The 57671-nt window shown below is 71.2% G+C and carries 49 protein-coding genes (1 of these 49 only partly in view); 16 read left to right on the plus strand and 33 right to left on the minus strand.

Features of this window, described 5'->3' with window-relative positions; all coding sequences use genetic code 11:
• Positions 1 to 67: 67 nt before the first annotated feature.
• The gene (locus ABGB10_RS09050; RefSeq protein ID WP_347660407.1) at positions 68 to 1474 is read right to left on the minus strand and encodes a protein kinase; all 1407 of its coding nucleotides are present in this window, start codon (positions 1472 to 1474) and stop codon (positions 68 to 70) included.
• A 91-nt stretch (positions 1475 to 1565) separates the two neighbouring features.
• Positions 1566 to 2546 (minus strand): NAD(P)-dependent alcohol dehydrogenase, encoded by a 981-nt coding sequence (locus ABGB10_RS09055; RefSeq protein WP_347660408.1) that lies wholly within the window; start codon positions 2544 to 2546, stop codon positions 1566 to 1568.
• Positions 2547 to 2662: 116 nt separating this feature from the next.
• On the opposite strand from ABGB10_RS09055, the gene ABGB10_RS09060 reads away from it, so the two are divergent.
• Entirely contained in the window at positions 2663 to 3379 is a 717-nt protein-coding gene (locus tag ABGB10_RS09060) for a TetR/AcrR family transcriptional regulator C-terminal domain-containing protein (protein WP_347660409.1), read from the plus strand.
• A 67-nt stretch (positions 3380 to 3446) separates the two neighbouring features.
• On the opposite strand, the gene ABGB10_RS09065 is transcribed toward ABGB10_RS09060, so the two are convergent.
• The 8 genes from ABGB10_RS09065 to ABGB10_RS09100 form a co-directional block, all read right to left on the minus strand.
• Positions 3447 to 4340, minus strand: coding sequence for an SGNH/GDSL hydrolase family protein (locus tag ABGB10_RS09065; RefSeq protein ID WP_347660410.1), 894 nt, complete (start codon positions 4338 to 4340; stop codon positions 3447 to 3449).
• A 305-nt stretch (positions 4341 to 4645) separates the two neighbouring features.
• Complete coding sequence (locus tag ABGB10_RS09070) at positions 4646 to 5260, minus strand: dihydrofolate reductase family protein (protein WP_347660411.1); 615 nt, start codon at positions 5258 to 5260, stop codon at positions 4646 to 4648.
• Between the two features lie 108 nt (positions 5261 to 5368).
• Complete coding sequence (locus ABGB10_RS09075) at positions 5369 to 5851, minus strand: GNAT family N-acetyltransferase (RefSeq protein ID WP_347660412.1); 483 nt, start codon at positions 5849 to 5851, stop codon at positions 5369 to 5371.
• Positions 5852 to 6193: 342 nt separating this feature from the next.
• Positions 6194 to 7594 (minus strand): non-reducing end alpha-L-arabinofuranosidase family hydrolase, encoded by a 1401-nt coding sequence (locus ABGB10_RS09080; protein ID WP_347660413.1) that lies wholly within the window; start codon positions 7592 to 7594, stop codon positions 6194 to 6196.
• Positions 7595 to 7783: 189 nt separating this feature from the next.
• Positions 7784 to 8227: an OsmC family protein gene (locus tag ABGB10_RS09085; protein WP_347660414.1), complete on the minus strand. Its 444-nt coding sequence runs from the start codon at positions 8225 to 8227 to the stop codon at positions 7784 to 7786.
• Positions 8228 to 8252: 25 nt separating this feature from the next.
• On the minus strand, positions 8253 to 9992 hold the full coding sequence (locus tag ABGB10_RS09090; protein ID WP_347660415.1) for a multicopper oxidase family protein: 1740 nt from the start codon (positions 9990 to 9992) through the stop codon (positions 8253 to 8255).
• Entirely contained in the window at positions 9989 to 10438 is a 450-nt protein-coding gene (locus ABGB10_RS09095; RefSeq protein WP_347660416.1) for a DUF6220 domain-containing protein, read from the minus strand. Before ABGB10_RS09095 ends, ABGB10_RS09090 begins: the two co-directional genes overlap by 4 nt.
• Before the next feature lie 10 nt (positions 10439 to 10448).
• A complete protein-coding gene (locus ABGB10_RS09100) occupies positions 10449 to 11441 on the minus strand; it encodes a carboxymuconolactone decarboxylase family protein (protein WP_347660417.1) in 993 nt (330 codons plus the stop codon).
• Positions 11442 to 11585: 144 nt separating this feature from the next.
• Between ABGB10_RS09100 and ABGB10_RS09105 the strand changes: the two genes are divergently transcribed.
• From ABGB10_RS09105 to ABGB10_RS09115, 3 genes are all read left to right on the plus strand, one after another.
• Positions 11586 to 12716 (plus strand): sensor histidine kinase, encoded by a 1131-nt coding sequence (locus tag ABGB10_RS09105; protein WP_347660418.1) that lies wholly within the window; start codon positions 11586 to 11588, stop codon positions 12714 to 12716.
• Positions 12717 to 12741: 25 nt separating this feature from the next.
• Positions 12742 to 13404, plus strand: a complete 663-nt coding sequence (locus ABGB10_RS09110; RefSeq protein WP_347660419.1) for a response regulator transcription factor — start codon at positions 12742 to 12744, stop codon at positions 13402 to 13404.
• A 106-nt stretch (positions 13405 to 13510) separates the two neighbouring features.
• Complete coding sequence (locus tag ABGB10_RS09115) at positions 13511 to 14224, plus strand: hypothetical protein (protein ID WP_347660420.1); 714 nt, start codon at positions 13511 to 13513, stop codon at positions 14222 to 14224.
• 21 nt (positions 14225 to 14245) lie between these two features.
• Here the strand turns inward: ABGB10_RS09115 and ABGB10_RS09120 are convergent, their stop codons facing one another.
• Positions 14246 to 15013 (minus strand): methyltransferase domain-containing protein, encoded by a 768-nt coding sequence (locus ABGB10_RS09120; RefSeq protein WP_347660421.1) that lies wholly within the window; start codon positions 15011 to 15013, stop codon positions 14246 to 14248.
• 140 nt (positions 15014 to 15153) lie between these two features.
• On the opposite strand from ABGB10_RS09120, the gene ABGB10_RS09125 reads away from it, so the two are divergent.
• Positions 15154 to 16734 carry an FGGY family carbohydrate kinase gene (locus tag ABGB10_RS09125; protein WP_347660422.1) on the plus strand — a complete coding sequence of 527 codons (1581 nt, stop codon included), beginning with the start codon at positions 15154 to 15156 and terminating at the stop codon, positions 16732 to 16734.
• A gap of 27 nt (positions 16735 to 16761) precedes the next feature.
• Here the strand turns inward: ABGB10_RS09125 and ABGB10_RS09130 are convergent, their stop codons facing one another.
• Genes ABGB10_RS09130 through ABGB10_RS09145 form a run of 4 tightly spaced genes read right to left on the minus strand, consistent with a single transcriptional unit; the run spans position 16762 to position 20871 of the window.
• Positions 16762 to 17646 carry an ABC transporter permease gene (locus ABGB10_RS09130; protein ID WP_347660423.1) on the minus strand — a complete coding sequence of 295 codons (885 nt, stop codon included), beginning with the start codon at positions 17644 to 17646 and terminating at the stop codon, positions 16762 to 16764.
• A complete protein-coding gene (locus ABGB10_RS09135) occupies positions 17646 to 18545 on the minus strand; it encodes an ABC transporter permease (protein ID WP_347660424.1) in 900 nt (299 codons plus the stop codon). Before ABGB10_RS09135 ends, ABGB10_RS09130 begins: the two co-directional genes overlap by 1 nt.
• Positions 18542 to 19654, minus strand: coding sequence for an ABC transporter ATP-binding protein (locus tag ABGB10_RS09140; protein ID WP_347660425.1), 1113 nt, complete (start codon positions 19652 to 19654; stop codon positions 18542 to 18544). The genes ABGB10_RS09135 and ABGB10_RS09140 overlap by 4 nt, the downstream gene beginning before the upstream one ends.
• Positions 19651 to 20871 (minus strand): extracellular solute-binding protein, encoded by a 1221-nt coding sequence (locus tag ABGB10_RS09145; protein WP_347660426.1) that lies wholly within the window; start codon positions 20869 to 20871, stop codon positions 19651 to 19653. Before ABGB10_RS09145 ends, ABGB10_RS09140 begins: the two co-directional genes overlap by 4 nt.
• Positions 20872 to 21124: 253 nt before the next feature.
• Here ABGB10_RS09145 and ABGB10_RS09150 point away from each other — a divergent pair, with 253 nt between their 5' ends.
• Both ABGB10_RS09150 and ABGB10_RS09155 read left to right on the plus strand, forming a co-directional pair.
• A complete protein-coding gene (locus ABGB10_RS09150) occupies positions 21125 to 22213 on the plus strand; it encodes a LacI family DNA-binding transcriptional regulator (protein ID WP_347660427.1) in 1089 nt (362 codons plus the stop codon).
• Between the two features lie 176 nt (positions 22214 to 22389).
• The gene (locus tag ABGB10_RS09155; protein ID WP_347660428.1) at positions 22390 to 23259 is read left to right on the plus strand and encodes a DUF1963 domain-containing protein; all 870 of its coding nucleotides are present in this window, start codon (positions 22390 to 22392) and stop codon (positions 23257 to 23259) included.
• 116 nt (positions 23260 to 23375) lie between these two features.
• Here the strand turns inward: ABGB10_RS09155 and ABGB10_RS09160 are convergent, their stop codons facing one another.
• Positions 23376 to 24728: an FAD-binding oxidoreductase gene (locus ABGB10_RS09160; RefSeq protein WP_347660429.1), complete on the minus strand. Its 1353-nt coding sequence runs from the start codon at positions 24726 to 24728 to the stop codon at positions 23376 to 23378.
• A 47-nt stretch (positions 24729 to 24775) separates the two neighbouring features.
• Here ABGB10_RS09160 and ABGB10_RS09165 point away from each other — a divergent pair, with 47 nt between their 5' ends.
• The gene (locus ABGB10_RS09165; protein WP_347660430.1) at positions 24776 to 26212 is read left to right on the plus strand and encodes a PLP-dependent aminotransferase family protein; all 1437 of its coding nucleotides are present in this window, start codon (positions 24776 to 24778) and stop codon (positions 26210 to 26212) included.
• 19 nt (positions 26213 to 26231) lie between these two features.
• Here the strand turns inward: ABGB10_RS09165 and ABGB10_RS09170 are convergent, their stop codons facing one another.
• A complete protein-coding gene (locus ABGB10_RS09170; protein WP_347660431.1) occupies positions 26232 to 26849 on the minus strand; it encodes a GNAT family N-acetyltransferase in 618 nt (205 codons plus the stop codon).
• A 195-nt stretch (positions 26850 to 27044) separates the two neighbouring features.
• On the opposite strand from ABGB10_RS09170, the gene ABGB10_RS09175 reads away from it, so the two are divergent.
• Entirely contained in the window at positions 27045 to 30509 is a 3465-nt protein-coding gene (locus ABGB10_RS09175) for an alpha-glucuronidase family glycosyl hydrolase (protein WP_347660432.1), read from the plus strand.
• A 66-nt stretch (positions 30510 to 30575) separates the two neighbouring features.
• Here ABGB10_RS09175 and ABGB10_RS09180 read toward each other — a convergent pair whose 3' ends face one another.
• On the minus strand, positions 30576 to 33572 hold the full coding sequence (locus ABGB10_RS09180) for a glycoside hydrolase family 95 protein (protein ID WP_347660433.1): 2997 nt from the start codon (positions 33570 to 33572) through the stop codon (positions 30576 to 30578).
• A 412-nt stretch (positions 33573 to 33984) separates the two neighbouring features.
• On the opposite strand from ABGB10_RS09180, the gene ABGB10_RS09185 reads away from it, so the two are divergent.
• The 5 genes from ABGB10_RS09185 to ABGB10_RS09205 all read left to right on the plus strand — a co-directional run bounded on the left by ABGB10_RS09185 (position 33985) and on the right by ABGB10_RS09205 (position 38085).
• A complete protein-coding gene (locus tag ABGB10_RS09185; RefSeq protein ID WP_278138991.1) occupies positions 33985 to 34269 on the plus strand; it encodes a hypothetical protein in 285 nt (94 codons plus the stop codon).
• Positions 34270 to 34385: 116 nt separating this feature from the next.
• Positions 34386 to 35504 (plus strand): hypothetical protein, encoded by a 1119-nt coding sequence (locus ABGB10_RS09190; RefSeq protein WP_347660434.1) that lies wholly within the window; start codon positions 34386 to 34388, stop codon positions 35502 to 35504.
• Positions 35505 to 35528: 24 nt separating this feature from the next.
• Entirely contained in the window at positions 35529 to 35918 is a 390-nt protein-coding gene (locus ABGB10_RS09195) for a hypothetical protein (protein ID WP_347660435.1), read from the plus strand.
• Between the two features lie 5 nt (positions 35919 to 35923).
• Positions 35924 to 36376 carry a hypothetical protein gene (locus ABGB10_RS09200; RefSeq protein WP_347660436.1) on the plus strand — a complete coding sequence of 151 codons (453 nt, stop codon included), beginning with the start codon at positions 35924 to 35926 and terminating at the stop codon, positions 36374 to 36376.
• A 197-nt stretch (positions 36377 to 36573) separates the two neighbouring features.
• Entirely contained in the window at positions 36574 to 38085 is a 1512-nt protein-coding gene (locus tag ABGB10_RS09205) for a PLP-dependent aminotransferase family protein (protein WP_347660437.1), read from the plus strand.
• Here the strand turns inward: ABGB10_RS09205 and ABGB10_RS09210 are convergent.
• The 15 genes from ABGB10_RS09210 to ABGB10_RS09280 form a co-directional block, all read right to left on the minus strand.
• Positions 38030 to 39487 (minus strand): UbiD family decarboxylase, encoded by a 1458-nt coding sequence (locus tag ABGB10_RS09210; protein WP_347660438.1) that lies wholly within the window; start codon positions 39485 to 39487, stop codon positions 38030 to 38032. The two genes, ABGB10_RS09205 and ABGB10_RS09210, sit on opposite strands and share 56 nt — an antisense overlap.
• The gene (locus tag ABGB10_RS09215) at positions 39484 to 39852 is read right to left on the minus strand and encodes a chorismate mutase (RefSeq protein WP_347660439.1); all 369 of its coding nucleotides are present in this window, start codon (positions 39850 to 39852) and stop codon (positions 39484 to 39486) included. The genes ABGB10_RS09210 and ABGB10_RS09215 overlap by 4 nt, the downstream gene beginning before the upstream one ends.
• Positions 39849 to 40196: a cupin domain-containing protein gene (locus tag ABGB10_RS09220; protein WP_238644781.1), complete on the minus strand. Its 348-nt coding sequence runs from the start codon at positions 40194 to 40196 to the stop codon at positions 39849 to 39851. The genes ABGB10_RS09215 and ABGB10_RS09220 overlap by 4 nt, the downstream gene beginning before the upstream one ends.
• Positions 40186 to 40884 carry a flavodoxin family protein gene (locus tag ABGB10_RS09225; RefSeq protein ID WP_347660440.1) on the minus strand — a complete coding sequence of 233 codons (699 nt, stop codon included), beginning with the start codon at positions 40882 to 40884 and terminating at the stop codon, positions 40186 to 40188. Before ABGB10_RS09225 ends, ABGB10_RS09220 begins: the two co-directional genes overlap by 11 nt.
• A gap of 59 nt (positions 40885 to 40943) precedes the next feature.
• Complete coding sequence (locus ABGB10_RS09230; RefSeq protein WP_347660441.1) at positions 40944 to 42248, minus strand: TrpB-like pyridoxal phosphate-dependent enzyme; 1305 nt, start codon at positions 42246 to 42248, stop codon at positions 40944 to 40946.
• A gap of 21 nt (positions 42249 to 42269) precedes the next feature.
• Positions 42270 to 43493, minus strand: coding sequence for an MFS transporter (locus tag ABGB10_RS09235; protein WP_347660442.1), 1224 nt, complete (start codon positions 43491 to 43493; stop codon positions 42270 to 42272).
• On the minus strand, positions 43490 to 44716 hold the full coding sequence (locus ABGB10_RS09240; protein ID WP_347660443.1) for an ATP-grasp domain-containing protein: 1227 nt from the start codon (positions 44714 to 44716) through the stop codon (positions 43490 to 43492). The genes ABGB10_RS09235 and ABGB10_RS09240 overlap by 4 nt, the downstream gene beginning before the upstream one ends.
• A complete protein-coding gene (locus ABGB10_RS09245) occupies positions 44713 to 45507 on the minus strand; it encodes a phenylalanine--tRNA ligase beta subunit-related protein (RefSeq protein ID WP_347660444.1) in 795 nt (264 codons plus the stop codon). The genes ABGB10_RS09240 and ABGB10_RS09245 overlap by 4 nt, the downstream gene beginning before the upstream one ends.
• Positions 45504 to 46793 (minus strand): MFS transporter, encoded by a 1290-nt coding sequence (locus tag ABGB10_RS09250; protein WP_347660445.1) that lies wholly within the window; start codon positions 46791 to 46793, stop codon positions 45504 to 45506. Before ABGB10_RS09250 ends, ABGB10_RS09245 begins: the two co-directional genes overlap by 4 nt.
• The gene (locus ABGB10_RS09255) at positions 46793 to 48082 is read right to left on the minus strand and encodes an amidohydrolase family protein (RefSeq protein WP_347660446.1); all 1290 of its coding nucleotides are present in this window, start codon (positions 48080 to 48082) and stop codon (positions 46793 to 46795) included. Before ABGB10_RS09255 ends, ABGB10_RS09250 begins: the two co-directional genes overlap by 1 nt.
• A gap of 34 nt (positions 48083 to 48116) precedes the next feature.
• Positions 48117 to 48767 (minus strand): prephenate dehydratase, encoded by a 651-nt coding sequence (locus ABGB10_RS09260; protein WP_347660447.1) that lies wholly within the window; start codon positions 48765 to 48767, stop codon positions 48117 to 48119.
• Positions 48751 to 50175 (minus strand): phenylacetate--CoA ligase family protein, encoded by a 1425-nt coding sequence (locus ABGB10_RS09265; RefSeq protein ID WP_347660448.1) that lies wholly within the window; start codon positions 50173 to 50175, stop codon positions 48751 to 48753. Before ABGB10_RS09265 ends, ABGB10_RS09260 begins: the two co-directional genes overlap by 17 nt.
• 62 nt (positions 50176 to 50237) lie before the next feature.
• Entirely contained in the window at positions 50238 to 50951 is a 714-nt protein-coding gene (locus ABGB10_RS09270; RefSeq protein WP_347660449.1) for an SDR family oxidoreductase, read from the minus strand.
• The gene (locus ABGB10_RS09275; RefSeq protein ID WP_347660450.1) at positions 50948 to 51556 is read right to left on the minus strand and encodes an aminodeoxychorismate/anthranilate synthase component II; all 609 of its coding nucleotides are present in this window, start codon (positions 51554 to 51556) and stop codon (positions 50948 to 50950) included. Before ABGB10_RS09275 ends, ABGB10_RS09270 begins: the two co-directional genes overlap by 4 nt.
• Positions 51553 to 52986, minus strand: a complete 1434-nt coding sequence (locus ABGB10_RS09280) for an anthranilate synthase component I family protein (RefSeq protein ID WP_347660451.1) — start codon at positions 52984 to 52986, stop codon at positions 51553 to 51555. Before ABGB10_RS09280 ends, ABGB10_RS09275 begins: the two co-directional genes overlap by 4 nt.
• Positions 52987 to 53443: 457 nt before the next feature.
• Between ABGB10_RS09280 and ABGB10_RS09285 the strand changes: the two genes are divergently transcribed.
• Together ABGB10_RS09285 and ABGB10_RS09290 are read left to right on the plus strand one after the other, a co-directional pair.
• Positions 53444 to 54865 carry a PLP-dependent aminotransferase family protein gene (locus ABGB10_RS09285; RefSeq protein ID WP_347660452.1) on the plus strand — a complete coding sequence of 474 codons (1422 nt, stop codon included), beginning with the start codon at positions 53444 to 53446 and terminating at the stop codon, positions 54863 to 54865.
• Positions 54866 to 54985: 120 nt separating this feature from the next.
• A protein-coding gene (locus ABGB10_RS09290) for a biotin carboxylase N-terminal domain-containing protein (RefSeq protein WP_347660453.1) crosses the window boundary here: on the plus strand, positions 54986 to 57671 show its start. Its footprint extends 2720 nt past the window's final position; the window shows 2686 of its 5406 coding nt (coding positions 1–2686); it begins with the start codon at positions 54986 to 54988; the stop codon falls past the right edge of the window.

Consider the following 57671-nt stretch of genomic DNA (forward strand, 5'->3'; position numbering starts at 1 on the left):
GCCGACGATCAACCCCTGACACCACCTCTGGCGTGGCTGCCCCGGCCGCCACGCCAGACTGGTCTCGCTAGGACGCGTTCACGTCCGACTCCTCCGCCGACGGCTTCTTCGTCGGGTCCGCCACCGGCTCCCCCTCGGGCTCCTCCTCGGGTTCCTCCGAGGGCGTCTCGGTCGGCTCCGCCGTCGTTCCACCCGTCGGGGCTGCCGTCGGGTCCGTTGGTGCGCTCGGGGACGAGGTGGGCTCGGGCGCACCCCCGGTGCTACCGCCGGGCGGCGTCGACTGGCCGGCCGTCCCCGCGCCGGCCGAGCCGCTGGGCGTCGGGGTCGGCGAGCCGCTCGCGCGGACCGGCAGCCCCGCCGAGCCGCGGCTGTCCGGATCACCGCCGCCGACACCCGGGCCGGGCTCGGGCTGCGCCGGCACCGTTGGCGACACCGCGGGTGGCGTCGACGGTTGCCCGGGCCGGCCCGGCATCATCCCGGTGGGATCGGCGAACACCAGGACGGCGGCTGCGGCGGCCATCGACCCGACAACAGCCGCGAGGACCTTCGGCCCAGGGCCGCCCGACCGCTTCGCCGCGCTGCCGACGACCGACCGCCGGACCTCCGTACGCCCGACCGGCGCTCCGACGACGGTCCGCAGCAACTGGTCGGACGAATCCGCGAGTGTCTGCGCCGCCGCGGCCATGGCCGCCGCCGTCGGGAAGCGACGAGCGGGCTCCTTGGCCATCGCGGTGGCGACCAACCGCTGGACCGCCTCCGGAACGTCCTCCGGCAGCGGCGGCGGCTCCTCTTCGAGATGCCGCAGCGCCACCGCGACAGCATTGTCGCCCTGGTGTGGAGGCCTACCGGCGAGGCAGTGGTAGACGACCGCCCCCAACGCGTAGATGTCGATCGACGGCGTGGTCTCGTTCCTGGCGACCTGCTCGGGTGCCATGTAGAGGGCGGTGCCGACGACCTGGTTCGTACCGGTCAGGCTCGCCGCCTCCTGCGTCACCGCGACGCCGAAGTCGACGAGTACGACGTGCCCGTCCGGCTCGATGACCAGGTTGCTGGGCTTGACGTCGCGGTGCACGACACCGGCGTCGTGTGCGGCCTGAAGCGCACGGGCGGTCTGCGCGGCGATCGACATCGTCTCGGCCACGTCCAGTCGGCCGACCTCGGCGATCCGCTCCGACAGGGGTTGCCCCTGCACACACTCCATCACGATGTACGCGAGAGCGTCGGACCCGGACACCTCGCCGTAGTCGTAGACCTGGGCGACCCCCGGGTGACGCAGGGCCGCCATCGCCCGGGCCTCGCGACGGAACCGCTCGCCGAAGCCGGCGTCGGTGACCAGCCGAGGTTGCAGCAGCTTGACCGCGACGCGGCGGTCCAGGGTTTCGTCGACCGCCCGCCAGACGTCACCCATCCCACCGCTGGCGATGCTCTCGACCAGACGGTAACGGTCTCCGACGACTTGCCCCACAATCGGCATGACCCTTTCGGTACCCCGGTCTGCTCGATCTCAAGCACCGGGATGCCCCGTTGTGTCGCAGGTCCGTGTCGGAGCGGACCGTCGCGGCTGGTCAGACGGTGATGACGACCTTGGCGCGCGCGTGCTCGCCTTCGAGGTACCGCATCGCCTGGGGCACCTCGTGCAGCGGGTAGCTCCGGTCGATGACCGGGGTGAGGCGGCCGGTTTCGGCGTGGGCGCGGAGCGTGTCGAGGTGCTGCCGACCGGGCACGGCCGTGAGGACGACGATGCGGTGCCGGACGAAGGGCGCCAGCAGCCGCCCGCGCGCGATCAGGCCGATCGGTCCGATCAGGCTGCCTCCGCGGTACACGCCCCCGCCGGAGAGCACCAGCGTCCCGGTCGGGGTCAGCACCCGCCGGAGCGCCCGCAGGGAGCGGTTGCCGACCAGGTCGAACACCACGTCGTAGCGGCGGGCGTCGCGGGCGAAGTCGTCGCGGGTGTAGTCGACGACGTGCTCGGCACCGAGGGAACGGACCAGTTCGACGTTACGGGTGCTGCAGACGGCGGTCACGGTCGCGCCGAGCGCCGTGGCCAACTGGACCGCGAGAGTGCCGACGCCGCCGGAGGCACCGTTGACCAGAACGCGGTGACCGGGCTCGACCGGCCCAGCGCCCAGACCCAGGAGCGCGGTGACGCCGGCCAACGGCAGGGCGGCGGCCTGCTGCGGGGTCAGGTTCGCCGGTTTCGCCGCGACCAGACTCTCGTGCACACACACGTACTCCGCGAACGCGCCGTTGGCGTCACCGAGGTCACCGAAGACGGCATCGCCCGGGCGGACCTGCCGAACGCGGGCGCCGACGGCCTCGACCCGGCCGGCGAAATCCCGGCCACGAATGCGCGCCCGGGGCCGGGACCGCCCCAGCGCCAGGCGCGCCATCCGGGGATCGCCCCGCATCGCATGCCAGTCGTACGCGTTGAGTGCGGCGGCCTCGACCCGCACGAGCACCTCGTCGGGGGCGGGCACCGGCGTGTCCACGTCCGCGAGCGTGAGCGTTTCGGGTGGGCCGTACCGGTCCTGGACGATCGCCTTCATGGCTGCACCCCTCCCTAGGTGTACGGCGTACACCTGACAGGGACAACGGTAGGTGTACGCCGTACACCCGTCAAGGGGATTAGGGTTTCGGTTGTCCACGGACGACGAGGAGCGAGATGGTCGAGCAGGCGGATACGCTGCCCCGCACGCCGCTGAGCAGGGACCGGGTCCTACGCGCCGCCGTCGCGCTCGCCGACGAGGCCGGCATCGAGTCCCTCAGCATGCGCAATCTCGCTCAGGACCTCGGCGTCGTGCCGATGGCGCTCTACAAGCACGTGGCCAACAAGGACGAACTGCTCGACGGCATGATCGACGTGGTCGTCGGCGAGATCGGCGCGCCCGAGCCCGGCGTCGACTGGAAGCGTGCGATCCGCGGTCGCGTCCTCTCGGCGCGGGAGGTGCTGCGGCGCCATCCGTGGGCACCGCTGGCCATCGAGTCGCGGAACATGGCGACGCCGGCCATCCTGGCCTACCTCGACTCCATGATCGGGACGTTCCGGGCCGGCGGATTCTCCGTCGATCTCACCCATCACGTGATGCACGCGATGGGCAGCCGGATCCTCGGCTTCAGTCAGGAACTCTTCGACGCCGACCGGAGCGCCGGTCGGTCCGGCAGGGCCGACCCGGCCCCACCGACGGCCCTACCACCGGAGATCGCGGCCAGGTTCCCGCACGTCGCGGAGATCGCCATGGCGGCGTCGCACGACGACGAATCCGTTCTCGGGCAGGGCTGCGACGACCAGTTCGAGTTCGAGTTCGCGTTGGACCTGCTCCTCGACGGCATCGAACGGCTGCACCGACATGGCTGGGCACCGCCCCGCCGGCCTGGCTGAGACGTCCGCACCGGCGAGCCGACCCCGCCGCTTCCGACGGGGCCGGCCCATCCGGTCGCGGAACCGGTCAGTTGTTCAACGTGGCGAGCAGAGCCGTGGCCATGCCCTGTTCGCCCCGGGCGTTCGGGTGGAACGGCGCGGCCGAGTTCTGCGGCACCAGCCCCTCGACCCACCGGGTGCCACTGCCCTTGCACGCGTCACGGCCGATCGACGGGGTGTAGACGTCGGAGTAGGTGGCTCCGTTCGCACTCGCGGCGCTGGCCAGCATCGCGTTCAGCGACTTCTCGATGCCGCGCAGGTACGGCACGTCCTGGTAGGCGATCGGGACGACGGGCCAGCAGCCGTACCCGCTGTCCGGCAGGATCGCCGGATATCCCAGCACCACGACCCGCGCGCTCGGCGCGGCCCGGCGGACCGCCTGGAGCACGGCGGTCACCTTCGGCGTGGCGGCGACTATCCTCGCCTGCAGCTGGTCGACGCCACCGGCGGTGAAGCGGTTCTTGCACGGCGACCCGAGCGGACTGCTGAGGCTCGCCTCGGCACAGTCGCCGATGATGCCGGAGAACCCGATGTCGTTGCCGCCGATCTGCACCGTCACCAGCGCCGTGTTCGACGTGACCGCGTTCAGCTGCGGTGGCAGCGCGGTGCCCAACTGACCGCTGCTACCGGAGAGGATGTCGTCCGTGGTGGCCCCGGAACAGCTCACGTCGGCGAACGACGACGAGCCGGCGGCAGCGGCCACCAGCGAGGGGTAGTTGCGGTTGGACCGCAGACAGTTCAGGTCGACCTGGGTGGGGATCAGCGGGCCGGCGGTGTACGAGTCGCCCAGCGCGACGTAGCGGCCGGTGGGCACGGCCGCGCTGGCGGGGGTGGCGACGGTGAGCAGCACACCGGCGGTGGCCAGGGCCAGTGCGGCCAGCCGGGTGGCTGCCCGCAGGAGGGGCAGGCGAGGACGGGTCATGGCGCCTCCCAGAAGGGATCACGGTGGTGGTGGTGCCCGAGATCCTGTCGCCGTCGACGCCCACCGTCAATATCGATGAACCTCACTAAATGCCGGCCCGAAGTGTGGGATTAATCGGTGGCGGTCAATCACGTGCTCGTCCTCGACGGCGGTGCGGCCCGGCTCCGGGATCCGCTCGGTGAGGAACCTGACCGCCTGCAGGGCGATCGTTGTACGTCCACTCAGTCACGGCGCGATCTTCACATGGGCCTGTGACGGCCTCGGTCGGAGAACGGCCGGCGCGGCGGCCGTCCCCGAAACGCGCACTAGTTTCCGGCTGGCACCTGGTCCTTGATCTCGTCGTAGCCGACCGGAGTCGGTGCCGTGCCCGGCGCGTAGATCACGCGGAGGACGCCGGTCGGGAACGCCTCCGAAGCCACCAGTCGCAGGTGGTACGCAGCGTCGCCCTCGTCGAACAGCTTGCGGCCCCTGCGCGCGGCCACCGGATGCACCAGCAGACGCAGCTCATCGACCAGGCCGGCGGCGAGCAGTTGCTGCACCACGGAGATAGAGCCGGGGATGAGGATTCCCCGGACGCCGGCATCGGCCTTGAGCGCGGTGACGGCGTCGAGGAGGTCCCCGTTGATCAGCTCGGAGTTGCGCCAGGAGAACTCCAGCGGCTGGCGCGAGACGACGACCTTGCGCATGTCGCCGAGTTGCTTGGCGAACGGCGCGTCGTCGCCACCCGCGGCCTCCCGCTCGGGCCAGGCCCCGGCGAAGCTGTCGTACGTCTCGCGGCCGATGAGCAGCACCTCAGCGGCGTCATAGTCCTCGGTGACTGCGCGGCCCATGTTCTCGTCGAAGTACGGGAAGTGCCAGTCAGGGTCGATCTCGGCCACACCGTCGGCCGAGATGAACAGCGTGGAGATGACCTTTGCCATCGCGGGGGATCCCTTCGAGTCGGGTGATGTCGGTAGGTCGACCGGCGCATCGTCCCAAACTCGTCAGCCAGAGGCCGCCCCGATGGTGCGTGTCGTATCCCCTGATTGTCAGCCAGACGTCACGGGAGCGATCCAATGCCACGTTTCGAGCAGCTTTGGCTGCCCCAACCCGTTCGTCCTCTCGACGACGTCATCGTCGCTCCGGACGTATCCGGCGGACTCGGCGACCCGCTGCGAGGGCACATTGCCCTGCACAATGCTCAGCCGCAGTCGGGTGAAGCCGAGTTCTTCGTGGCAGAAGGTCGTCATCAACCGCAGAGAACGCGACGCCAGGCCTCGGCCGCGGTGCGCGGGGCCGATGGCGTACCCAAGCACCCCACTCGCCACGTGCAGTGCGACGAGGCCACGCGGCTCCCCGCCGTCGCGCGTCACGGCCAGGTCGACAATGCCCTGGGTGCGGCGCCGCCGCATTCTGACCAGAAAGGCGTCCGCGTCGAACGGAGAAGGAATATCGGTGTTCGCGGCGATGTCCGGCGCGTCGAAGAGGCCCGGCATCTGCGGCAGATCGGCGTCGAGCCAGTCCCGCAGCACAATCCCCTCCCCTTTCAGCAGGAGAGGGGAAGCGACTGGATCGACCGCCGACGAAATTGTTGGTTCGCAGCTCACACGACATCCTTACACGGACGTCACCGCCGGCCTCAGCGCTGCCGTTGCTTGATCGACTCGCGTTCAAGAAAGTGGCGGCGTTAGGACCGGGATACCGCGACTTCCATGAACCCGAGTGGATCAAGCGCCGGACCAGGCGAGGCAGTCCCCAACCGAGGACCGGGGACCGGGGACGCCGGAGGATCAACCGCACCCGGCGTGGTGCGGGCGGGCTCGGCGTGACACCGAGCCCGCCCGTCCAGGTCAGTCGAGCGTGATCGAACCGTGTCAGCGCTGCAGGGTCAGCAGACCCGGCCGGTACGGCAGGAGCCCGTAGTCACCACCGGAGCTGGGAGAACGCCCCTGGTAGAGCAGTTGCAGGTTGCAGGCGTTCACGGTCATCGTCTGGTCCGCGTTGGTCCGCAGCAGCTCACCGTGGCTGATGTCGTTGGTCCAGGTGGCACCACTGTTGGCCTTGCCGGCGAACGGGTTGCTCTCGCTGGTGGCCTGCGGCGTCCACGAACCACCCAGGCTGGTGGCCGTGAACGACCGGAAGTACCGGCCCTGCGAGCCGATCGCCTCGACGATCATGAGGTACTTGTTCAGACCCTGGAGCTTGTAGACCTGAACAGCCTCGAACAGATTGTTCGTGGTGTCACTCATGATCGTCGTGTAGTTCGACCCGAAGCTGCCCGGGAAGTTCCCGATCGGCATGCTCGCCCGGTAGATCTTACCGTTGTCCCCGGCGAAGAACAGGTACATGTTCTGGCCGTCACCGATCACCGCCTGGTCGATCGGCCCGGTGCCCGAACCGGTGATGCTCCCGCTGAACAACGTCTGCGCCGCCGACCAACCGTTCGGGTTCGTCGGATCGGTCGACGTCCGGTACGAGAACGCCGGCCCACCCCACTGGTACGCCAACACCCAGATGTTGCGCGGCGCGAAGTAGAACAACGACGGCGCGACAGTCGCGTTGTTCATCGCGTTCTGACTCGCCGAGCCCATCTGCGAGTAGTTCGAGAACAAACCGAAGTTCATCGAACCCCACCTGGTCCCGGTGTCGTGGGTGGTGGCGTAGACCAGTTGCTGGCCGTTGTACGGCGCGACGGTGAAGTCCTTCAACGACACCCAACCCGACCTCGGCTGCGCCAACACACCCGTTGACGACCACCGGTACGACGACGGGAGATCGCAGGTGTTGGTCGGAGGCGGAGTCGTCGGCGGCGGGTCGGTGGGCGGCGGAGTGGTCGGCGGCGGAGTGGTCGGTGTCGTGCCGCCGGTGCACGTGACACCGTTGAGAGCGAAGCTCGCCGGCACCGGGTTGCTGCCCGTCCAGGACCCGTTGAACCCGAACGACACCGTGCCGTTGGTCGGGACGCCACCGTTGTAGCTCACGTTCTTCGCCGTCACCGCCGACCCGCTCTGCGTCAGCGACGTGTTCCAGGCCTGCGTCACCGTCTGCCCGGCGCCGTACGACCAGGTCAACGTCCAACTGCTCAACGGATCACCCAGGTTCGTGATCGCCACGTTGGCGCCGAAGCCGCCCTGCCACTGCGACGACACGGCGTAGTTCACCGAACAACCCTCAGCCGCGGCACCGGCCGGCAGCGCCGCGACAACTGTCGACGACACCAGTAAGCCGACGCCGGCCGCAACCAGACCGACATTGGTGGCTCTGGATCTGGTCATATAGCACCCTCCTCGCGGGACGGCGGCCCATGCATTGGTGGTGGTCGCTGCTCGGGACCGATTGTGAGCGTTAACAGGCCGCGTCAGGTATGTTACGGGAGCGCTCCCATACCATCAACATGCATCTATCGCTGGTTCGCAACCACCCTGCTGGCTGGCCCGGCGGTGCCCGCCATCGCTCAGCGAAGATCAGTCTCCGGTGGGCCCGGGGCCCTCGGCGATCGCGACGGGAGTGCCAAGCTCGACGGTGCGGGAGACGGTGCACAACCGATCGTGCGACTGCTGCAGCGACCGGGGCAGCGCCGCGCGGGCCTGGTCGCCGTCCGCGCCCTCCGGGAACGTCACGGTGAACTCGACCCGCAGGTTCCGCATCCGGTTTCCGCCGGCCTCGTCGCGGATCTTGTCACCGGTGACGGCGACGGCGAACTCGATCGGCTCGGCGCGACGGCTGGTGATGTGGTCCACGTCCACCGCGGTGCAGCCGCCGATGGCAGCCAGCAGCAGCTCCACCGGCGTGAAACTGCCGTCCTCGCCCGTGCCCAACGACACCGACCCGCCGCGGACATTCCGCACGACGTAGTTGCCCAGGCTGGTGCGCTCGATCGCCACCGAACGGAAGGTGTCCTCAGTCATGACAGAAAACTACCGGCATCCGCGATCAGGAGTACATCAGATGCAGCGTCATCCCCGCATCGGCGTGCGCCAGGTTGTGGCAGTGGTTGGCCCACATCCCCGGGTTGTCGGCCCGGAACGCCACCTTCCACACCTCGCCCGGACGGACGTCGAACGAGTCCAGCCGCAACGGACTTCCGGCCGCCGGCTCTCCATCGCGGGCCAGCACCAGGACGTGGTGGCCGTGCAGGTGCCACGGGTGCACGATCTGCGACCGGTTGACGATGGTGAACAGCACCACGTCGCCCAGACGTACGACCTGGGGTGGGATGTCCGGGTCGGCCGCGCCGTTGACGGTGTGGGCGTACCGCGGCAGCAGTCCGCGCAGGTCGAGGCCGCGATCGAGGACGAGGGTGAACGACTTGTCGAACCGGGACCAGGGCACCGGCGCGGTCGCGCCGTAGCCGAGCGGATCGAGCACCGGCCAGGCGCCGGTCGCCGTCGACACAGGACCGGTCGAGTAGACCGCCCGTCCGTCGACGAACAGCGCCACCGGGGTCGCCGGCGCGTCGAAGACCAGGTCGTAGCGGCCCCCGGCCGGGATCAGCACCGCGGTGTCCACCAGCGGCGTCGGGCCCCGCAGGTCGACGCCGTCGATCGCGGCCACCCGGAACGCGGTCCCGGCCAGGGCGTACCGGTGCGTCGCGCTGTCGGTGTTGATCAGCCGTAACCGCACCGGCACACCGGCCGCGACCTGCTCCACTCGCGGCGCGGGCAACGGGCGGCCCGCCAGGGTGTGCACCGGCACGGTGACGTCGAGGCCGGACACCGGCCCCGGTCGCACCACCAGCACACCGTAGAGACCCATCCGCACGCCGACATCGGAGGCCGAGTGCGTGTGGTACCAGTACGTCCCGGCCTGGTCGGCGCGGAACCGGTAGACGAACTCCTGCCCGGGCCGCACCGCCGCCTGCGTCACCCCGGGCACCCCGTCCTGGTCGTTCGGCACGTCGTACCCGTGCCAGTGCAGGGTGACGCCACGCTCGATGTCCCGGTTGCGCAACGTCACCTCCAGGACGTCGCCGACGGTGGCGGTCAGCTCCGGTCCGGGTACCTGTCCGTTGAACGCCCAGGCCGCGACGTTCCGGCCGCCCACGTCCACCGTGGCGGTCCCGGCGGTCAGGGTGAACCGCCGGGTGGGTTCGTCGGCGATCCGGGCCGCCGGAGAACCATGGTCATGCGGTACGGCGGGCGCGGCGCCCGGGGCGACGGTCAGCCCGGTTCCGGTCACCAGCGCCGCGACCGCCACCACGAGGGCCAGCCGGGACACCGTCCGGGACGGGCGCGCGCCGAGAGCACGCCCCGAGATCACCGTCGCCGCGACGACCCCGGCGAGCGCGAGCAGCCCCGTCCCCGCCGACGCCGGATAGCCGTGCAGGATCGTCACGAGCAGGGCGCTGCCCGTGGCGTACCCGGCGAAGAGCAGCGGAACCGCGACGGCCCGGATGTCACCCGGGGCCCGCAGCAGCCGCGGCCCGGCGATGCCCACCGCCGCGAGCGACAGGGGGGCGGCGATGAGCACCTTCTCCGCGGCGAACCACCAACCGGCGCGGGCGAGGGCGGTGATCGTGATCGCGCGGGCGAGCGTGGCGAGCAGCGCGACGGCCGCCAGGCCCAGCGCGAGCGGGCGACGTCGAGCGGCCGAAGCCGCGCCGCCACCCAGCCAGGCACCGGCCGCGAGGACCGCGATCACGAGGTCGACGACGAGCAGCGAGCCCATGGTCATGCCGGCTCCGCTTCCCGGGCGGGCACCCCAGCGTCGGCCGGCACCAGGCCGGCCAGCTTTCGCGCCCCCCGATGCACGCCGACCACGACGTGCACCGCGATGATTCCGTTGAGCGCGTGCAACCCACCGATGGTCAGGCCGAGTGGGGTGCTGACACCCGACGCGTCGGTGGACGCCTCGGCGAGCATGGCGATGAGCGGCTGGAGGAGGACGAGGCCGATCGGCAGGACCGCCAGTCCGATGAGCTTTCCCGGCGCCTTCGCCAGCGCGGCGAACAGGGCGGTGAGGACTGTGAGAATCGGGATGACCGCCATGCCGTTGACGCTGTGCAGCGCGTACGCGTCGTCGCCGGCGGGTCTGGTGAACCCGCCCACGGCGGCGAAGACGAACTGCAGGGCGAACGCGACGAGCAACAGCGCAGTGATGACGACGAGTGCCTTGCGCATGGGTTACCTCCTAGAGGTGCGCCGAGGCGAGGGCCCGGGCGACATGGTCGGTGGCCGCGATCGCCCCGTAGGCGACCAACCGCACGAGGTCGGCGTCTGCCGGGTGGGAGAGCCGCCAGAGGGCGACGTCACCCTGGCTGACCGCGCCGGGTGCGAACGCCGTCAGCAACGCGATGCGCGTCCCGATGCGGTCCGCGCCGGGCACGTCCCGGACCAGGTCGACGGCCCAGTCCGCGGGCCGCGCCGGGAACCGGCCGTCCTCCCAGCGCACGGTGGCCGTGACGGTCTGGCGCGCCACGTCACCCAGCAGATCCCCACCCCGGGTGGCGGCGTCGCGCAACGACGCGTAGGCGACGCCCACCGGGCTGTCCCCCGCCCAGGCGGGAGGTGCTGCCGTCGCGTCGACGTCGAGGAGCGGGAGGCTGCGGCCGGGCTCCTTCGGCTCCCGGGCAGCCTTGGCGTAGAGCCGGCCCCCGACCGAGCGAACCAGTGGGGAGCGTTGCAGGCCGCCGGGGAGCAGATCGGGGTCGAGCAACGCCGAGACGACCCGGTTGATGAAGTGGAAGGCGAGCAGGGTGCCGGTGATCTCCGGGCGGTACGGGCTGGTCCAGTCGGCGGACCTGGGGCTGCGGCTCGCCTGCGCCCAGCGGACGAGCTGGGCGTGCCTCGGCTCGGGCGGCGTCTCGCCCCGGGCGACGGCCTCGGCGAGCTTCGGTTCGCCCAGCGCGTGCAGCAGCAGCACGTGGGCGTCGACGCAGAACTGACAGCGGTTGGCCCGGGACACCGCCGCCGCGACGAGTTCACGCTCGACCCGGGACGCGTCCCCGGCCAGCAACGCCTCCCGCATCAGCGCCCAGGTCGCGGCCAGCACCTCCGGCACGGCCGAGAGCGCCTGGAAGGTCGGCAACGGCCCGAGGAAGTCGTCGCGCAACTGTTGGTAGACCGCCGCGGTGGGGCCGGTGGCCGCCCTCGTCGGCGTGGGGGTGAAGAAGCGGTATGTCATGGGATCGATGCTCGCGGCGACGGGCCGGGAAAGCGTCGTTCCACCGCAGACACTTGCCGCGCCACCGATACCGCACCCGTGGTACGCCACAGGTACCACGCGCGCGGGATGCTCCGCCGACGACGGCCGTTCTACAGTGCGACCATGCGCCGCGACCTCCCGTACGCCCTCGGCGGTCTCGCCCTCGGCGTCCTCCTGCTCGGCAACGCCGTGCTCACCCCGGACGCCGCGACGGTCGAGGTGCTCGACGTCGCCCTGGTCCTGGCCATGGCGGTGGCCCTGGCGGCGTGCCGGCGCTACCCGGTGGTGGCGCTGGGGGTGGTCACCGTCGCCATGCTGGCCGTCCACCTCCGGGTGCACCCCGGGGTGTCCGCCGCGTTCCCCGTTCTCGGCGCGGTCTACGTCACCGCCTGGCAGGGACACCGCTGGGCCGCCACCGTGGCCAGCCTCGCCTTCCTCGGAGGCTTCCTGGCCCGCGACATCTCGATGGCGCCGGCCGGCCGACCGGGGCAGCTGGTCGCCGAGCGGACGGCCCTGCTGCTCGGCTGGTTCGTGGCGGCCAACGTCGCCGGGCTCGTCGCCGGGCAGCGCCGGGCGTACCTGGAGCAGGTCGAGCAGCGGGCGATCGAGGCCGAGCGCACCCGCGAGGAGATGGCGTTGCGGCGCGCCGGGGAGGAGCGCCTGCGTATCGCCCGCGACCTGCACGACTCCCTGACCCACAGCATCTCCGTGATCAAGGTGCAGGCCGGCATCGCCGTGCACCTGGCCCGCAAGCACGGCGAGGAACCGTCGGCCACGCTGCTGGCGATCCAGGAGGCCAGCGGTGCCGCGATGCGGGAACTCCGCACGACCCTCGACGTCCTGCGCGCACCCACCGACGGCGACCGGGTCGGGCTGGCCCGGGTGGACGAGCTGGCCGAGCGGACCCGGGCGGTCGGCGTACCGGTGCAGGTGACCGTCACCGGTCAGCGCTGGGACCTGCCCGACGAGGTCGACCAGGCCGGGTACCGGGTCATCCAGGAGGCCCTCACCAACGTGGCCCGCCACGCCGGCCCCGCGACCGCGCACGTCCAGGTGGAGTACGCACCGGCGGAGCTGACCGTCGCGGTCACCGACGACGGTCAGGCGTCGCCGGCTGAGACCCTGACCCCGGGCGTGGGCCTGCGCGGCATGCGGGAGCGGGTCAGCGCACTGGGCGGCACGCTGCGGGCCGCCGCGCACGACGACCACGGGTTCACGGTACGGGCCACCTTCCCGCTGGACGGCCCACGATGACCACCCGTCCCGCGGAGGAGCCCTGATGATCCGGGTGCTGATCGCCGACGACCAGGCGCTGATGCGGGCCGGTTTCCGGGCACTGCTCGACGCCGAGGACCACCTGGAGGTCGTCGGCGAGGCGACCGACGGCGCCTCGGCCGTCCACCTGTCGCGGTGTCTGCGCCCGGACGTCGTCCTGATGGACGTGCAGATGCCGGGGCTCGACGGCATCGAGGCCACCCGGCGCATCGCCGCTGATCCCGACCTTGCCGCGATCCGCGTTCTGATCCTCACCAACTACGGGCTCGACTCCTACGTCTTCGCCGCCCTCCGCGCGGGTGCCAGCGGGTTTCTCCTCAAGGACGCCGACCCCGCCGACCTGCTGCAGGCCGTCACCGTCGTCGCCCGCGGTGATGCGCTGCTCGCGCCGACCGTCACCCGCACGCTGATCAGTGAGTTCGTGGCCGGCCCACCGCCGGCCGTGCCGACGGCCGGACGCGACGTGCTGACCGCCCGGGAGCAGGAGATCGTCGAGCTGGTCGCCCGCGGGTTGACCAACGACGAGATCGCCGCGCGCATGGTGATCAGTCCGCTGACCGCCAAGACACACGTCAACCGGGCGATGACGAAGCTGCACTGCCGCGACCGCGCCCAGCTGGTCGTGTGGGCGTACGAGTCGGGGCTGGTCGCGCCGCGTCGTCGGTGATCGTCGTCTCCGAGAGCGGCGTCGATCAACCCCCTTGGGAACATGAGGGAGGGCCGACGCACTAGCATTGCCGCCGTCCACGACGGCTCTGCTGAATCGAGGCGACATGCGTTGGCTCCGGCGGTTGCTGGGCGGTAGGCGGGTCCAGCTCGACCCGGGACGACAGCAGGCGCTGTTACGGGAGGTCCAGTCCCGCTACGGCGCCCACGCGCAGGTTCGTTTCCCGGACCAGGTCGAGGCGCTGACCGCAACGCTGGACAGCGACGACGGTCTGGTGGTGGCAGCTCGAATCGTGAGCCAGGTCGCCGACGAGGCCCACGTGGACCTTCAGGCCCAGGCCCAGGAGATCCACCGACGGACGGGCCGGCGGCTCCTGGTGCACCGTCGCAACTACCGGCCGCTGTGGGTGGAGGCCGGACACGCCCTGCGCTGGCCACTGTTCGCCCTGCCGAGCGGCTTCCACCCGTACGCGCAGGTGGCCGCCGCGGTCACGGTGGTCGGCAGCCGGGCGCCGCGGCTCGACCGGGTGACCGACCCGAACCCGTTGCTGACCCGCGTGTTCGAGGTGCTCGACCTCACCACCGCGGCCTGGGAGTACGGACGGGTGCGGGTGGACACCGACGCCGCCACCCTGGCCGATCGGCTGATCCTGAGCGCCGGGCAGGTCCTCGCGGCCATGGACGATCCGCCCCGGCTGCCGCCGGCGGTCCGGGAGCTGATGCGCCGCAACAACACCGTCAGCGTGCACGACCCGGCCGGCCCTCGCGCGGTGGGTGGGATCAACCTGGGCGCGAGGATGCGGGAGAACTTCCTGGTCTGAGCAGCCGCCGGTGTCGAGGCGCTAATGCTCGTGCCGCCGACGGGCGAGATGGACGATGATGTCGGCGGCAAGGTCGACCGTCTCGGGCAGGACCTGCGTGATCCGGTGGAAGACCTGCTCCTGTTCCGAGGTCGGCAGTTCGAGATACGCCGAGATCGTCGACAGGTGCCCGACGTAGTCGTCGGCGCTCATCGTCAGACGCCGCTCGATCACGACCTGTTGGACGTCGGTGAACCACTCGGACCGTTGAAGCTCGGTGCCCGGCCACTGCATCGCATGCCCCGGGGGCGTGCCGTCGGGCGACGGCACCTCGTCGCTCTCCAGGAACGGCGCCCGGGCCGCACGCACCGCGTCCGCCACCGCCGGGTCGGCCAGCTGGATCGGGGCGCCGAACGAGGCGAACACACCGCCCGGCTCCACCAGCGCGGCCATCCGCGACCACCGGCCCTCCGCCTTCGTCCAGTGCAGCGCCGCGGCCGCGTACACCAGGCCGTATCGCTCCCCCGGTCGCAGGTCCTCGAAGGCGGCCTGCACCGTCTGGACGCGGGACGGCACGTGCTTGCGTAGCTCGGCGAGCATGGCCCCGTCCGGTTCGGTCACGGTGAGCGTGACCTCCCGTCGGGTGAACAGACGTGTCGCCTTGCCTGTCCCCGCACCGATCTCCAGGGCCGTTCGAATCGGCCGACCCGCGTAGGTCATCACCAGGTCGAGAAGCTCGACGGGATATCCGGGCCGGTACCGTTCGTATGCTTCCGCCACCATCCCGAAGCTCAGTGCGCGAGCAGACATGCCGACAATCCTGTCACGACTCGCGTCGTCGACGCTCGATCTTCCTCGCCCGGTCGACCACGCGCGTGCGCCTCGTCAGGGCGACGACAACTGCGCGCAACCGCTTGCCGGCCCGGCGAACACCGCTCGACCATGGGCGCATGGGGCCGGGACGTCGTGTCATCCTCGCGGTCGACGTGGGCGCCACCACCGTCCGGGTGGCATCGTTCGCGCTGGACGGCACCGCGCGGCACGTCGAGACACGGCAGTGTCCACTCCTGCAGCCGGTGCCCGGCTGGCTGGTACAGGAGCCCGGCGTCCTCGTGGCGGCCACCCTGGCGGCGATGTCCACGTGTGTCGCCGACACCGCCGGCGCGGAGGTCGTCGCCGTCGCGCTCAGTTCCGCCAGGTACGGCCTGATCGGGCTGGACGCGGCGCTGACGCCGGTGACGCCGCTGCTGACCCGGCACGACTCGCGGTCCGCGGAGGTGGCCCGCGACCTGCGGTTCTCCGGTCAGAGCCGGGAGCTGCACCGGTTGTCGGGCACACCCGTGCACCCCAGCAGCCCGCTCTGCAAGCTCATGTGGTTCGCCCGCCACGAGCCGTACCTCTGCACGGCGACGCGGTGGTGGGTCGGCCTCAAGGACTACCTGGTCCACCGGCTGACCGGGACGTTGGTGACCGAGCTGTCCTCGGCGTCCGGCACGGGACTGTTCGACGTCCACCGGCGGGTGTGGAGCCCAGCCGTCCTCGACCTCGTCGGGGTGTCCGAGAGTCAACTGCCCCCGGTCCTGCCCACGACTGCCGTGTTGCGGCTCTCGGCGACGGCCGGACGGGCGGTCGGTCTGCCGCCCGGCACACCTGTCGTGGTGGGGGCGGGCGACGGACCGTTGCGCAGTCTGGGCACCGCGGCGATCGGCAGCACCGTCGCCGGCCTGACCCTCGGGGCCACCGGGTCCCTGCGGACGGTGGTCACGGCTCCCCTCGTCGACGCGACGGAGACCTTTTCCTGCGGTGCGTTGACCGAGGACGCGTGGGTTGTCGGCGCGGCGGTCGGCAACGGTGGCAACGTCGTGCGGTGGGCAGGTCACACCCTCGCGCCCGACCACCCTCCGTCGTCCGGTGACGACTGCGCCCCGCCCGCGCTCCTGAGGCTCGCCGAACGGGTCGCCCCGGGAAGCGACGGCCTCGTGATGCTGCCCTGTCTGTGGGACGACCGGGCCCTCCCGGAGGGCTCCGGCCCGCTGGGCGCGTATCTGGGGTTGCGCGGCCACCACTCTCGCGGCCATCTGGTGCGGGCCGCCGTGGAGGGCGTCTGCCTGCAACTCGGCGGCGTCCGCGACCGCCTGGCCGAGTTGACGCCGGTCCGCAGCGTTCACCTGTCCGGTGACGCGTTTCGTTCTCTCCTGTGGCGACAGGTGATGGCGGCGGTCCTGGATTGTCCGGTGCGGGCGTCGGGCGAGACCGACGACGTCGCCCTCGGCGCGGCCGCGCTCGGGCTCTTCGCGATCGGTCTCGCTCCCGACCTCCAGGGTGCCGTCACCCAGCTCGACCCGGAGGGCACCCGCAGCGAGCCGGTCGCGGTCGACCCGGCCCTCGCCTCGGCGTACCGCGGTCTGCGGACGAAGCTGCCCGCACTTCGCACAATGGTGGGACGGGTGGGCGAGATCCTCGACGAGGCGGCCTCCCCGCACGTCGGCTGGCGGGCCGACGCGCTGCCCCGGGATGCCGTGGGCGGTTGACCAGGCCGGTCGGGGTGACGCCGACGTTCAGTGCTCCGGCTCGTCCTTCACCCGCGCCACCAGCTGGGTCGGGTTGACGTAGCGCAGGGCGACGACGAGCAGGACGAGCATCATCGAGGTGTAGATGACCGCCATGGCGTCGACCGACTGCTGGGCCCTGATCCCGGACGCCGACATCGAGTAGTAGAGCGCCACGACGAGGGTCTGCGAGTCCGGGCCCGCGGTGAGGAAGGTGAGCTCGAACATCCCCACGGTCCGGACCAGGACGAGGATCGCGGAGGCGAGGATGCCCGGCACGAGCAACGGTGCGAGGACTCGGAGGAACACCGTCCGCAGGCCCGCGCCGCACATGCGCGCCGCACTCTCGATCCGCGGGTCGATCTGCTCGATGAACGGGGTCATGGTCAGGATGACGAAGGGCACCGAGGGTACGAGGTTGGCGAGCACCACCCCGGACATGTTCCCGGCCAGGCCGAACTTGTAGAGGACTGTCGCCAGCGGGATGCCGTACGTGATCGGGGGCATCAGGATGGGCAGCAGGAACACGAGGAAGATCAGCCGTTTGCCGGGGAACGAGCGTCGCGCGAGGGCGTAGGCCGCCGGCACGCCGATCAGCAGCGAGAGACCCACGACGAGTACGGAGACCTCCAGCGTCACGACGATGACCTGTAGGAGCGCGAACTCGTCCCAGGCCCGCCCGTACCAGCTGGTGGTGTATCCGTCGGGGAGCCAGGTGTCGAACCAGCGCTGGCCGAACGAGCTGACCAGCACGGACGCCACGACGCCGAGCAGGTTGAGGAAGAAGAAGACGACGACGCCCCACACGATCCAGGCGGCGGGTCGCGCGGTGACGCGCCGTCGCTCGGTGCGGGCGGGGGGCGGCGCCGGTGGGGCCTCGGTGATCGTTGCCATCAGCCCTTGCCTCCGGTGGAGCCGGTGTAGAAACGGCTGCGCGCGGCCAACACCAGCGCGATGATGACCAACTCGACGAATCCCATGATCATCGCGATGGCCGAGGCGTACGGGTAGTCGTACCGCTCGTACGCCGCCTGGTACGCGGCGAGGGAGATGACCCGCGTCTCGCCGGCCGGGTTGCCGACCAGGACGGCCGACGGGAACACGCTGAACGCCAGCACGAACGTCAGGCAGAAGGTCGTGGCCAGGCCGGGCATCAGCAGCGGGAGGGTGATCCGGGTGAACCGGCGACGCCAGTCCGCCCCCAGCGTCGCGGCCGCCCGCTCCAGGGTGGGGTCGATGCCGGAGAGGTAGGAGAGCACCAGCAGGAACGCGAACGGGAATCCGGTGATCACCAGCGAGAAGAAGACCCCCCAGTAGTTGTGGGTCAGTCGCACCGGCTCGTCGACCAGGCCCGTGGCCAACAGGATCCGGTTGAACCAGCCGGTCGGGCCGAGGAAGTTCAACAGCCCCTGGGCGGTGAGCACCGTGCCGAGCGTGATCGGCACGACCAGCAGTGTGGTGACCAGCCGCTTGGCCCGGAAGCGTCCGCGCATCCGGTAGGCGATCGGCACCGCGGCGAGGACGTTCAGGAGAGCTGCCGGCAACGCGATCCGCAGCGTGATCCAGATCGTGCCCCGCTCGTAGGCGTCGGAGAAGAACCGGGCGTAGTCGCTGAACGGCCCGCCGTTGGTCGGCTGGAACGAGAGCCCCAGCCCGTAGAAGAACGGATAGAGGAACAGCGCGACCACGAAGACCAACGCCGGGACCAGCAACCACAGCTGGCGGTCGATGCCCCGCTCGGCGAGACGGTGCCGCCAGTGCGTCAGCGGCCTCCCGGCGTGGCTGCCGTTCACCGGGCCGCCTTCGCGGCGTCCACGAGACGGTCGGCCCGCTGCGCCGTGTCGGCGGGATAGACGAGGAGCCGATGCGGGTCCACGGCGAGCTTGACCTGGTCGCCCGGTGCGATGCGCTGCTCGGTACGCAGGTGCAGCAACAGGTCCGTGTCGGTGCGAGCCTCGGCCGCGAACTCACGGCCCTGGTACTCCACCACCTCGATGGTGGCCGACAGGGCGTTTCGGGTCTCGCCGGGCCCGTCGACGCGGATGTCCTCGGGGCGCACCGCGACCACCGCGTCCGCCCCCGGGTGGAGGTCGCCCACGGCCTCGCCGAGCAGGCGATGACCGGACGACTCGACGGCGGCCCGCGCACCGTCCACCTGCTCGACCCGGGCCGGCCACAGATTGCGGTAGCCCATGAAGTCGGCGACGTGCCAGTTGGCCGGTCGGGTGTGCAGCTCGCGCGGCGACCCGACCTGCTGCACGCGCCCCTCCCGCAGCACCACCAACCGGTCGGCCAGGGAGAGCGCCTCCTCCTGGTCGTGGGTGACGTAGACGGTGGTGAGCCCCAGCGACTGGTGCAGCCGGCGGATCTCGGTGCGCATCTCCAGGCGCAGCTTGGCGTCGAGGTTGCTCAACGGCTCGTCCATCAGGACGAGGGACGGCTCGAACACGACGGCACGGGCGATGGCGACGCGTTGCTGTTGACCACCCGAGAGCTGGCCGGGCAGCTTGTCGACGTGGTCCTCCAGCCGCACCAGCCGCACCGCCTCCTCCGTACGCCGGCGCGTCTCCTCCCTGGGCAGCCGCCGCATCCGCAGCCCGAAGGCGATGTTGGCCCGGACCGTCAGATGGGGGAAGAGCGCGTAGCTCTGGAACACCATGCCGAACCCGCGCCGCTCCGGCGGCAGCGTGTCGATGCGGCGCTCGTCCTGCCAGATGCTCCCCGCCGTCAACGGCAGGAGCCCGGCCAGGCAGTTCAACGCCGTCGACTTGCCGCAGCCGGACGGGCCGAGCAGGGCGATGAACTCCCCCGCCTCGATCGTCAGGTCCAACTCGGTGAGCGCGGCCTGCCCGCCGAACCGGCGGGACACCCCGTCCAGGCGAAGTCGGGAGAAGGCGCTCATCCCTGCTTGACCTTCCCGCCGCCGATCTCGCGGTCCCAACGGTTGAACGCCGCCACGAGGCTCTTCGCGTCGAGCGGGACCTCGGTGGGGTTGCCGGCGATCAGCGCGTCGTACTCGGGGCGACCGAACTCGCGGATCGCGTCCTGGCTCTTCTGCGGCGCCGACGTGAGCTGGACGTCCCTCACCGCCGGCCCGGGGTAGAAGTACCCCTCGTCGTACGCCTTCGCCTGCTGCTCGGGGGTGAGCATGAACGCCAGCAGGGCCAGCACCGCGGCCTGGGTGTCGGTCGACACCCCCTTGGGCATGACGGCGTAGTGCGCGTCGGTGACCCAGTGAAATCCGTCGATCGTGGCGATCCTCGCGTCCTTGGGCACCGTGCCCAACACCCGGGGGTTGATGTCCCAGCCGGTAGTGCTGACGATCAGGTGGGCGGTGCCGTTGGCGAGGTTCTTCATCGTCTCGGTGGTGCCGGACGGGTAGTAGTCGACGTACTGGCCCAGCTCCTTGAGGAAGGCCCACGTCTTGTCCCAGCCCGCGGTGGGGTCCTTGGGGTTCGTGTCGCCCAGGATGTAGGGCAGCCCCATCAGGAACGTGCGTCCCGGACCGGAGTTGGCCGGTCGGGCGTACTGGAACCTCTTCGGGTTGGCCTTGGCCCAGGCGAGCAGAGCCTGCGCGTTGGTGGGGGGCGTCGCGAGGCGCGACGGCAGATATTCGAGCAGCGGGCCGGACGGGTAGTAGGTGACTGTCACACCGGCGTTGCCGGCGAGCTTCTGCATCGCGGCGGCCGGTTCCAGGTAGTTGCTCATGCCGCCGAGACGGTCCTGGAACGTCGGCAGCACGTCGACCCAGAGCCCCTGCTCGATTCCGGCCGCGAGGCCGTCGACGCCGGTCAACACCAGACCGATGTCCACCCGGTCCGCACCCTGCTGGGCCTTGATCTTGCCGGCCAACTCGGGCGCCGGCGCCTTCGAGTACGTGACCCGGGAGATCACGTCCGGGTTCTTCGACACGAACTCGTCGATCATGCCCTGGGTCAGCTGAAGGTTGCCCGCCACGTCGAGGACGTTGAGCGTCACGGCCCGGCCGGGCCGCTGCGGCACCTCACCGGAGGTGTCACCCGAGGTGTCGCCGGGGGTCTCCGGCGCTCCACACCCGACCGCGCCCACCAGGAGCGACGATGCCGTGACCAGGAGGGCGCCTCGCCGCGTCATACCCATCAGCCGTCTCCTTCGTCGGCTACCCGGCCCGGCCAGGTAGGTCCACGCTCTGCTCAGGTGGGGTCGCCCGTGGGGCCGCCCGCCATGGGCCATCTGTGATGCATTCAGACAGCCGGCATGCCGGAACGGCAACGGGTTGCCATGTATTGCCTCGCGCGAATGCGTAGCGGGGGCCCGAATGTTGCCGGGGCATTGCCGAGGACACACCGGCGTCATAGCATGATCACGGCGCGTAGCCGGGGGGAGCATGACAATGCCCGACCACACCAGGCCGCCCGACAGGAGAGCCACGATCTACGACGTCGCGGCCGAAGCCGACGTCTCACCCTCCACGGTGTCCCGCGCCTTCTCCCGGCCGAGTCGAGTCAACTCCGAGACCGCCGAACGGGTCCGGCAGGTCGCCGAGCGGCTGGGCTACCGGACCAACCCGCTCGCCCGCGCCCTCACCACGTCCCGTACGCGCATGATCGCGCTCGTCATCGCCGACATCACCAACCCGGTCTACGCCGGGATCGTGCGCGGGGCGCAGGAGACGGCGATGCACGACGAGTACACCACGGTGCTCATCGACGCCCAGGAGTCCGACCGGCTGGAGCGGGCGGCGATCGAACGCACGATGTCGACAGTCGACGGCATCGTGCTGGCCAGCAGCCGGATGTCGGACTCGGCGATCCGGATGTTCGCCAAGCAACGGCCGGTGGTGGTCCTCAACCGCGCCGTCGCCGACGTCCCCTGCGTCGTGACGGACAACCCTCGTGGGGTCCGGCGGGCCGCCGAGCACCTCGGGGAACTGGGGCACGACCACATCACCTACGTCGCGGGACCGCAGGCGTCCTGGCCGAACGGCATCCGCTGGCGGTCGTTGCTCGAAGCCGGCATGGAACTCGAGATCAAGGTGCGCCAGATCGGCCCGTTCAGCCCGACCATCGAGGGCGGCGAGCGGGCCGCCGAGGAGCTGCGCGCCCGTCCCGCGACCGCCGTCCTCGCCTTCAACGACCAGATGGCGATCGGGCTCATCCGCGGCCTCACCCGGATGGGCGTCGACGTTCCGGGCGAGGTCAGCATCGTGGGGTTCGACAACACTCTCGCCGCCGACATCGTCACACCTGGGCTCACCACGGTCGCGGCGCCGTTCTACGCGGAGGGGTCGGCGGCGACCCGGCACCTGCTCACGATGATCGAGGGTGCCCCCGGGCACACCGGCCGGCCGATGGTCCTGCCGGTACGCCTCGTGGTCCGCCACTCGACGGCCGCCCGCGACCGGAGCGTAGGTCGCGCCCGACCGTGGGTACGCCGGCCGCCCACGCTCGCCGCACGCCTGCCGCCTCCCTCGAAGCAGTGAACACCGTCGCGTCAGACCAGCGACGGCGCCGCCTACCGGCACGCCTGGGCGCATGCCGCCGCCGACCCGGTAGGAGCGCGCGTATCCGATCACGGCGACGACGTCGACAGCGGTGCGTGCGGGCCGGGTAGCCGGACTCCCCGTCTCGTCGTCTCCTCGTGGCATCATGCTGGGCCATGGATCATCAGGGGCAGTTCCGTGCCGCAGCGCTCGAGTTGGGCATCCCGGACGACGAGATCAGCAGGTTCACCGAGCACCTCCGTCTGTCGATCCGGTTGAGCGGGGGCTCGGGCGGTGTTCCGGTCGGGCAGTTCGGTGGGTTGCCCCGGCTCCCGGTGGGCATGGACTGGCCGGTCGCCGGGGCCAGTCGGTTGCCGTTCATCTTCTCCGTCGACTGTGCGGCGCTGCCGGGAATCGACGGCTCCGGCCTGCCGACCGCCGGCTCGATGCTCTTCTTCCTCGACCACGAGGAGGACCATCTGGCGAGGGAGCCGGGGTACGCGCGAGTCGTGTACGTGCCGGCCGGCACCGATACCGAGGTAGCGGAGCACCCCACCGACCACGAGATCGTCGGCGAGCAGTACGACGTCCGCGCCACGCTCCTCCCACAGTTGCCCGACTGGTTCGGGACGGACGAGGACGAGGACGAGGACGACCTGTCGCCCTTCCAGCAACAGTTGATCCGTGACCTGGAGCGGGACCTGCCGCACCTGGACGAACTCTGCGCGACGGCCGACGACCTCTGGCCGCCAGACGCAGGGCTCGCCAGCGCCTATCTCGGCGGGTACGTCGATGACGAGGTGATCACGAGTATCGCCGAGCAGACCCTCGCGGGGCGCGAGAAGGCTGGCGAGATCGTCATACCGGTGGCGAAGTGGTATTCCCATGTGGAGGAGGAGAAGCACCGGCTGACGAGCGAGTGGTTGTCGCTCGCCCGCTTCTCCCTGGCCGACGAGTCCTACTCCGGGAGTTTCGTGATCCGCCACGACGACCTCGCCGCCGGTCGGCTGGACAAGGCGCTCTCCGTGACAGAGTTCAGAGAGTAGCGCGCCGTGGCGCCGAATGCGGCTCGGTTGTCCGCGGTGGCTGCGGTCGCCGACGTCGGATGCCGGGCATCCGCTCACGGCGCAAACTACCTGACGTACGTCGTCCCGGTGCCGGCTCAGGCGCGGCTCGGCCGGATGTTGTGGTTGAGGTGGAAGACGTTCTGCGGATCCCAGACGTTCTTGAGGGCGGTCAGCCTGGCGAGCTTGGCGGCCGGGTAGGCACGGCGTACCCCGCGTTGCCCCTCGTCGCCGGCGAGCGAGTTGACGTAGACGCCGTGGGCGTACGGGTCGAGCGCGGATCCGGCGCTGCGAGCCGCTGCCATCCGTTCGTCGTCTTCGGACGGCTCGGTCCAGCGGGAGCCGGCGCCGTACTCGAATGTCGTGCCGCGGTGACTGAACGCGGCGTCGGCGTCCGCGACGTCGGCGATAGCGCCACCGTATGCCTGCAGGCCGACGCCGGGCAGTGCGGTGCCGGCGTGCAGGTCTGCCGCGCCGCGCAGTAGGAATGCCTCGATCGCGGCGGTGGGGAACTGCCGCAGGTAGTGCGCGCTGGAGTACCGGCGGTAGGCGTGGCCGCCGGTGGTGTCGTCGCGTTGCTGGAGTTCGAGGTACGACGGGGTGGTGACCCGCTCGGCGACCGGGCGCCCGAGTGCACGCATCGCCGGCAGCAACCGGCGACCCGGTGCCGGGTCGCCGACCCAGACGAAGCCAACGGTGGCGACTGGGCCGCCGGGCGTGCTGTGGACATCGGCGGTGAAGGTCGCCTGCCGTGGCGCGACGGCGTTGAGGTCCCGCCAGCCTTCGAGCACGGGTACGGCGTCCTCGGCGCGGAAGTCGAACTCGGCGACCAGGGTCTGCGTTCCGGTGTGGTGCAGTTGGAATTCGAAGTCGGTGACGATCCCGAAGTTGCCACCCCCGCCGCGCAGACCCCAGTAGAGGTCGGGGTTCTCGGTTCGGCTCGCGGTCACCACCTTCCCGTCCGCGGTGACCACCGTGTAGGAGACGACGTTGTCGCAGGCCAATCCGTGTTGGCGGGCGAGCCAGCCCATGCCGCCGCCGAGGGTCAGGCCGCCGACCCCGGTGTGCGAGACGTTACCCGCGGTCGTGGCGAGGCCGTATGGCTGCGACGCCCGGTCGAGTGCGCCCAACAGCGCGCCGCCCTGGACCCGGGCGCGCCGCCGGATCGGGTCGACCCGAACGCCGTTCAACGCGGTCAGGTCGATCATCAGGCCGTTCGCGGGGACAGCGAGGCCGGCCACGTTGTGCCCGCCGCAGCGCACCCCGATCTCCAGGTCGAGTTCCCGGGCCAGGCACACCGCGGCCACCACGTCGGTGACGCTCGCGGCCGGCACGATCATTCGTGGGCGGCGGTCGATCATGGCGTTCCAGACCGTGCGGGCGGCGTCGTAACCCGGGTCGTCCGGAGTGAGGAGGCGGCCGGCGAGGCGGAGGCTTGTCGCTGTCGTCATACGTCCGAGCCTGCCGGAGATCGGTACACCCGGTAAGGTCCGATTGCATGGGCCGCGCCAGGACCAATTCGAGTACGGCGGTGGACCTGCTCATCGACGTCGACCGCTCCGCCGCCGAACCGTTGCACCGGCAGATCGCCGCCTCGATCCGGGGCGGCATCCGGGCAGGCCGGTTACGTCTCGGGACGTCCCTGCCACCCACCCGCACCATCGCAGCCGATCTCGGAGTGTCGCGCGGGGTCGTGGTCGAGGCATACCAGCAACTCGTCGCCGAGGGCTACCTCACCAGTCGGGCGGGCGGCTACACCCGCGTTGCGGTCGAGCCGGTTCCGACGCCGGTGGATCGCCGCGCCGGGGATCGGCCGGCGGCCGGGATCGACTTCGGGTACGGCCGCACCGACGTGTCGTCGTTCCCCCGGGCCGCCTGGCTGCGTTCGGCGCGCACGGTCCTCACCACCGCGCCGAACGAGCGCTTCGCCTACCTCGACGGGCGTGGCGTGCCCGAACTGCACGCAGCCCTGACCGACTACCTCGACCGGGTCCGCGGCACGTCGGCCCGGCCGGAGAACGTCGTGATCTGCAGTGGCTACGGCCAGGGCGTCGCGCTGCTGCTCCAGGTGCTCGCGGCGCGCGGCGCGCGGCGGCTGGCCGTCGAGGACCCGTCCCCGGACGACGACGCCCGCTCGGTCGCCGCCGCCGCCGGCCTGGACGTGATCGGCGTCCCGGTCGGGCCGGACGGCATCCTCGTCGAGGCGCTCGAACAGACCGATGCGGACGCCGTCGTGCTGACGCCCTCGCACCAGTGGCCCACCGGCGGGGTCCTGTCGGCCTCCGCGCGGGCCCGAGTGATCACCTGGGCCCAGCGTCGAGGCGCCGTGGTGATCGAGGACGACTACGACGCGGAGTACCGCTACGACCGCTCACCCATCGGCGCCATGCAGGGGCTGGCGCCCGACACCGTCGTGTACTGCGGCACTGCGAGCAAGACCCTGGCGCCAGGGTTGCGCCTCGGCTGGCTGCTGGCGCCGGCACACCTGGTCGACGACATCGCGACGGCCAAGGTTCTGGCCGACCGCGGCTCCCCCGTCATCGACCAACTGACCTTCGCCGACTTCCTCACTCGCGGCGAGTTCGACCGGCACCTGCGGCGCATGCGCCCGGTCTACCGCCGCCGTCGCGACGCACTCCTGGCCGCACTACGCACCCGGCTGCCCGACCTGAAACCGGTCGGTGTCGCGGCGGGCCAACACGTCGTAACCTGGCTCCCGCACGACCTCGACGAGGCCGCGGTCGTGGCCGCGGCCGCCCGGCACGGCCTGGTCGTGCAGGGCGTCTCCCGGTACCGACTGAGCCCGGGCGGACCTGGCGGGTTGATCTTCGGCTACGCCACCCTCCCCGAACGCGCCATCACAGAGGGAGTGGAAGTCCTTGCCGACGCGGTCGCAGAGGTCCGCGCGGGCATCTGCCGGCCACGTCTCCGTTGAGGACGGCGAGCCTCACGTCTCAGTACGCCTCGCGACATGCCTCCCACATCTCACGGGTCATCTCGTACTCCACCTCGCCGGATTCTGTTCCTGGTATCGGGTCGTCCCAGGAAGGGAAGTAGGTACGCACATACCGCATGCCGACGGCCCTCATCACGCCTTGAGATCCAACGTTCACCGTCATGGTCTGCGCGATCACCCGGCTCTGCCCGACGGTGTCGAAGGCATGCCCCAACAGAGCGTGGGATGCCTCGCTGGCCAAACCTCTGCGCCAGTAGCGGCGGGCGAGCCGGTAACCCAACTCCGCGACGGTCGGATCGTCAGGCTGGTCGGGGCCGTGTGCCGGCGGAAGCATCATCAGCCCGATGAAATCGCCCTCGTCCTCATGCTCCGGCGGTACCGTGCCACGCGCACCGCCATCGGACCCGAACGCCATCCAGTAGCCCAGGCCGTCCACCTTGCCGGACAGCGCCAACCGCTGCGAGTGAGACGCGGCCACCTCGTCCCTGGATCGCGCCCGCCCGGTGATGTAACGAAGCACCTCCGGGTCGGAGTCCAGCTCGACCTCCAGTTCGAAGTGCCGATCTTCGAGGGGAACCATCAACAGTCGGGCGGTGCGCAGAGTCGGTTGAACCACGCGGCGACACTTTCACGAGGGAGCCGGCCACGCTACTCGATTCATCTCCGTGATGTGGGCCGCGACAAGAAACGACAACTCGTTGCCGAGGCGCGGTGGTGCCGCGCAGCATCGACGTGCACCCATCTGTCGACGTCGTCGTGCTCGCACGCCGGGCCCGCACGGCATCCCGAGTGGACGAACGAGGAGATGGCGATGATCCGAGGCTCGACACCCAGGCTACGGCGGACCCTCATCGTGCTGGGAACGGTGCTCGCCACGGTCGCGGCCACCCTCACGGTCGCCACGACACCTGTCGCCGCAGCCGCGTCACCGGACGACTACAGCGGCTCCGACCTGTGGCTGCGGTACGTGCCGGTCAGCGACTCGAAGCTGCTGCGCGACTACCGTCGGACGGTCACCGCAATCGTGGTCGAGAACGCCGACGCCACGAAGGTCCACCGGCACACGCCGGACCTCAGCATGGCACCCGGGTCCGGTGAGAAGCTGGCCGAGACCACGCTCGGCGCGGCCCGGGACGAACTGGTACGCGGGTTGGGCGGGCTGCTCGGCCAGCCGACACCCGTGACGACGGTCGACGGCCACCGCGTACCGGACGGCGCGGTCGTGGTCGGCACGCCGACGAGTTCGCCGTTGGTGAGCCGTGCCATCCCGGCGCGGGACCTGGCCAAGGTCGGCGACGAGGGCTACCTCGTCCGCTCGGTGACCAGCGCGAAGGGGCGGTTCACCGTCATCGCCGGCAACACCGACCTCGGCGCGCTGTACGGAACCTACGCCTTCCTCCGGCTGCTGCAGACACAGAAGCCCATCGACCGCCTCCGCCTCGCCGAGTCACCGAAGATCAAGCATCGGCTGCTGAACAACTGGGAGACCGAGCGCCTCTACGCCGGCAACAACGCCTCGGGACTGGGCGGGCTGAACGGCGAGAGCGGGGCGATCTTCAACTTCGCCGCGACCGGGGCCAGCGCCGGCCGGAACCTGCCCGTCATCCTGGACCGCTACATCGTGCTGGCACGCGCGCTGGCGTCGCTCGGGATCAACGGCATCACCATCAACAACGTCAACGCCGACAACGCGTACCTGACCAGCGCCCGGATCGCGCAGGAGGCGGCGCTGGCCGACGCGCTGCGTCCGTACGGCATCAAGCTGGGCCTGTCGATCCGCTACACCGCGCCCACCGACAGCCGCTTCGCGCCGGACACGCTCACCAACAGCCAGCTCGATCCCTACGGCGCCGACTTCCGGGGCTGGTGGAACCGGCGGGCCCGGCAGATCCAGACCGCCATCCCGGACTTCATGGGCCTCACCGTGAAGGCCAACTCGGAGGGCCAGCCGGGGCCACAGGACTTCGGGTACGACCACGGTGACGGCGCGAACGCCATCGCCGCCGCGGTGGCGCCGCTCGGGATGACCGTGCACTGGCGGACGTTCGTCTACAACGCCGAGGTCGACAACGACCGACTCAAGCGGGCCTACCTGGAGTTCGGGCCGATCGACGACGAGGTCCAGCCGGACGGCACCAGGGGGCGCTTCGCCGACAACGTGTTCCTGCAGACCAAGAACGGGCCGCTGGACTTCCAGGCCCGGGAACCCATCCACCCGATGTTCGGCCGGATGGAGAACACCAACCAGGCGCTGGAACTCCAGATCACGCAGGAGTACACGGGCCAGAACTGGATGCTGGCCTACCTCGGTCCGATGTACGAGGAGATCCTCAAGACCGACACGTACGCGACCGACGACAACGGGAAGCTGCTGCGCGACCGCCTGGTCGGCGACATCGTCGACGGGACCGCCCAGCACCACCGGGACACGGCCATCGTCGGTGTCGCGAACCTCGGCAACGCCGACAACCTGACCGGGCACCACTTCTCCCAGGCGAACCTCTTCTCCTTCGGCCGTCAGGCGTGGGACTGGACGCTCGACTCGGGGGACATCGCGACCGACTGGGTACGGATGACCTGGAGCAACGACCGACGTGTCGTCGACACCATCCGGAAGATGATGATGGGCTCATGGGAGTCGCTGGTCAGCTACCAGACGCCGCTGGGCATCGGCCACCAGTTCGCCGAGGGCGCGCACTACCGGCCCGATCCCGCCGACTGGGCGGGCCGCGACGACTGGAGCCCGATCTACTACAACAAGGCCGACAGCGTCGGCCTCGGCTTCGACCGCTCCCCCACCGGCAGCAACCTCGCCGCCCAGTACTTCCCCCGGTTGCGGCAGCGCTACGGCGACATCGGCTCGGTCCCGGAGAACCTGCTGATGTGGTTCCACCACGTGCCCTGGGGTCACCGGATGGACAGCGGCCGGACGTTCTGGGACGAGCTGGTCTACCGCTACCAGATGGGCGTGCAGTACGTGACCTGGATGCGGGAGACCTGGGAGACGCTCCAGCCCGACATCGACGCACGCCGGTTCGCGGAGGTACGCGCCAAGCTGGCCGTCCACGAGGCGGACGCCGCCGACTGGCGCGACACCTCGGTGAACTACTGGAAGGAGTTCAGCGGGCGCGACATCCCGGTGGACGACGCGCCGCTGTCCGCGAGGATCGTGGTCGGCGGGAAGGAGTTCGGCGGCTTCAACCTGTCGGAGAACGCCTACACCGTCCCGGTGCCGGCCGGCGCGTCGCCGACCATCACGAAGGTGCGGACCGCCGATCGGAAGGCTCGCTACGAGATCGTCTCGCAGGCGGCCGGCGTACCCGGTCAGGCGGTCGTCAAGGTCACCAAGGAGGGCTTCTTCGGACCGCTCGTGAAGAACTACGTCTTCAATCTGGTGCCCGACACGACGCTCGCGAGCCTACGCGTCGACGACGAGCCCCTGGCGTCCTTCTCCCCGACGGTGCGGCACTACAACGTCCTCACGCCGGCCGGCACCGCCGCCGTGCCGACGGTCACCGCGCGTGCCGCCGACACCGCCGCCTCGGTGGTGGTCGAGCAGGCCGACAGTGCCACCGGGCAGGCACGGGTCACCGTCACCAACGGCGACGCCTCGTCGGTCTACACCCTGGACCTGAACACCACCATCACCGGCAGCGACGAGTTCACCTCGACCCAGCTCGGCCCGCAGTGGCAGTGGGTCCGGCCGGACGAGAGCAGGTGGCGTCTGGCCGACGGGTCGCTGGTCATCACCGCGCAGCAGGGTGACCTGCAGGGCAACGTGAACACCGCGAAGAACATGGCGCTTCAGGACGTCAACGGCGACTGGACGGCCGAATCCAGGATGGTCTTCTCCCGTCCACTCGCCAACAACAACGAGCAGGGTGGTGTCGTCGCGTACGCGGACGACAACAACTACGTGAAGCTCGCCTGGGAGATGGGCAACGCGACCGCGGCGGTCAACAAGGCCCGGATCATCTTCCTGCGCGAACAGAACGGCACGGCGTCGACCCTGGAGATCACCGGTGCCGACGCCCAGCGAATCGTCGGGGCCGACGGGGCCATCTGGCTGCGACTGACGAAGATCGGAGACAGCTACCGCGCCTACTACTCCACCGACGGCAGCGTCTACCGCTACATCGGCTCGCAGACGCTGAACGCCGAGCCGACGAAGGCCGGGGTGCTGGCCTTCAACCGGGCCGGCACCTCCACCGACCTCGACGTCGCCTTCGACCATTTCCGGATCGAGAGCCGGGGCGAGCAGATCGGCCAGCGGTAACGACGACCGGGCCCGTCCCGGTTGGGACGGGCCCGGTCTCGCTCCCCCGAGCAGGATCCGTTGCCGTCAGCCGCCGATCGCGATCGCGAAGACGTGCATGGTCGGTACGTTGGTCGCCGGCCGCGCGCTGATGTTGGGCAGGACGACCTGGGCCACCGCCTTGCTCTGCAACGACACACCCACGTAGTAGATGCAGGCGGCGGTGTTCTGGCGGCCGTTGTTGGGCCGGTTCTGGTACGCGGACACGATGGCGGCGGTGCCGCCGGAGTGCGGCCCGCCGTACCAGTCGGGCGAGCTCAGTGTGAACGTCTGCCGGGTGCCGTCGGCGTACACCACAGTGCCCGTTCCGGACACCGCGCCGTAGGTGCCGGTCAGCAGGAAGCCGAGCGTGCTGCCGGTGCCGCTGATGCCGATGGTCTGACCCGAGGCGATGGCGTTGTCGGCCGTGCCGGGGCTGACGTTGGGCCAGCGGAAGGTCACCCCGTTGCGGCTGATCGTGCTGCCCGGGCTGGCCCCGGCCTGCGCCAGGGCCTGTGCGGAGAGGCTGGCGCCGCCACCGTCGAAGTTGCCGACGTTGGTGTTGCTGTCGTTGGTGATGCCGGCGTTGCTGAAGCTCTGCTCCAGCGTCGGCGTGGCGACGCCCGTGCTGGTGACCCGGTAGGTGCGCCCGGCCTGCACGGCGACCTCGATCAGGTCCGACTCGATCCGGGTGACCCGGGGCGCCGTACCGTCGGCGGTGTCGACCACCGAGACGGTGCCGGTGAGGATCCGGGCGCGCACGCGGACCGTGCCGGCGCGGTCCGGTCGGACGAGCACCTCGGTGGCCTGACCGTTGCTCCAGGTGATGCCGACCGTGTGCCCACCGCGCCCCCGCAGGCCGGTCACCTTCCCGGCCGGCCAGGCCGGCGGCAGGGCGGGCAGGATGTGCAGCTCGCCGGCGTGGCTCTGCAGCAGCATCTCGGCGATGCCGGCGGTGGCGCCGAAGTTGCCGTCGATCTGGAACGGCGGGTGCAGGTCGAACATGTTGGGCGCGAGCCGGGCGGTGGTGGCGAGGTAGCGGATCAGGTCGTGCGCCCGCTTACCCTCCTCCATTCGGGCCCAGAAGTTGATTTTCCAGGCCAACGACCAGCCGGTCCCGTCGTCGCCGCGCAGCGCCAGGGTTCGCCGGGCCGCCTCGAACAGCTGTGGGGTGCCGCGCTTGGTGATCTGGTTGCTGGGGGCCAGCCCGTACAGGTGGGAGATGTGCCGGTGGTTGGGCTCGGTCTCCACCCAGTCGTAGAGCCACTCCATGATGTTGCCGCGCGAGCCGACCTTCATCGGGGGGAGCCGGTCCCGGGTGGCGCGGACCTGGGCCCGGAAGGTGCTGTCCACGTTGAGGATCTCGCTCGCGCGGGCGACGCCGTCGAAGAGGTCCCGCAGGATCTGGTTGTCCATGGTGGGGCCGGCGCACACGCTGGCGTTCGAGTGGTGACTGAGCTCCGGCGAGTTCGACGGGTTGGTCACCAGGTAGCCGAGGGTCGGTTCGGTCACCAGGGTGTCCAGGAAGAACTGCGCAGCGCCCTTCATGGCCGGATAGTTCGTCCGCAGGAACTCGACATCGCCGTTGAACAGGTAGTGGTCCCAGATCAGGGTGGACAGCCAGGCGCCGCCGGTCTGCCACATGCCCCAGAACGCGCCGTCCACCACGGCGGTGGCCCGCCACGCGTCGGTGTTGTGGTGGGTGACCCAGCCACCCGCGTTGTACTGCACCTGAGCGGTACGCGCGCCGGCGACCGACAGCTCGCGGACCATGTCGAACACCGGGTTGTGGCACTCGGCCAGGTTCGTCGTGTTGGCCGGCCAGTAGTTCATCGGCAGGTTGGCGTTGATCGTGTACTTCGAGTCCCACGAGGGCGTCAGCGAGTCGTTCCAGATGCCCTGCAGGTTGGCCGGCTGGGTGCCGGGCCGCGAGGAGGAGATCAACAGGTACCGGCCGAACTGGAACAACAGCGCGGAGAACTGCGGGTCGTTGACGCTGTTGTGCTGGGCGATCCGCACGTCGGTCGTCTGGTTCGCGGCCGAGGTGCGGCCCAGATCCAGGGTGACCCGGTTGAAGAGCGCCTGGTAGTCGGCCACGTGCCTGCTGCGCAACTGGTCGAAGCTGTTGGCCCGCGCGGCGCTGAGGCGCTGCCGTGCGATGCCCCCGTAGTCACCGCCGACATTGCGGTAGTTGACGTAGCTGGAACCGATGGAGATCAGCAGGACCACACTCGTGGCGTTGGTGACCCGCAGGGTGCCGCCGGAGCTGGACACACTGCCACCGGTGACTGTCGCGTTGGCCAGGGCGAGGAAGCGGACCGCGCCGGTGACGCCCTCCATGTTCCCGGAGACGCCGTCGAGGCCGATCGTGGTGCCATCCGGGCTGGACACCGAGGTGCGCTGCGGACTGTCGAAGGTGGCGGTGAAGCTGATCGAGTTGTTCCGGTCGGCGGTGAGCCGCATCGCGATGACCTGGTCCGGCGCGCTGGCGAACACCTCCCGCTGGTGACGAACGCCGTTCAGCACGTACGACGTCGTCACGGTGGCGGTGGTGAGGTCCAACGTCCGGTCGTACTGCGACGCCCCGCTGGCGGACCCGAAGGCGAGCCGGAGGTTGCCGACGGTCTGGTAGGCCAGTTGACCGCCGGGGTTGCCCATCATGGTCTGGTTGATCAGGTCCTGGGCCTGGGTCCACTGGTTGGCGTTGACCAGGCGCCGGATCTCCGCCAGCGATCCCGCGCCCCGTGGGTTGCTGGGGTCGTGCGGGCCGCCGGCCCAGACGGTGTCCTCGTTGAGTTGGAGTCGCTCCGTGTCGACGTTGCCGAAGACCATGGCGCCGAGCCGGCCGTTGCCGATCGGCAGCGCCCGGAGCCAGTCGGTGCCGGCCCCCTCGTCGTACCAGAGGGCGAGGTCCCCGGCGGCCAGCACCTGCGGCGGCGCCACCGCGTCCGCGCGGGCCGCGGCGGTCCAGGGCAGCGGCAGGAGAGCGCCGCCCGCACCGGCTGCGCCGATCTTGATGGCTTGCCGTCGAGTCAGGTCGGACATCGATCCTCCAAACGGTGACCGGTCCGGCCACCCGAAGCGGGACAACCATGGGAGCCGTCGTCGGGATCCGCTTGCTGGCATCGACCGCGACCGCAGTGACCGGCCGAGGTCAGCCCCGGAGACAGCCAGACATCTGATGTGTTTCGCGAAGGTTACTCCGACGCAACAGAATCGGCAATGGTCGATACATAGCGAGAACCCACCCTCTGTCCCGCACAGCGATGCAACATCGGCTGGAGGGCGGCAACGAAGCGGCGTCGCCCAGCCCGGCCGGATCAGCGGAAAGTCACCACCGAACACCCGCGCAGGTACGCATACATCGGATGTACCGCCCGCCGGGCGGATTCTCCGGCGTTCCACGGCTACGCTTCGCGGCCTCTGCCGTCCCTCGTCGTACGGCAGAATCGGGTCGGTGAAACTCAACTTCGACGTCGGTGTCCACGAGCGGCACGAGGTGACGTTCTCGTTCAACAAGTTCTGGGGCGGCCTGTCGATCCTGGTGGACGGTCGACCGGTCCACCAGGAGCTGCGGGTTCTGTCGGTCGACCTGGTCAAGCGGTACGAGTTCGTGGTGGGGCAGGACGAACGACACGCGGTGCTCATCGAGAAGGAACGCAAAGTGTTCCTCGCCGGTTTCCGGCCGCAACACGTCAGGGCCTACGTCGACGGCCGGCTCGTCGCCGAGGGCACCGCCTGAGCGGGTCACCCCGGCCTCGGCACCGCGCCCCCACGGGAGTCGCCGGCTGCAGCAGGATGTACCCCATCGATGACCGGCGGCGGGGGCCGACGGTCGGCGTACACGGGGGCTTGGTCATGGGTTTCGACGTCGACGTGGCCGCGCTGCGCGGCCTTCCACAGGTGTTCGACCGTCTCGGGGAGGACGCCCGCGCCGGGTTGGCCTACTTCGACGCCAACACCGCACTCGAATACGGGCCGGGTTTCATCAACCGGATCAACGGCAAGCACGAGAAGGCCATGCTGGCCATTCGCGACTTCGTCGAGGACATTGCCAAGTACACGGCGGCCGACACCGGCACGGCCCTGCGGCAGTCGCTCGACTACTACGAACGCACCGACGCCGCGGCGGCCGAGAAGCTGGACCAGGCATTCCGGCGCACCTGGACGGTGGACCGCTCCGAGTTCGCGGACCTCTACCGTGACGCGAGCCTGCCCGCGCCGTTCGCCGACCGGGCCGACCCGCAGCAGCTGCTGCGCTCGGTGCCCGACTACAACAAGGACGACGCGTTCCAGTTCGAGCCGCAGATGTGGGACCTGGCCAGCCCCACGTCACTGACCCGGGACGCCATCTGGGGCGCCACCTGGCTCGCCGCCAAGCTCGGCATCTGCGACCGCGCCTACGACCCGTACGAGTCGCTGGTCAAACCCATCGCCGGTGACTGGGCCGCGGTGCGCGGCTGCGCGGACGTGTTCGACAGTCTCGCCGCGGCCCTCGCCGGCATGGCCGACAACGTCCGGTGGGGTGCCCTCGGCACCGAGCAGCACTGGCAGGGCAAGGCGGCCACCGCCTTCCAGGCGCACCTGGTCGACTCGGCACGCAAACTCGACACCGCCGGCGGCCCGCTGCTCGCGCTCGGCGTCGAATATCGCAAGACAGCCGAGGCGATGTTCGAGATCGGCAAGGTTCTCGGCTCGCTGCTGTCCGACCTCGCCGACGCCGCCATGATCTTCACGGTGACCGCCAGCACGGCCGTCGCCACCTCGGAGACCGTCATCGGTGGCATCGCGTTCGGAGCGGCGGCGCTGTACGAGGGCTACAAGATGTGGGACATCCTGAAGGAGGCCCTGGACCTGGTGGGTCGCGCCGACTCGCTGACCAGCGCCTTCACCGCCACCGTCGGCAACTTCGGGATGGCGGCCAGCGTGCGGGAGTTGCCCGTGCTGGCCCCGGCGCCCGACGGGCTGCCCCGCTGACCCACCTCGGAGAGGATTGTGCACGTGAACGACACCCCGAGCACCCCGGCGGACGTCCTCGCCGCCGTCGACCGCACCCCGTACGGTGCCGTCGTGCGCGACGAGGCCCGGCGACGGCAGATGGTCTACGAGTCGTTGATCTCCGGCCCTGACCCGATCGGCCGGGAAATCGGCCAGCAACTGCGCGACGGCAACCTCAGCCCCCGCGACCTGCTCACCGTCGGTGACTACCAGGGCTTCCTCGGTCGGGCACGCGCCCAGGCCGAACGGCTCGACCTGGACGACCTGGCCGCCGCCGCGCGCTCCGCCGCGACCGACGAGGTCCCGTCCGACCCCGCCGACACCCACCGCTCCTCCGACCGGGGCTGGGCCGGCTACGGGGACGACTCGCCCGGGGAACGCCCGTGGCGGTGAGGTCGTTGTCGAAGCGGACCAACACGCTCCTGGGCCGAGGGCTCGTCGCGTTCGGAGGCGTGCTCGCCGCGCTGTGCCTGGCGCTGATGGGCCATGCCCGCACCGGCGCCGTCGACACCAGCCACACCTGGGACGGCAGCGCTGCGGCGTACCTCACCAGTGCCGTCCGCGGCGGCACGCACACCTGCACCGTGACCCCGGAGCGCGGCGAGGAGCGGACGGTCGACGTCCCGTCCTGGCCCAACCGGGGTCCGCAGACCGACGGTCGCCGGCTCGACCCGTGGTTCGCCGGCCCGGCCCAGGTGACCTGCACCGACGACGTGACGTTCACGCAGGGGTGGGTCGTCCGGCTCTACCCGCTGGTCGAGCAGTGGCTGGTGCTGCTGGCCGGGATCGTCCTGGCCCTGGTGGGTCTGGACCGGCTCGGCCTGTTCCGCCACACCTCCCGCTACCCGTGACGATCGGGGCCGACCGGGTGTCGGGCAGTCAGCGTTCGGCATCCCCGAACGAGCTCGGCGACCAACTCGGCTGTCGTGACCGGTGACCGCGAGGGGCCAGCGACCCGGCCCGGCGGCGCGCCACGCGGTCCGGAGGAGGCGGGAGGTGGCGCGACTAGACTCGGGACCAGCGTCGATCCGGGGGGGTGCGTGCGCAGGTGAGTTCGTCCCAGCTTCTCGTCGCACTGGACCGCGACAGCTCGGTTCCGTTGCAGCAACAGCTCTGCGACCAGATCAGCGGGTCCGTGCGCACCGGTCGACTGCGCCCCGGTGACCCGGTGCCGCCGAGCCGTGAGCTGGCCCACCAGCTCCGGGTCTCCCGGACCGTGGTGACCCGCGCGTACGAGCTACTGCGCGCCAACGGGGTGCTCACCTCACGGCGTGGATCCGGCACCCGGGTCAGCGACGCGCTGACCGACACACCGCCACCCACCCAACGCGCCGCCCGCTCGCCACTGTGGCCCGAGCCCCCGCTGCCCACCGATGCCGGCAGCCCGCTGTGGAAGCCCTGGGAACCCGCGCCGATGCACCGCCCGGACGGGACGTACGACTTCCGGCACGGCACCCCGGCGCTGGCCAGCTTCCCGGTGACCCGGTGGCGACAGTCGCTCGCCGAGGCGGTGAGTCGGGCCGACGCGGTGGCGTTGGGCTACGGCCCGGCCGAGGGCGCCGCGTCGCTGCGGACCCAGATCAGTGCCCTGCTGCGCCGCAGCCGGGCACTCGACGCCAACCGCGAACACACGGTGGTGACCAGCGGCGCCACCCAGGCCATGGACATCCTGGTGCGGCTGCTCGTCGGCCCGGACGACGTGGTGGTCATCGAGGACCCGAGCCACACCGTGCTGCGGCAGATCTTCGGCTACTCGCGGGCCGCCGTGGTGCCCGTCGGAGTCGACGAGGAGGGCCTGCGGGTCGACGAGATCGAGCGCAAGGTCCGCGCGCACGGTCACGACCCGTCCCGGGTACGCCTGATCTACGTGACCCCGTCGCACCAGTTCCCGACCGGGTTCATCATGTCCGAGCGGCGGCGACGAGCGCTGCTGCGCTGGGCCCGCGAACACGCCGCCACGGTGCTCGAGGACGACTACCACAACGAGTTCACGTTCGCCGAGGAGCGGCTTCCGTCACTGGCCGCCGACCCGCAGGACGCGGACGTGGTCTACGTCGGCAGTTTCAGCAAGACCCTCTTCCCCTCGCTGCGCATCGGGTACGCGGTGTTGCCACCACACCTCGTCCGGCCGTTCCTCGGCGTCAAGTGGATCACCGACCGGCTGACCCCGACGCTGACCCAGGAGGCACTGGCCGAGTTCATCTCCTCCGGCGCGTACGCCCGGCACATCGGCCGGATGGACCGCCTCTACCGGCAGCGACGCGCCCGGCTGCTGGAGGCGCTCTACGAACACTTCGGCGCGGGTGTGCGGATCTCCGGCACGGCGGCCGGGCTGCACGTGCTGGTGACCCTGGGCGGCGCGTCCGACGCCGACGAGGCGGCGATCGCGCGCGCCGCCGCCGCACGCAACGTCCGGGTCTACCCGGCCTCGGGCTACTTCGTCACCCGGCCACCGACCGAACCGACCTTCCTGATCGGGTACGCGGCGCTGCCCACCGCCCGGATCACCGAGGGCGTGGCGCTGCTGGCCGCCGCGGTGCGGGAATCGACGGCTCGGTGAAACGGGGCCGGGTGAACCGGGCCCGCTGGGCGTACGGGACGGTGCAGTCGAAGACCGCCTTCGCCGTGCGCCCGTCGGCCGAGAGTGACGGGGAGTAGCCGGTGTGCTGGCTCGGGTCGAGCGGGAAGCCCTCCCGGTCCGGCAGCACCCGCAGGTCCTGGTCGGCCTGGAAGCGGGTGACCATCGCCCACCACAGGTCCTGGTCGGACTCGATGTCGACGTCGTCGTCCACGCAGAGCACCAGCTTGGCCATCCGGAACTGCTCCAGCACCACCTCCGCGGCCACGCGGACCGCGACGTCGTCCTCCGGGCCGCGCTTCGCCGACCACTGGAGCACCACCATGAGCTGACCGCCACCGGCCGTGTGGCAGTGCGCCGCCAGCGCCGGCGTGCCCCTGCGGCGCAGCAGGTCCAGCACCGCGGCCTCCATCCCGAAGCCGAGCAGCACCGACTGCTCGTGCCCGGGGCCCGACACGGCCTGCAGGATAGGGCTCTCTCGGGCGGTGATCGCGGTGACCCGGATCAACGGCAGCGCGGGATGCGCCCGGCCCTGGTAACCGAGGAACTCCGGGGTGGCGACCGTGCCGTGTCGGCTCTCCGGTGCCCGGTCGGCCAGCAACTCGCCCTCGATGACGTACTCGGCGTGCGCGATGAACTCGGCGTCCACGGTGCGGCAGGGCAGCAACTCCACCGGTTGCCCGGCGAGAGCGCCGGCCACCGCCAGCTCGTCGAGGTCGGGTGGTACCAGTGAGGTCGGGCAGCAGGAGGAGAGCAGCACCGCCGGGCACAGGCCGAGGTGGACGGCCACCGGCAGCGGACGCCCCCGACGCAACGCGGCCTGGTACGCGAGCTCCAGGTCCCGGCCGGGCACCATCCAGATGGTCAGCGTGTCCGGACCCTGGACGCACATCCGGTGCACGGACAGGTTGCGGACCCCGGTGTCCGGGTCGGTGGCGAGCACCGCGCCGAGGGTCAGGTAGGGCCCGGCGTCCTCGTCGGTGAGGACCGGCACCGGCAACGCGGTCAGGTCCACCGGCAGCGTCTCGCGAGGCCAGCGGGCCGGGTCGGGTGCGGGCACCGGCGGGCGGGGCGAGGCCACCGCGTCGAGCAGCCGGTGCGGCAGCTCGGCCGGTGTGCAGCCGAGCAGCCCGGCCGCCCGCCGTCGGGTGCCGTACAGGCCCATCAGCACCGCCCGGGTCGGACCGTGGTCGGGGCGTACCCGGTCGAAGAGCACCGCCGGGCCGGCGCCGGTGGGCGGGGCGGCGGGCGCACCTGCCCAGCGGGCGTAGTGGGCGGAGACGCCGTAGCGGGCCGGCAGCTCGGTAGGGACGCGGACCAGCTCACCGGGGAGCGGGTCGAGGGTGGCCAGGGCGTGCCGCAGGTCGACGGGCGAACGGCTCACCGCTCCTCCCCCGGTGACGCGGCGGCGCGGCGGGCAGCCAGCATGTCGAGCTGCATCCGGGTCAGCTCGTCGATGAGGGCACGGTAGGTGCCGACCGCCACCTCCGACGGCATGCCGTGTCGGGTGGCCAGGTCGGACACCCGGTCGAGCACCTGCCGCACCCGGTCGGGTGATCGGACGGTCGCCTCGTCCGTCTTGTGCGCGGTCAGCTCCTGCACCACCCGGGTGCGCTCGGCCAGCAGGGCGATGATCCGCTGGTCGAGCCGGTCGATGACGTCCCGCAGCTCGGCGATCCGGGCCGGGCTGTCGGCGGCACCGGCCGGCGGGGGGCCGGCCGGTGCCGCGAACCAGTGCTGGTCGGTCATGGCTGGGGGACCTGGTCGACCACGAAGACGACGGTGGGCTCGGCATCGCTGCCCTGGGACCGGTGCTCCTCGTCGTCGGGGATCACGAAGCCCATGCCGGGGCGGCACGGCACCGACCGGTCCCGGAAGTGGATGGTGAACTCCCCCCGCAGGACGTAGCCGGTGTGCCCGCGCAGGCACCAGTGGTGCTCGTCGAAGCCGGGCGGCAGTTCCAGCAGGCGCAGCCGCTGCCCCCCGACGTACGAGATCTTGACGCGCCCCTCGGCGCCCGGCTTGTCCCACCTCTCCCACTCGGTGGCCGGGAAGTCGATGCCGACCGGCGCGGCGACCTGCTCAGTGGACATTCTCGATATCTCCTCTGGTCGGGGCGGAATCGTTGCGGCGGGGCCGCGGCACGCGTTCGTTGCGGTCCCGCCGCGGAAGGACCGGATCGCCGTCGACCCGCTGGTGCTGCTTGAGCAGTTGCACCATGTCGAGCATCCGGTGCACCATCCGCTCCAGCGCGTCGACGCCCTCGGCGTCGTGCAGGCCGGGGGTGCCGGTGGTGTTGCGCAGCAGGACGGGGAACCCGCTGCCCACCAGGATCATCCGGTTGAGCAGCAGGTTGTTGACGATCTGGTTGTGCACGGAGGAGTCGCTGTACCGCCGTCCGGTGACGATGATGCCGCCGACCTTGTCCGCCAGCGGACGGGTGAAGCGCAGGTAGCCGACGCCCGCGCGCTCGATGAAGACCTGCATGAGGTGGGCCAGGCCGAAGCCGTGCACCGGGGCCGCGTAGATCAGCCCGTCCGCGTTGGTCATCTGCTCCACCAGGGCGGGGACGTCGTCGTCCAGCTGGCAGGGCAGGGTGCGGCTGTTGCAGTCGCCGCACGGGCTGCACGGCGAGATCCGGTGCTCACGTAACTGGATGGTGCGCAGGACGGCACCCCGCTCGGCGATGAGCCGTCCCGCGTACGCGATGGCGTGGTCGGTGTTGCCGCCGACCCGTTCCGATCCGTTGATGGCGAGGATGGTCCCTGCTTCGCTGTGCACATTCACCCCCGGTGCTCGTCGCGGGGTGGGCGCCGCACCGCGCCCACCCCATTGCGAGGTCAGTCCGTCAGCTTGCCGGCGAAGTAGTCGATGTAGGCCTGCATGTCGAAGTGACCGTGCCCGGAGAGGGAGAAGACGATCGCCTTCGACTCGCCCGTCTCCCGGCAGTGGATCGCCTCGTCCACCGCCACCCGCACCGCGTGGGTGGACTCGGGAGCCGGCACGATCCCCTCGCTGCGGGCGAACAGCACGCCCGCCTCGAAGCAGGCGGTCTGCGGCACCGCCCGCGCCTCGATCAGGTCGATCTCCCGCAGCGCGCTCACGATCGGGGCCATGCCGTGGTAGCGCAGCCCACCGGCGTGGATCGCCGGCGGGTGGAAGTCGTGGCCCAGGGTGTGCATCTTGGTCAGCGGGGTGAGCCCGGCGGTGTCGCCGAAGTCGTAGTCGTAACTGCCCTGGGTCAGTGACGGGCAGGAGGCCGGCTCCGCCGCGACGAACCGCACCGCCGGGCCGCCGCCCCACTGCCGGCGTAGGAACGGCAGGGCCAGTCCGGCGAAGTTGGACCCGCCGCCGGCCGCGCCGATGACGATGTCCGGGTAGTCGTCGGCCATCGCCAACTGGAGCAACGCCTCCTGGCCGATGATCGTCTGGTGCATCAGCACCAGGTTGAGCACCGAGCCGAGGGCGTACTTGGCGGCGCCGCCGCTGCTCATCGCCGCCTCCACCGCCTCGGAGATGGCCAGGCCGAGACTGCCGCTGGAGTCCGGGTCGGCGGCGAGCGCCGCCCGACCCGCCCCGGTGCGATCGCTCGGGCTCGGGGTGACCGAGGCCCCGAACGTCTCCATCAGGCCCCGCCGGTACGGCTTCTGGTCGTAGCTGACCCGCACCATGAAGACCTCGCAGTCGAGGCCGAAGTAGGAACAGGCCATCGAGAGCGAGCTGCCCCACTGGCCGGCGCCGGTCTCCGTGGTCAGCCGCTGCACGCCGTCCTGCTTGCTGTAGTACGCCTGCGGAACGGCGGTGTTCGGCTTGTGGCTGCCGGCCGGGCTGACCCCCTCGTACTTGAAGTAGATCCGGGCCGGCGTGCCGAGGGCCTGCTCCAGGCGACGGGCCCGGACCAGCGGGCTGGGCCGCCACTGCCGGTAGATGTCGAGCACCGGCCCGGGAATGTCGATCTCCCGCTCGGTGGAGAACTCCTGCTCGACCATGCCGGTGGCGAAGAGCGGTTCGAGGTCTGCCGGGGTGATGGGTTCCCGGGTGCCGGGGTGCAGCATCGGGGGTAGCCCCTTGGGCAGATCGGGGACCACGTTGTACCAGGTCGTCGGGATGTCACTCTCGGGCAGCACGAACTTCGTCGCGGTCATGGCCTCTTCCAGGGGTGGGTGTCAGGGACTGGCGGTGGCCGGCTCGGCAGGTGACGGCACGGACCGGGCAGCCGGTCGCATCCGCAGCACTGCGAACGCGACCACGCCGACCACCGGGGTCAGCAGGAGCAGGAGGAGGACGGGCTGGTGCCCACCGGCCTGCCAGACGAAGCCGAGGCCCATCGGCACGACAAGTCGGGCGGAGCTGAGCACGAAACCGTTCAGGGCCATGAAACCGCTGACCCGGTGCTCCTCGACGTGGTCGGCGATGTAGGTGGGCACCACCACCGAGGCGATGATCTCGCCCAGGGTCCAGACCACAGTGGACAGCAGGACGGCGGGCAACGAGAACGCGAACACCAGCACGGCCATCCCGGTGGACCAGAGCAGGCCCGCGACGATCAGCAGCGTTCGGGTCGAGTACGCCTTCATCCGCTTCTCGATCAGCAGACTGGCACTGACCACGACCACGCTGTTGATGGTGTAGACCGCCCCGACCACCGCCACCGACGAGTGCAGCACGGTGGTGACCGCGAGCGGCAGCGTGTATTCCAGGCCGATCAGCGGCGCGACGTAACAGAACGAGACCAGCACCAGCACCGCCACGTCGATGTCCCGTCGCAGCCCGGCCCGACGGGTGGTGGCGGCCGGCGAGGCCACCGGCACGCGCCGGGTGTCCGCCGGTACGAACATCCAGATGGTGGCCGCCGCGACCAGGCCGAGCAGGATGTTCCCGGCGAACATCAGCTGGTAGGAGTAGGCCGCCGCGAACCCGCCGAGCAGCGGGCCGACCCCCATGCCGAGGTTGTTGGCGAGATAGCTGACCGTGTACGCGAACGGGCGCTGCTCGGGTTCGGTCAAATCGGCGATCAGCGTGTTCGCCGCCGGGGCGAACATCCCCATCCCGACCAGCGCGACGAAGAGCAGCGCCGCGTACGTCCAGGTCGGACCGTCGAGCAGGGCGAGGCCCAGGTAGCCGACCGCGTTGAGCAGCAGGCTCGACACCAGCGCGGCACGTCGACCGGCTCGACCGCACACCGGCCCGCTGAGCAGGCTGCCGGCGAGCAGACCGGTGCTGCCGACGGAGATCAGCACACCCGCCTCGCCGGTGCTCAGGTGCCGACTCTGCACCAGGTAGACCGCGAGCAGCGGGAAGACGAACATCCCGGCCCGGTTGATGAAGGAGGCGTAGACCAGCATCCGCAGCGGGCGCGGCAGGGCCCGGAACCGGCCCAGCCAGGTCACGCGTCACCGACCGGATCGGTGACCACCTGGAAGGCGTCCCGGATGACCTTGAACCGGGCGCGGACGTCGTCGAAGTCGCGGCCCTCGCAGACGTACCAGCCGAGCACGTCGTTGGAGGCGGTCGGCACGGCGAGCACGTCACCGACGGTCTTCCACACGTCCGCGTCGAGCACCGAGTCGAGTGCCCGCAACTCCTGTGCGGTGGTGATCGTGGTGATCCGGCCGTACCGGTCGGAGCAGAGATATTCGGTGCCGATCTCCGGGCCGAGGGTGGCCGCCGGCACGTGCCCCGGGTCCAGTTCGAGCCGGCACCACTCGCCGGCCAGGTTGATCCCTCGCCCGGCCTGGATGGCGGGGACGATCGAGCCACCACCGGCCCGGGCCGCCGCCTCGCCGAAGACCAGGCCGCCGTCGTCGCGGAGGAAGAACTCCACGTGCGCCACGCCGGTACGCATGCCGAAGCCGCGCAGCACGGTGGCGCTGGCGGCCACGATGCGCCGCTCGGCCGGGGTCAGGTCGTGCTTGCGGGAGATCGTGCCGCCGGGCTCGTCGCGGAACTCCAGGACCGAGTACGTGTAGCGGGAGAGCTGGTCGAAGACCACCCCACCGTCGCGCAGCAGCGAGTCGACGTGGTACTCGACGCCCCGGACGTACTCCTCCACCCGGTAGTCGTGCCGGTCGTCGGCAACCAGCGGCCACACCCGGGCCAGGTCTTCGGCGGAGTCCACCCGGTGCGTGTCGCCGCAGGCCCAGCCGGCGTACGGTTTGATCACCACCGGCCAGCCCACCTGGGCGGCGAACTCGGCGACCGCACCCACCGTCTCGGGTCGGCACGAACGGGCCACCGGCACGCCCAACTCGACGGCCCGGCGGTGCATGACGTTCTTGTCCCGGAAGGTCAACGCCTCCTCCGGGTCGAGACCCGGGATGCCGTGGTCACGCCGGCAGTGCGCGGCGGTGAGCACGTCGCCTTCGAACAGCGGGAAGATGCGCTCCACCGGGTGCGCGGCGAGGATCGTGGTGACCGTGGCGCGAACGGCTTCCCGGTCGTCGAGGTCGGCGAAGTAGCAGGGCAGCCCGGCCGCTTCGGAAGCCGGCTGCCCGGTCGGCAGCAGCGCGACGGTGGCCACGCCCAGCTCGGCGGCGGCGGCGACCACACTGCGGAACTGGGCCGCGTACCGGCCGGCCGCGGGTCGGTAGATCACCAGGATGGCGCGGTTCATCGACGGCTCCCCGGGTTGCTGCCGGTGGCGGTGTCGACCACCAGGCTCGGGGAACGCAGGACGACGCTGGTCGCCGCGCCGTCGAGCACCGCCTCCTGCCGCGTGCCGTCGGACAGCTCGTCGAGGACTGTGGCGAGCCGGGCGAGCGCGTCCACCACCTCCGCCCGGCCATCGGGGTGGGCCGCCTCGACGGTGAGCAGCAGCCGGTGCCGGCCCAGATCGGTGCGGACCAGGTGGCCCTGCCGCCAGTTCCAGCGCCGCGAGTGGGCCCGCCCGTCGGCGTCGGCGTAGACGACCTCACCCGGTTCGGGCTGCTCCGGGGCCTCGGGAGCGCCGAGCGGCAGGTACGTCTCGGTGCCGTCGGCCGGCCGGACGACGAGGTCGGCGAGGCCGTCGACCGCGCACGAGGCGACCGGCAGCGCCGCGCCGAGCGACACCGCGTTGCAGAGGTCGACCAGGGCGTTGATCCGGGGCAGCCGGTCACCCTTGGCGACCCGCCGGGCGATCGACTCGGCGGCGCAGGGGAACCTGTTGGGGTTCACCCCCACCGCCCGGTACGCCTCCCGCCACGCGACGATGCCCGGCAGCTCCGCCACCCCGGCCTTGTCCAGGCCGGCCGCGTGCAGCGCGTCCTCGGCGGCGGTGAGAAGCGTCGACACGGCGGGAGGCGCCGGAGCGACCTCGACCACCGGTACGGCGATCACGCCGAGCACGTAGTGCGGCACTGCGGTCAGCACCCGGTCGTCGATGCGCACGGTGAGGGTGTCCACACCGTCGCTGAGCTGGGTCATCGTGATCCTCGTAGGGCTCGGGTCCGATTGTCGGTCCGACCGTACGCAGCGGGACGACCACCGGGTGTGGCCAATCCGGGGTGATCCGGTGAGGCCAATCCGGCCGTGGGCGGCTGACCGTCGGAACGGCCGGCACGGGTCCGCGCGCCGAGCAGCGTGGTGCCCAGCGCCAGCACGCAGAGTGCCGCGCCGACCGGCCCGAGCAGGTCGAGGGCGTCCGCCCCGCCGTGCCGCAGCACCCGGTTGCCGAGGAAACCGCCGAGCGCGATGCCCACGAACGTGGCCGACGAGTTGAGCGAGAGCAGCAGTGGTCCGGAGGTCGGCGCGACCGTGAAGAGCCGGTGCTGCTGTGCGGGCTGGGTGGCCATCGCGGTGACGCCCCAGGCCGCCATGGCCAGCGCGGCCGGCAGCAGCGCCTGCCGGGTCAGCGGCAGCGTGAGCAGCACCAGGGCGAGCCCGGCGACCGAGACCAGCAGCACCGGCACGCCACCCCACCGGTCGGTGGCCCGTCCACCGAGCACGGTCCCGGCGACCGCCGGCACGCCGAAGACCAGCAACAGCACCGCGAGCAGGGTTCCGTCGCCGTCGGTGGCCGGGGCGAGCAGCGCCCCGATGTAGGTCAGCGCGAGGTAGCCGCCGGTCATGAACAGCGCGGTGGTGAGCACCGCCAGGCCGACGCGACTGTCGCGCGCCGGGGCGAGCCGGGCGGCCAGCGACGGGCCGGGCGGCAGCGCCAGCGCCGGCAGCCCGACGGTCACCGCGACCGCGCAGGCCGCGCCGACGGCGGCGAGCAGCCAGAAGGTGGCCCGCCACTGGAGGTCGGCGGCGAGCCAGGTGCCGAACGGCACCCCGGCGACGGTGGCCGCGGAGAGGCCGCCGAGCACCACCGCCATGGCCCGGGCACGCCGTTCCGGCGGGGCCAGGGCCGCCGCCGACGCGGTGGCGGCGGGGATGTAGAGGGCGGCGCTGACCGCGGTGAGGACCCGGGCCAGCAGCAACAGCGGCAGGTCGGGGGCGAGCGCGGAGGCGATGTTGCCCACTGTGAAACCGACCAGCGAGACCACCAGCACGGTACGCCGTTCCAGCCGGCCGGTCAGGGCACCGAGCAGCGGAGCGGCGACCGCGTACGCGAGGGCGAAGACGGTGCTCACCCAGCCGGCCGAGGCGACGCTCACCCGCAGCGTGCGGGCCACCTCGGGGAGCACACCGGCGACCACGAACGTGTCGGTGCCGATGGCGAAGGCGCCGACCGCGAGCAGCGGGACGACCGGCACGCTCCGGCGCATCACGCCATCCCCGCCGGCTGCCCGGCGCGGTAACGGGCCGCGTCCCCGGCGACCACCCGGCCGCCGAGCAGCACCATCTCGATCGCCTCGGGCCGGCCCAGCACGGTGATGTCCTCGGCCGGGTCCCCGTCGGTGACCACCAGGTCGGCCAGCCGGCCCGGCTGCACGGTGCCCGCCTCGTCGCCCCGACCGGCCAGCCGCGCGCCGTTGGCGGTGGCCCAGGTCAGCACCACCGGGGCGGGGATGCCGGCCATCGTCACGTACGTCTCCAACTCCTCGGCGTAGCGGCCGTGCGGGGTCCAGGCGAACCCGAAGTCGTCGCCGGCCACGATCGGGATGCCCATCTGCACCATCAGCGGCAGGATGCGCAGGGTGTTCTCGACCTCGGCCTGGAACTCGAGCGTCTCCAGGTACTCCGGGGTCTTGCCGTACCGGGTGCCGGTGGTGAGCAGGCGGTGCGGCTGGTGCAGGCTCGGCACCACGAAGATGCCGCGCTCGGCGATCGCCTCCAGGGCGGCGTCGTCGGCGTACGTGGCGTGGTCGATCACGTCGACCCCGGCGGCGATGGCGTTGCGGATGCCGCCCAACCCACGCGAGTGTGCCCGGATCCGCACTCCCCGCTCGTGCGCGGCCCGGGCCGCGATCACCAACTCCTCGGCGGTGAACAGCAGCTCGTGCGATCGGCCGTTGGGGAAGGTGTCGTCTCCGGTGGAGAAGACCTTGATGATCTCCGCGCCCTGGGCGACCTCGGTGTCGACGTACTCGACGAGCTCTTCCGGGGTGTCGGCCAGCCGCATCAGGTCGCTCGGGATGCGTTGCTTGACCCCTGGGTTGCGGCGCTCCGGCGGGCCGGACACCATCAGGTCCCGGCTGCACGGGGTGATCCGCGGGCCCGGCAGCTTTCCGCTGTCGACGGCCCGGCGCAGCGCCATGTCGATGCCGGACACCGAACCGGCGCCGACGAAGGCGGTGTAGCCCAGCCGGAGCATGGCGGCGGCGTTGGCGGCTGCGCCGAGGGTGACCTCCGGGATGCTGTACTTGAACAGCATCTCCCGACCGTCGAGCACGTCCAGGTACGCGATGTGGGTGTGGCCGAGCGTCATCCCCGGCAGCACCGTCCGGCCGTCGAGGTCGAGGACGTCCACGTCCGGGTCGTGCAGCGGGGCCTGCGCCTCGGGCAGCACCGCGACGATGCGCTCGCCGTCGAGCAGCACACTGTGGTGCGGTCGGGAGACCACCCCCAGACCTTCCTGGACGGTGGCGCGGTGCAGCAACGTTCGTCGGGACACGACTGTCACTCCGGTTTCTCTCGGTTGTCTGGTCTCAGCGGCGGCCGAACAGGGTCCACACGATCTCGGCACCCGGACGCCGGGCCACCCACCGCAACGCGTGGCGGTGCACCCCCGGCGCGTTGGTCACCGCGAGGTCGGCGCCGTCGGCGGCGAGGATCTCGGCGGCGTGCTGGGTGGAGTCGGCGTCGACCCACCGCACCGGGCGGTCCCGCAGGGCCGGCGGCGCGAGGTCGGTGAAGATCCGCCGGACCTCCCACAGGGCGGCCACCGTGAGCTGACCGCCGGCCGGGTCCGGCTCGCGGTCCGGCTGGGCGGCGATGCCGTACTCCGGTGTCGCCTGCGCGAAGTAGGCATCCAGCCGCAGGTCACGGTGCCAGTGGAAGCGGGTGAGCCCCTGGTAGGCGCTCGGCACGAGGGCCTGGTCGACCCGCCGCTCCACCAGCGCGGCGAGCACCGCGTCGAAGGTGTCGGACAGCTCGATGCGCAGCCCGTGCCGCTCGGCGAGGAACGCCGCGGTCAGGTGGCTGGACGTCCCGGCCGGGCCGAGGGTGGCCAGTGTCGTGCCGGGCCGGCTCGCCCACCGGTCCATCACGCTGCGCCAGCGCCGCCCGTACGCGTCGGCGAGCGGCCCGGGCAACGCCGGCACCGACTCGTCCGTGGCCGTCTCAGGTGGTGTAGCCACGGTTGCCCGCCATTCGCTGCGCCACCCGGGTCTCGTGGTCGACCTCGACCCGCCGGTCGACGATCCGGGCGGCCTTCCAACTGACGAAGGCGCCGGTGCTGACGATCGGGTCCAGCCCGTCGGTCAGTTCCACCTCGACCGGTACGCCGAGCGCGGCGGCGGCCCGCTCCCGGACCCCGTCGGCAACCCCGGCGGGGTCGTCGGTGAGGTCCTTGAGCAGCTCCAGCCGGACCGTCAGCCGGTCGGTGCCCGCGCCCGGGTCGTGGTCGATCACCACCTGGTAGCCGCCCGAACCGACGACCCCGGTCAGGACCGCCATCTCGATCTGCCCGGCGGTGAAACGTCGACCGCCCAGCTCGATCCGGTCCAGGGTGCGGCCGACGATCTGCACCAGGTCGCCGGCCATCTCGCAGCCGCAGTCCGACGCCTCGACGATCACCGCGTCGCCGGTGCGGTACCGGACCAGCGGCTTCACCCCGTCGACGAGCATGGTGACGGTGAGTTCCCCGCTGCCCCGCGAGCCGTACGACGTGCCGGTCTCCGGGTCGACCACCTCGATCAGGTAGTTGGTCTGGGAGACGTGCATCCGCTTGTTGCGGCAGGCGGTGGCGATGACGAACGCCTCCTGCGAGCCGTACAGGATGTTGTAGACGTCCGCGCCCCAGACGGACTCCAGGTTGCGGGCCAGCGCCGGGGTGCACATCTCGCCGGTGACGAAGAGCAGCTTGACGGCGAAGTCCTCGCGCAGCCGGTAGCCGTAGTGCTCGGCGGCCTTGGCCAGCATCATCGCCACGCCCGGCGTGCAGCAGACGACCTCCAGCTCAAGGTCCTTCATCAGCTGCAACGCCTTGGCGAACCCGATCACTGGCGAGTACGGCCAGATCTTCGCGTTCAACGAACCGACGTTGCGGGCGACGTCACCGAGGGTGTCGCCGAAGGAGTGCACCTCAGTCGGGCCCATCAGCCCGATCCGGGGCGGGTGGTCGCCGAAGTGGTGGCGGAAGATCGACGCCCAGGACTCGGTGACGTGGGCGTTGCTCGCCACCACCTCCCGACCGTCGCGGGGGCACGGCGTCGCGCGGCCGGTCGTGCCGGTCGTCTCGTAGAAGAAGACCCCGTCGGCCAGCGGTCGGCTGAGCACGTCGAGCATCTCCTGCCGCAGGTGCGTCTTCGTCGTGAAGGGCAGCCGGTCGAGGGTCGCCGGGGTGATCGCCGACAGATCGACGTCGGCCAGGTGACGGGCGTAGAACGGTGAGCCGGTGGACACCTGGTCGAGCACCGTGCGCAGTTGCCGTTCCCGCCAGGCCTCCAGGTCGGCCGGGTCGAGGGTGCGGTCGTAGAACGCCTTGTGCAGGGCCAGGTAGTCGACGGCGAAGTCCGCCGCCGGTCCGGTGGTCGGAAGCCACATGGGTCGGATCCTCTCCAGGAATGAGCCGGCTGCCGTGCGGTCGCGGCGGGCCGTGACGCAGGTCAGTGCAGACCACCGTTGACGTCCAGAACGGACGCGGTGACATAGCTGCTCTCCGGGCCGGCCAACCAGGCGACGGCCGCGGCCACCTCGGCCGGCGCGCCGAACCGGCCGACCGGGATCCGGGCCCGGTAGTCGTCCCGACGCTCGACCGGGATCCGGGCGGCCATCGGGGTGTCGACCAGGCCGGGGGCGACCGCGTTGACCCGGATGTGGTGCTCGGCGAGTGCCCGGCCGAGGCTGCGCGTGAGCGCGATGCACGCGCCCTTCGACGCCCCGTACGCCGCGTCCGGGCTGCCGGACTGCCCGCTGATCGAGGCGACGTTGACCACCGTGCCGGGTCGACCGGCGGCGATCAGCGCGCGGGCGAACGCCTGGGTGCAGAAGAACGCGGCACCCAGGTTGACGTCGAGCACCTGCGCGTACGTCTTCGGGTCGTAGTCGAGGAAGTCCCGGGCGTGGTAGACGCCGGCGTTGTTGACCAGCACGGTGGGCTGGCCGTACCGCTCGTGGATCCGCGCGAAGAGCTGCTCCACCTGCTCCGGCACGGCCACGTCGGCGACCAGCGAGGCGTACGCCGCCGGGTCGCCGGCCGGCTCGACGTCGACGCCGAGCACCCGGTGCCCGGACCCGGTCAGGGCGGCCGTCACGGCCCGGCCGATGCCGCCCGCCGCGCCGGTGACCACGGCGAGGGGGGCCGAATGGTCGTCGGTCATGACGAACCCGCCGCCCGTGAACCGGCCACCGGCAGCGCCGCGGCGCCTCGCAGGAAGTTGTCGAACAGGCGCAGCCCGTCCTCGGTGAGCACGCTCTCCGGGTGGAACTGCACCCCCTCCACCGGCAGGGTCAGGTGTCGCACCCCCATCACGTAGCCGTCGTCGGACGACCGCGCGGTGACCTCCAGGGCCGGCGGCGCCGGGTCCGCGACGATGAGCGAGTGGTAGCGGGTGACGGTGAGCGGGGCGGCCGCCCCGGCGAAGACGCCTCGGCCGTCGTGGCCGACCACGCTCGTCTTGCCGTGCATCAGGTGCCGGGCGACGGCGACCGACCCGCCGTAGGCGAGGCCGATCGCCTGGTGCCCGAGGCAGACGCCGAGCAGCGGAAACCGGCCGGCGAAGGCGTGCACCAGCTCCACGTGCCCGGACTCGGCGGGATGGCCCGGCCCGGGGCCGAGCACCACCGCGTCCGGCCGCAGGGCGGCCAGCTCGTCGCTGGTCCGCGACCGGGAGCGGACCACCATGGTCCGCGCGCCGAGGGTCCGCAGGTACTGGTCGATGATGTGGGTGAAACTGTCGTACGCGTCGACGAGCAGGACCTTCACGGCAGCAGCTCCGTACCGGTCAGCGCCCAGAAGGTGGCGCTCATCTTGGCCAGCGTCTCCCGCCACTCGGCGTCGGGGTTGGAGTCGGCCACCACCCCGGCGGATGCCTGGGTGCGGTAGCGGTGGCCGTCGTGCACGGCGGTGCGGATGCAGAGTGCGAGCACCGCGTACCCGCGCACGTCGACCAGGCCGACCGAGCCGGCGTAGACACCCCGGGGCTCGTCCTCCAGCCCGTCGATGATCTCCATGGCCCGCAGCTTCGGCGCGCCGGTCATGGTGCCGGCGGGGAAGGCGGCGCAGATCGCCGCCCAGGCGTCGGCGTCGTCGGCGAGCTGCCCGGAGACGGTGGAGACCAGGTGGTGCACGTACGCGAACGGCTCGACGTCGAACATCGCGTCGACGCTGAGCGTCCCCGGCACGCAGACCCGACCGATGTCGTTACGGCAGAGGTCGACGAGCATGACGTGCTCGGCGCGTTCCTTCTCGCTGGCCGTCAGCTCGGCCACCAGCCGGCGGTCGGTCTCCGGGTCGGCGCTGCGGGCCGCGGTGCCGGCGATCGGACGCATCGACAGCCGGCCCTGTTCGATGCGGAGGAACAGCTCCGGGCTCGCCCCGATGACGGTCCCCCCGGCCCAGGGCGTCAGGTACATGTAGGGCGACGGGTTGCGGTGTCGCAGCCGCCGGTAGACCTCCAGCGGGGTGAGGGTGGTCTCCACGTCGATCCGGTGGCCGATCTGGATCTGGTAGCTGTCCCCCACCTCGATGTGCCGTAGGCACTGCCTGACCCGGGCGGCGAACGTCTCCTCGTCGACGGTGTCCCGGACCAGGCTGGGCGGTGGGGCGGCCGGCACCTCCGGCTCGCCGTCGGGCAGCGCGGCGAGAAGGTCCGGCAACCGGGGGGGCGTGGTGTCCTCCGGCAGGTGCGGGCCGGTGGCGGCGAGGTGCCGCACGGTGCCGGCGCGCAGGTCCCACCAGACGGTGTGCCGGAACAGGACGAGGGTGCAGCGCGGGATGTCGTCGACCACCCGGTCGACGGAGAGTTCGTCCATGTCCCGCGCGGCCTCGTAGGCCAGGGTGGTGAGGAAACCGAAGGCGAAGCTGTCGGCGGGCGCGGTGGTCCGCACCGCGAACGCCCGTTGCACGGCCCGGACGGCGGCCCACATCTCGGGCGGCCCGGAGACCGACCAGACCCGTTCCTGGGCGCGGTGCCGGACCGGCTCGCCCAGGACAGCGGTGAGCACGGCCGCCAGGGCGTCGCCGAGCTGCCCGGCGGAGATCACCTCGAGTCGGTCGGCGATGAACCGCACCTCGGCGAGGGCATCCCAGCCGACGGCCGCCGCGTGGCGGTCCTGGGCCGGGCCGTCCAGGCTTTCGAAGAGATACAGATCGTCCGAAGAACGAACTTCGGCGAGCGCCGTGTAGAGAGACAAAGGATTGATTGGCGACAGTGTGACAGATGTCACGTCTATTGGAATTGAGTTGGTCGGTGGCGTACGCCGCACTGCCACGGAATGCGACCCAATGAGCCGCGTGGCAGTCCTGGCCGACAATGAGGACACTGCGAAACCCCCTCTGAGCAGCCCGATTCACGCGCCCCCGTTGGCGTTGACCCCGCCGCGTGACGCGGCAGGTCGGACTCTTCCCCCCAGCACAAAAGGACTCGCACGACCACCCCGGCGCCGAGGCCGGCGACGTTGCCGAGGTCCATATTGGACATACTCGGAACGTACGCCCTGATTCGCCGACAGCCGGGCGGTTGCGCGTCCGACCAACACTTTCCTCAGCTACAGATCACGCTGTCCATACCACTTCAACGACGCCGGAGCGGACCACTTGTCGCTGAATCTAAGTCTGTCAATAGATGGTCAATCGCGTGAAACGCTGGCAGTGCGGCTCCGTAACGCATTTCGCACACAGATCGAGGAGGGCACGCTTCGTCCCGGCACCCGACTGCCGTCGAGCCGGCAGCTCGCCGTCGACCTCGGGGTGTCCCGCAGTGTGGTCGTCGAGGCGTACGAACAACTCTGCGCCGAGGGGTACCTCGTCTCCCAACACGGCTCGGGCACCTCGGTGGCGGCGACGGCACGAACCGACAGCGGCTCGGCGCTCACACCCGACGACCGCACGACGACGGCCGCGGTCTGGGACCTGCGCACCGGCGGCCTGCACAGCTCCACCTTCCCCCGCCAGGACTGGATCCGGGCGGTCAGCGCGGTGGTCACCTCGGCCGGCCACCGCGAGCTGGGGTACGCCCCACCGTCCGGCCTACCGGTCGTTCGGCACACCCTCGCCGGCTACCTCGGTCGGGTACGGGGCGTCCGCAGCCGGCCCGAACACCTCATGATCACCTCGGGGTTCGCCCAGGGGCTCGCACTGCTCTGCCGGCAGCTGCGCGACCGGGGCCACCACAGCGTCGGGGTGGAGGACCCGGGTCACCCGGGCGAGTGGGAGTTCATCGCCGACGCCGGGCTACGCCCGGTGGGTCTCCCGGTGGACGCCGACGGCATCCGGGTCGACGCGCTGGCCGCGAGCGGGGTGCGCGCCGTGCTCGTCACCCCGGCCAGCCAGTTCCCCACCGGGGCCACCCTCGGTGCGCAACGCCGGGAGCAACTCGTCGCCTGGGCCGAGGCGGTCGACGGCTACATCGTCGAGGACGACTTCGACGCCGCCTTCGTGGCCCCGGCGCAGCGGATGCCGGCACTGCAGAGTCTCGCTCCCGACCGGGTGATCTACGCCGGCAGCGCCAGCAAGGTCCTCGCCCCGGCGCTGCGCCTCGGCTGGCTGGCCACCCCGGCCGCGCTCACCGCGCCGATCGAACGGCTCCGCGCCGGCTGGGACATCGGCTGCTCCGGCCTGGAGCAACTCGCCCTGGCGCGGCTGATCGACACCGGCGCCTTCGACCGGCACCTCCGCCGACTCGCGGCCGACATCCAGAAGCGCCGTCAGGCGGTCCACCAGTTCGTCGCCCGCGAGATGCCCGGCACCAGCCTGTCCGGGGGGCACAACGGGTTGCAGGCGTACCTGGTGCTGCCCGCGCGGTGCGACGAGGAGGCCCTGGTGCAGGCGGCACGGCGTCGCTCGGTGCTGGTCCGCGGCGGTCGCTTCTACGCGCTGCGAGCCGACGACCGACCGCCGGCGCTGGTCGTCGGCTTCGCCGGGGTGCGCGGCTCGGAACTGAGCCGCGGCCTGGCCGGGATCGCCGGGGCGTACCGGGAGACGACCGGCCGCACCGGCGCCCGGACGACACCCGAGACCCCTGTCGCCTCGGCGTCGTCACGCTGGACGGCCTCCCGGGTGCGGCGAACCTAGGGGTGTCCGCTGGTCCCGGCAGCGGGCTACGGTCCGGCCGTGCCCGTACCGCGATACGCGCGCGGGTCACTCGGAATCGTCGTCTGTCGAAGCGTCAGACGACGGGGGAGGGGTCGACCGGTGTTCAGGCGTATCGCGATCATCAATCGGGGAGAGGCCGCGATGCGGCTGATCCATGCCGTACGGGATCTGTCCGCGGAGTCGGGTGAGCAGGTCGAGACGGTCGCCCTCTACACCGACGAGGACCGGACCGCGACCTTCGTCCGCGCGGCCGACGTGACCTATCCGCTGGGCGCCGCGGCCACCCGCCCCTACCTCAACCACGAGCTGCTGGAGCGCGCCCTGGTCGAGACCGGCGCCGACGCGGCCTGGGTCGGCTGGGGCTTCGTCGCGGAGGATCCGGTGTTCGCCGAACTGTGCGAGCGGCTCGGGGTGACGTTCGTGGGGCCCAGCGCGGAGGCCATGCGCAAGCTCGGGGACAAGATCGGCTCGAAGCTGATCGCCGAGCAGGTGGGCGTGCCGGTCGCCCCGTGGAGTCGGGGCGAGGTCGCCACGCTGGAGGATGCCCTTCGCGCGGGCGAACAGATCGGCTATCCGCTCATGCTCAAGGCGACCGCCGGCGGTGGTGGACGTGGCATCCGGCGGGTCGACTCGGCGGAGGACCTCACCGACGCCTACGAGCGGACCAGCCAGGAGGCGCTGCGGGCCTTCGGCTCCGGCGTCGTCTTCCTGGAACGCCTCGTCACCGGCGCCCGGCACGTCGAGGTGCAGATGATCGCCGACGGGCAGGGCGGCGCCTGGGCGCTCGGCGTACGGGACTGCTCGGTGCAACGTCGCAACCAGAAGATCATCGAGGAGTCCGCGTCGCCGGTGCTGGCGGCGGAACAGGTCGCCGAGGTGAAGGCCGCGGCGGTGCGGCTCGCGCTGGCGGTCGGCTACCGGGGCGCCGGCACTGTCGAGTTCCTGTACCACCCGGCCCAGAAGCTCTTCGCGTTCCTGGAGGTCAACACGCGCCTGCAGGTCGAGCACCCGATCACCGAGATCACCACCGGCACCGACCTGGTCAAACTCCAACTACACGTGGCCGGTGGTGGCCGCCTCGACGGTGCGACACCGGTCGAGGCGGGTCACGCCGTCGAGGCCCGCCTCAACGCCGAGGACCCGGACCGCGACTTCGCGCCCTCCCCCGGCAGGATCGTCCGGCTCGCGCTACCGGCCGGCCCGGGCATCCGGGTGGACACCGGTGTCAGCGAGGGCGACAGCATCCCGGCGGCCTTCGACTCGATGATCGCCAAGATCATCGCGTACGGCCGGGACCGCGACGAGGCGCTCGGCCGACTGCGCCGGGCCATGGCCGAGACCACAGTCATCATCGAGGGCGGCGCCACCAACAAGAGCTTCGTGCTGGACCTGCTCGACCAGTCCGAGGTGATCGACGGCTCCGCCGACACCGGCTGGATCGACCGGGTCCGCGCCGAAGGCCGCCTGGTCACCCACCGCCACTCCGCGCTCGCCCTCGCCGCGGCCGCCATCGAGGCATACCAGGACGAGGAGGACGTCAGCCGGCAACGCCTGTTCACCACCGCGCACGGAGGCCGACCGCAGGCGCAGCACGAGACCGGGCGTCCGCTCGACCTCAAACTGCGCGGCGTCGGCTATCGGGTCGCGGTGTCCCGGGTGAGCCACGAGCGGTTCCGCGTCGGCCTGTCGGCGGGCGGCGACGTCCACCGCCTGGACGTGGAGATGCAGCGGTTCGACGAGCACCGTGGGCAGCTGCTGGTCAACGGGGACCGCTTCCGGTTGGTGACCGCCACCCACGGGCCGATCCACACGGTCGAGGTCGACGGCGTCACCCACCGGGTCAGCAGGGACGAGGGCGGCGTGGTCCGCTCCCCCGCACCCGCCCTCGTCGTCGCCACTCCCCTCGCCGCCGGTGACGAGGTCGAGGCGGGCGCACCCATCCTGGTGCTGGAGAGCATGAAGATGGAGAACGTGCTCCGGGCCCCCTTCAAGGCCCGGGTACGCGAGTGCCCGGTCTCGGTCGGCAGCCAGGTCGAGACCGGCACCCCCCTGATGCGCCTCGAACCGCTGGCCGACGCCGCCACCGAGGAGACGCCGGGTGCGGCCGAGACCATCGAGATCGACCTGCCCTCCGCGCCGGCCGGGCAGTCGGCGACGCAGGCCCTGGACGATCTGCGCGCGCTCCTGCTCGGCTACGACGTCGGTCCGGGCGAGGTCACGCACCACCCAGCCACGCGTACCGAGCCGCCGACCGTCCAGCTCGACCTCCTGACGATCTTCGCGAACCTGGCGGAGTTGGCCCGCAACAAGCCGCGTCGGGCCGCCGACGCCCAGCCGGGCAGTGCCGTGCACACCCCGCGCGAGTTCTTCCACAGCTACCTGCAGAGCCTCGACGTCGAACGGGCCGGCGTCTCACCCACCTTCGTGGCACGCCTGGAACGGGTCCTCGCCCATTACGGCGTCACAAGCCTCGACCGGACACCGGAGCTGGAGGACGCCGTCTTCCGGATCTTCCTGGCCCAGCAGCGTATGGCCGCCGCCGTGCCTGTCGTCTCCGAGGTGCTGCGCCACCTGCTCGCGGGACCGGCACCCGCCGGTGAGCTGCGCGAACCCGCCGGATCCGTCCTCGAACGACTGATCGAGGCCACCCAGGTCCGCTTCCCGGCGATCGCCGATCTGGCCCGTGGCCTGGTCTTCCGCTGGTACGCCCAGCCCCTGCTGCGCCGCACCCGCGCCGAGGACTACGCCGAGGTTCGCGCCGACCTGCGACACCTCGACCAACACC

The sequence above is a fragment of the Micromonospora sp. B9E7 genome, assembly GCF_039871815.1.
Classification (GTDB): Bacteria; Actinomycetota; Actinomycetes; order Mycobacteriales; family Micromonosporaceae; genus Micromonospora.

Bases quoted from the DNA above. Each gene is read 5' to 3' on its own strand.
- ABGB10_RS09050 (WP_347660407.1), bottom strand. From the start codon at position 1,474: ATGCCGATTGTGGGGCAAGTCGTCGGAGACCGTTACCGTCTGGTCGAG.
- ABGB10_RS09055 (WP_347660408.1), bottom strand. From the start codon at position 2,546: ATGAAGGCGATCGTCCAGGACCGGTACGGCCCACCCGAAACGCTCACG.
- ABGB10_RS09060 (WP_347660409.1), top strand. From the start codon at position 2,663: ATGGTCGAGCAGGCGGATACGCTGCCCCGCACGCCGCTGAGCAGGGAC.
- ABGB10_RS09065 (WP_347660410.1), bottom strand. From the start codon at position 4,340: ATGACCCGTCCTCGCCTGCCCCTCCTGCGGGCAGCCACCCGGCTGGCC.
- ABGB10_RS09070 (WP_347660411.1), bottom strand. From the start codon at position 5,260: ATGGCAAAGGTCATCTCCACGCTGTTCATCTCGGCCGACGGTGTGGCC.
- ABGB10_RS09080 (WP_347660413.1), bottom strand. From the start codon at position 7,594: ATGACCAGATCCAGAGCCACCAATGTCGGTCTGGTTGCGGCCGGCGTC.
- ABGB10_RS09085 (WP_347660414.1), bottom strand. From the start codon at position 8,227: ATGACTGAGGACACCTTCCGTTCGGTGGCGATCGAGCGCACCAGCCTG.
- ABGB10_RS09090 (WP_347660415.1), bottom strand. From the start codon at position 9,992: ATGACCATGGGCTCGCTGCTCGTCGTCGACCTCGTGATCGCGGTCCTC.
- ABGB10_RS09095 (WP_347660416.1), bottom strand. From the start codon at position 10,438: ATGCGCAAGGCACTCGTCGTCATCACTGCGCTGTTGCTCGTCGCGTTC.
- ABGB10_RS09100 (WP_347660417.1), bottom strand. From the start codon at position 11,441: ATGACATACCGCTTCTTCACCCCCACGCCGACGAGGGCGGCCACCGGC.
- ABGB10_RS09105 (WP_347660418.1), top strand. From the start codon at position 11,586: ATGCGCCGCGACCTCCCGTACGCCCTCGGCGGTCTCGCCCTCGGCGTC.
- ABGB10_RS09110 (WP_347660419.1), top strand. From the start codon at position 12,742: ATGATCCGGGTGCTGATCGCCGACGACCAGGCGCTGATGCGGGCCGGT.
- ABGB10_RS09115 (WP_347660420.1), top strand. From the start codon at position 13,511: ATGCGTTGGCTCCGGCGGTTGCTGGGCGGTAGGCGGGTCCAGCTCGAC.
- ABGB10_RS09120 (WP_347660421.1), bottom strand. From the start codon at position 15,013: ATGTCTGCTCGCGCACTGAGCTTCGGGATGGTGGCGGAAGCATACGAA.
- ABGB10_RS09125 (WP_347660422.1), top strand. From the start codon at position 15,154: ATGGGGCCGGGACGTCGTGTCATCCTCGCGGTCGACGTGGGCGCCACC.
- ABGB10_RS09130 (WP_347660423.1), bottom strand. From the start codon at position 17,646: ATGGCAACGATCACCGAGGCCCCACCGGCGCCGCCCCCCGCCCGCACC.
- ABGB10_RS09140 (WP_347660425.1), bottom strand. From the start codon at position 19,654: ATGAGCGCCTTCTCCCGACTTCGCCTGGACGGGGTGTCCCGCCGGTTC.
- ABGB10_RS09145 (WP_347660426.1), bottom strand. From the start codon at position 20,871: ATGGGTATGACGCGGCGAGGCGCCCTCCTGGTCACGGCATCGTCGCTC.
- ABGB10_RS09150 (WP_347660427.1), top strand. From the start codon at position 21,125: ATGCCCGACCACACCAGGCCGCCCGACAGGAGAGCCACGATCTACGAC.
- ABGB10_RS09155 (WP_347660428.1), top strand. From the start codon at position 22,390: ATGGATCATCAGGGGCAGTTCCGTGCCGCAGCGCTCGAGTTGGGCATC.
- ABGB10_RS09160 (WP_347660429.1), bottom strand. From the start codon at position 24,728: ATGACGACAGCGACAAGCCTCCGCCTCGCCGGCCGCCTCCTCACTCCG.
- ABGB10_RS09165 (WP_347660430.1), top strand. From the start codon at position 24,776: ATGGGCCGCGCCAGGACCAATTCGAGTACGGCGGTGGACCTGCTCATC.
- ABGB10_RS09175 (WP_347660432.1), top strand. From the start codon at position 27,045: ATGATCCGAGGCTCGACACCCAGGCTACGGCGGACCCTCATCGTGCTG.
- ABGB10_RS09180 (WP_347660433.1), bottom strand. From the start codon at position 33,572: ATGTCCGACCTGACTCGACGGCAAGCCATCAAGATCGGCGCAGCCGGT.
- ABGB10_RS09190 (WP_347660434.1), top strand. From the start codon at position 34,386: ATGGGTTTCGACGTCGACGTGGCCGCGCTGCGCGGCCTTCCACAGGTG.
- ABGB10_RS09215 (WP_347660439.1), bottom strand. From the start codon at position 39,852: ATGACCGACCAGCACTGGTTCGCGGCACCGGCCGGCCCCCCGCCGGCC.
- ABGB10_RS09220 (WP_238644781.1), bottom strand. From the start codon at position 40,196: ATGTCCACTGAGCAGGTCGCCGCGCCGGTCGGCATCGACTTCCCGGCC.
- ABGB10_RS09230 (WP_347660441.1), bottom strand. From the start codon at position 42,248: ATGACCGCGACGAAGTTCGTGCTGCCCGAGAGTGACATCCCGACGACC.
- ABGB10_RS09240 (WP_347660443.1), bottom strand. From the start codon at position 44,716: ATGAACCGCGCCATCCTGGTGATCTACCGACCCGCGGCCGGCCGGTAC.
- ABGB10_RS09245 (WP_347660444.1), bottom strand. From the start codon at position 45,507: ATGACCCAGCTCAGCGACGGTGTGGACACCCTCACCGTGCGCATCGAC.
- ABGB10_RS09250 (WP_347660445.1), bottom strand. From the start codon at position 46,793: ATGCGCCGGAGCGTGCCGGTCGTCCCGCTGCTCGCGGTCGGCGCCTTC.
- ABGB10_RS09265 (WP_347660448.1), bottom strand. From the start codon at position 50,175: ATGTGGCTTCCGACCACCGGACCGGCGGCGGACTTCGCCGTCGACTAC.
- ABGB10_RS09270 (WP_347660449.1), bottom strand. From the start codon at position 50,951: ATGACCGACGACCATTCGGCCCCCCTCGCCGTGGTCACCGGCGCGGCG.